Source organism: Joostella atrarenae, assembly GCF_021764745.1.
Taxonomy (GTDB): Bacteria; Bacteroidota; Bacteroidia; order Flavobacteriales; family Flavobacteriaceae; genus Galbibacter; species Galbibacter atrarenae.
In genome coordinates this window covers 115,344-173,014 of sequence record NZ_JAETXX010000004.1, presented here as the reverse complement: position 1 = coordinate 173,014, position 57,671 = coordinate 115,344, and the positions used below count along the sequence as shown (strand labels likewise).

General features: G+C 33.1%; 50 protein-coding genes (2 of these 50 cut by a window edge). 21 read left to right on the top strand and 29 right to left on the bottom strand.

Annotation, left to right across the window (positions count from 1 at the left end):
• The 4 genes in view from JM658_RS08600 to JM658_RS08585 are tightly spaced (at most 19 nt apart) and all read left to right on the top strand, a layout consistent with a single transcriptional unit that may run on beyond the window.
• Positions 1-464, top strand: the 3' portion of a protein-coding gene (locus tag JM658_RS08600; protein WP_236958851.1) for a sugar transferase. The gene continues 142 nt to the left of window position 1, outside the view; only the last 464 of its 606 coding nucleotides appear in the window; its start codon lies beyond the left edge, outside the window; its stop codon occupies positions 462-464.
• Positions 451-1,080, top strand: a complete 630-nt coding sequence (locus JM658_RS08595) for an acetyltransferase (RefSeq protein WP_236958850.1) — start codon at positions 451-453, stop codon at positions 1,078-1,080. Before JM658_RS08600 ends, JM658_RS08595 begins: the two co-directional genes overlap by 14 nt.
• Entirely contained in the window at positions 1,070-2,206 is a 1,137-nt protein-coding gene (locus JM658_RS08590) for an aminotransferase class I/II-fold pyridoxal phosphate-dependent enzyme (RefSeq protein WP_236958849.1), read from the top strand. The genes JM658_RS08595 and JM658_RS08590 overlap by 11 nt, the downstream gene beginning before the upstream one ends.
• Before the next feature lie 19 nt (positions 2,207-2,225).
• The gene (locus JM658_RS08585; protein ID WP_236958848.1) at positions 2,226-4,169 is read left to right on the top strand and encodes a nucleoside-diphosphate sugar epimerase/dehydratase; all 1,944 of its coding nucleotides are present in this window, start codon (positions 2,226-2,228) and stop codon (positions 4,167-4,169) included.
• Positions 4,170-4,992: 823 nt separating this feature from the next.
• On the opposite strand, the gene JM658_RS08580 is transcribed toward JM658_RS08585, so the two are convergent.
• The 16 genes from JM658_RS08580 to JM658_RS08505 all read right to left on the bottom strand — a co-directional run bounded on the left by JM658_RS08580 (position 4,993) and on the right by JM658_RS08505 (position 26,363).
• The gene (locus tag JM658_RS08580; protein ID WP_236958847.1) at positions 4,993-7,035 is read right to left on the bottom strand and encodes a tetratricopeptide repeat-containing sensor histidine kinase; all 2,043 of its coding nucleotides are present in this window, start codon (positions 7,033-7,035) and stop codon (positions 4,993-4,995) included.
• Positions 7,036-7,201: 166 nt separating this feature from the next.
• Positions 7,202-9,145 carry a DUF349 domain-containing protein gene (locus JM658_RS08575; RefSeq protein ID WP_236958846.1) on the bottom strand — a complete coding sequence of 648 codons (1,944 nt, stop codon included), beginning with the start codon at positions 9,143-9,145 and terminating at the stop codon, positions 7,202-7,204.
• Positions 9,146-9,477: 332 nt separating this feature from the next.
• Positions 9,478-10,215: a shikimate dehydrogenase family protein gene (locus JM658_RS08570; RefSeq protein ID WP_236958845.1), complete on the bottom strand. Its 738-nt coding sequence runs from the start codon at positions 10,213-10,215 to the stop codon at positions 9,478-9,480.
• Positions 10,212-11,231 (bottom strand): DUF368 domain-containing protein, encoded by a 1,020-nt coding sequence (locus tag JM658_RS08565; RefSeq protein WP_236958844.1) that lies wholly within the window; start codon positions 11,229-11,231, stop codon positions 10,212-10,214. Before JM658_RS08565 ends, JM658_RS08570 begins: the two co-directional genes overlap by 4 nt.
• 2 nt (positions 11,232-11,233) lie before the next feature.
• A complete protein-coding gene (locus JM658_RS08560) occupies positions 11,234-12,148 on the bottom strand; it encodes a DUF368 domain-containing protein (RefSeq protein WP_236958843.1) in 915 nt (304 codons plus the stop codon).
• Between the two features lie 32 nt (positions 12,149-12,180).
• Positions 12,181-13,581, bottom strand: coding sequence for a tetratricopeptide repeat protein (locus JM658_RS08555; protein WP_236958842.1), 1,401 nt, complete (start codon positions 13,579-13,581; stop codon positions 12,181-12,183).
• Positions 13,582-13,668: 87 nt separating this feature from the next.
• A complete protein-coding gene (locus tag JM658_RS08550) occupies positions 13,669-14,862 on the bottom strand; it encodes an aspartate aminotransferase family protein (RefSeq protein WP_236958841.1) in 1,194 nt (397 codons plus the stop codon).
• Positions 14,859-16,667, bottom strand: coding sequence for an OstA-like protein (locus tag JM658_RS08545; RefSeq protein ID WP_236958840.1), 1,809 nt, complete (start codon positions 16,665-16,667; stop codon positions 14,859-14,861). Before JM658_RS08545 ends, JM658_RS08550 begins: the two co-directional genes overlap by 4 nt.
• A gap of 189 nt (positions 16,668-16,856) precedes the next feature.
• A complete protein-coding gene (locus JM658_RS08540; protein ID WP_236958839.1) occupies positions 16,857-18,128 on the bottom strand; it encodes an adenylosuccinate synthase in 1,272 nt (423 codons plus the stop codon).
• An 18-nt stretch (positions 18,129-18,146) separates the two neighbouring features.
• Positions 18,147-18,590, bottom strand: coding sequence for a Fur family transcriptional regulator (locus JM658_RS08535; RefSeq protein ID WP_236958838.1), 444 nt, complete (start codon positions 18,588-18,590; stop codon positions 18,147-18,149).
• A gap of 135 nt (positions 18,591-18,725) precedes the next feature.
• The gene (locus tag JM658_RS08530) at positions 18,726-20,930 is read right to left on the bottom strand and encodes a RelA/SpoT family protein (RefSeq protein ID WP_236958837.1); all 2,205 of its coding nucleotides are present in this window, start codon (positions 20,928-20,930) and stop codon (positions 18,726-18,728) included.
• Between the two features lie 131 nt (positions 20,931-21,061).
• Complete coding sequence (locus JM658_RS08525) at positions 21,062-22,294, bottom strand: M48 family metallopeptidase (RefSeq protein ID WP_236958836.1); 1,233 nt, start codon at positions 22,292-22,294, stop codon at positions 21,062-21,064.
• 118 nt (positions 22,295-22,412) lie between these two features.
• Positions 22,413-23,885, bottom strand: a complete 1,473-nt coding sequence (locus JM658_RS08520) for a nicotinate phosphoribosyltransferase (protein ID WP_236958835.1) — start codon at positions 23,883-23,885, stop codon at positions 22,413-22,415.
• A gap of 5 nt (positions 23,886-23,890) precedes the next feature.
• Positions 23,891-24,733 (bottom strand): ribose-phosphate diphosphokinase, encoded by an 843-nt coding sequence (gene prs / locus JM658_RS08515; protein ID WP_236958834.1) that lies wholly within the window; start codon positions 24,731-24,733, stop codon positions 23,891-23,893.
• Positions 24,734-24,797: 64 nt separating this feature from the next.
• Positions 24,798-25,487, bottom strand: a complete 690-nt coding sequence (locus JM658_RS08510; protein ID WP_236958833.1) for an NUDIX hydrolase — start codon at positions 25,485-25,487, stop codon at positions 24,798-24,800.
• Between the two features lie 78 nt (positions 25,488-25,565).
• The gene (locus tag JM658_RS08505) at positions 25,566-26,363 is read right to left on the bottom strand and encodes a TrmH family RNA methyltransferase (RefSeq protein WP_236958832.1); all 798 of its coding nucleotides are present in this window, start codon (positions 26,361-26,363) and stop codon (positions 25,566-25,568) included.
• Between the two features lie 278 nt (positions 26,364-26,641).
• On the opposite strand from JM658_RS08505, the gene JM658_RS08500 reads away from it, so the two are divergent.
• The 4 genes from JM658_RS08500 to JM658_RS08485 are packed head-to-tail and all read left to right on the top strand — an operon-like array spanning position 26,642 to position 31,750.
• Positions 26,642-27,313, top strand: a complete 672-nt coding sequence (locus tag JM658_RS08500; RefSeq protein ID WP_236958831.1) for a TetR/AcrR family transcriptional regulator — start codon at positions 26,642-26,644, stop codon at positions 27,311-27,313.
• Positions 27,310-28,956: a peptidase domain-containing ABC transporter gene (locus JM658_RS08495; RefSeq protein WP_236958830.1), complete on the top strand. Its 1,647-nt coding sequence runs from the start codon at positions 27,310-27,312 to the stop codon at positions 28,954-28,956. Before JM658_RS08500 ends, JM658_RS08495 begins: the two co-directional genes overlap by 4 nt.
• 3 nt (positions 28,957-28,959) lie before the next feature.
• The gene (locus tag JM658_RS08490) at positions 28,960-30,327 is read left to right on the top strand and encodes an HlyD family secretion protein (RefSeq protein ID WP_236958829.1); all 1,368 of its coding nucleotides are present in this window, start codon (positions 28,960-28,962) and stop codon (positions 30,325-30,327) included.
• A 7-nt stretch (positions 30,328-30,334) separates the two neighbouring features.
• Positions 30,335-31,750, top strand: a complete 1,416-nt coding sequence (locus tag JM658_RS08485; RefSeq protein WP_236958828.1) for a TolC family protein — start codon at positions 30,335-30,337, stop codon at positions 31,748-31,750.
• A gap of 70 nt (positions 31,751-31,820) precedes the next feature.
• Here JM658_RS08485 and JM658_RS08480 read toward each other — a convergent pair whose 3' ends face one another.
• Positions 31,821-32,105, bottom strand: a complete 285-nt coding sequence (locus JM658_RS08480; protein ID WP_236958827.1) for a winged helix-turn-helix transcriptional regulator — start codon at positions 32,103-32,105, stop codon at positions 31,821-31,823.
• Between the two features lie 156 nt (positions 32,106-32,261).
• Between JM658_RS08480 and JM658_RS08475 the strand changes: the two genes are divergently transcribed.
• Positions 32,262-32,774: a VOC family protein gene (locus JM658_RS08475; RefSeq protein WP_236958826.1), complete on the top strand. Its 513-nt coding sequence runs from the start codon at positions 32,262-32,264 to the stop codon at positions 32,772-32,774.
• Positions 32,775-32,868: 94 nt separating this feature from the next.
• On the opposite strand, the gene JM658_RS08470 is transcribed toward JM658_RS08475, so the two are convergent.
• The 3 genes from JM658_RS08470 to JM658_RS08460 form a co-directional block, all read right to left on the bottom strand.
• Positions 32,869-34,164, bottom strand: coding sequence for an amidohydrolase family protein (locus JM658_RS08470; protein WP_236958825.1), 1,296 nt, complete (start codon positions 34,162-34,164; stop codon positions 32,869-32,871).
• 78 nt (positions 34,165-34,242) lie between these two features.
• On the bottom strand, positions 34,243-37,251 hold the full coding sequence (locus tag JM658_RS08465; RefSeq protein WP_236958824.1) for an amidohydrolase family protein: 3,009 nt from the start codon (positions 37,249-37,251) through the stop codon (positions 34,243-34,245).
• 79 nt (positions 37,252-37,330) lie between these two features.
• Positions 37,331-38,386: a DUF3810 domain-containing protein gene (locus tag JM658_RS08460; RefSeq protein ID WP_317207863.1), complete on the bottom strand. Its 1,056-nt coding sequence runs from the start codon at positions 38,384-38,386 to the stop codon at positions 37,331-37,333.
• Positions 38,387-38,559: 173 nt separating this feature from the next.
• On the opposite strand from JM658_RS08460, the gene JM658_RS08455 reads away from it, so the two are divergent.
• Together JM658_RS08455 and JM658_RS08450 are read left to right on the top strand one after the other, a co-directional pair.
• The gene (locus tag JM658_RS08455) at positions 38,560-40,026 is read left to right on the top strand and encodes an aminoacyl-histidine dipeptidase (protein WP_236958822.1); all 1,467 of its coding nucleotides are present in this window, start codon (positions 38,560-38,562) and stop codon (positions 40,024-40,026) included.
• A 34-nt stretch (positions 40,027-40,060) separates the two neighbouring features.
• On the top strand, positions 40,061-41,056 hold the full coding sequence (locus JM658_RS08450; RefSeq protein ID WP_236958821.1) for an alpha/beta fold hydrolase: 996 nt from the start codon (positions 40,061-40,063) through the stop codon (positions 41,054-41,056).
• 91 nt (positions 41,057-41,147) lie between these two features.
• Here the strand turns inward: JM658_RS08450 and JM658_RS08445 are convergent, their stop codons facing one another.
• The 3 genes from JM658_RS08445 to JM658_RS08435 all read right to left on the bottom strand — a co-directional run bounded on the left by JM658_RS08445 (position 41,148) and on the right by JM658_RS08435 (position 43,946).
• Positions 41,148-42,263: a peptidylprolyl isomerase gene (locus JM658_RS08445; protein ID WP_236958820.1), complete on the bottom strand. Its 1,116-nt coding sequence runs from the start codon at positions 42,261-42,263 to the stop codon at positions 41,148-41,150.
• An 85-nt stretch (positions 42,264-42,348) separates the two neighbouring features.
• Positions 42,349-42,936 (bottom strand): gliding motility-associated peptidyl-prolyl isomerase GldI, encoded by a 588-nt coding sequence (gene gldI, locus JM658_RS08440; RefSeq protein WP_236958819.1) that lies wholly within the window; start codon positions 42,934-42,936, stop codon positions 42,349-42,351.
• Positions 42,933-43,946, bottom strand: a complete 1,014-nt coding sequence (locus JM658_RS08435; RefSeq protein ID WP_236958818.1) for a DHH family phosphoesterase — start codon at positions 43,944-43,946, stop codon at positions 42,933-42,935. Before JM658_RS08435 ends, gldI begins: the two co-directional genes overlap by 4 nt.
• Before the next feature lie 75 nt (positions 43,947-44,021).
• Here JM658_RS08435 and JM658_RS08430 point away from each other — a divergent pair, with 75 nt between their 5' ends.
• Together JM658_RS08430 and JM658_RS08425 are read left to right on the top strand one after the other, a co-directional pair.
• Positions 44,022-45,050: an alkaline phosphatase D family protein gene (locus JM658_RS08430; RefSeq protein WP_236958817.1), complete on the top strand. Its 1,029-nt coding sequence runs from the start codon at positions 44,022-44,024 to the stop codon at positions 45,048-45,050.
• A gap of 170 nt (positions 45,051-45,220) precedes the next feature.
• Complete coding sequence (locus JM658_RS08425) at positions 45,221-45,640, top strand: nucleoside-diphosphate kinase (protein ID WP_236958816.1); 420 nt, start codon at positions 45,221-45,223, stop codon at positions 45,638-45,640.
• A 102-nt stretch (positions 45,641-45,742) separates the two neighbouring features.
• Here the strand turns inward: JM658_RS08425 and JM658_RS08420 are convergent, their stop codons facing one another.
• Together JM658_RS08420 and JM658_RS08415 are read right to left on the bottom strand one after the other, a co-directional pair.
• Positions 45,743-46,039 (bottom strand): DUF721 domain-containing protein, encoded by a 297-nt coding sequence (locus JM658_RS08420; protein WP_236958815.1) that lies wholly within the window; start codon positions 46,037-46,039, stop codon positions 45,743-45,745.
• 102 nt (positions 46,040-46,141) lie between these two features.
• Positions 46,142-46,555 (bottom strand): lipocalin-like domain-containing protein, encoded by a 414-nt coding sequence (locus JM658_RS08415; protein WP_236958814.1) that lies wholly within the window; start codon positions 46,553-46,555, stop codon positions 46,142-46,144.
• Positions 46,556-46,797: 242 nt separating this feature from the next.
• Here JM658_RS08415 and JM658_RS08410 point away from each other — a divergent pair, with 242 nt between their 5' ends.
• Positions 46,798-47,460, top strand: a complete 663-nt coding sequence (locus JM658_RS08410; RefSeq protein ID WP_236958813.1) for a hypothetical protein — start codon at positions 46,798-46,800, stop codon at positions 47,458-47,460.
• On the opposite strand, the gene recF is transcribed toward JM658_RS08410, so the two are convergent.
• Positions 47,457-48,539: a DNA replication/repair protein RecF gene (gene recF, locus JM658_RS08405; protein WP_236958812.1), complete on the bottom strand. Its 1,083-nt coding sequence runs from the start codon at positions 48,537-48,539 to the stop codon at positions 47,457-47,459. The genes JM658_RS08410 and recF overlap by 4 nt on opposite strands.
• Before the next feature lie 129 nt (positions 48,540-48,668).
• On the opposite strand from recF, the gene JM658_RS08400 reads away from it, so the two are divergent.
• The 7 genes from JM658_RS08400 to JM658_RS08370 all read left to right on the top strand — a co-directional run bounded on the left by JM658_RS08400 (position 48,669) and on the right by JM658_RS08370 (position 55,304).
• Positions 48,669-49,439, top strand: a complete 771-nt coding sequence (locus JM658_RS08400) for a tetratricopeptide repeat protein (protein WP_236958811.1) — start codon at positions 48,669-48,671, stop codon at positions 49,437-49,439.
• A 70-nt stretch (positions 49,440-49,509) separates the two neighbouring features.
• Positions 49,510-49,992, top strand: a complete 483-nt coding sequence (gene ribH / locus JM658_RS08395; protein WP_236958810.1) for a 6,7-dimethyl-8-ribityllumazine synthase — start codon at positions 49,510-49,512, stop codon at positions 49,990-49,992.
• A gap of 293 nt (positions 49,993-50,285) precedes the next feature.
• The gene (locus JM658_RS08390; protein WP_236958809.1) at positions 50,286-50,639 is read left to right on the top strand and encodes a hypothetical protein; all 354 of its coding nucleotides are present in this window, start codon (positions 50,286-50,288) and stop codon (positions 50,637-50,639) included.
• Positions 50,639-52,477 (top strand): DNA mismatch repair endonuclease MutL, encoded by a 1,839-nt coding sequence (gene mutL / locus JM658_RS08385; protein WP_236958808.1) that lies wholly within the window; start codon positions 50,639-50,641, stop codon positions 52,475-52,477. The genes JM658_RS08390 and mutL overlap by 1 nt, the downstream gene beginning before the upstream one ends.
• A 16-nt stretch (positions 52,478-52,493) precedes the next feature.
• A complete protein-coding gene (locus JM658_RS08380) occupies positions 52,494-53,237 on the top strand; it encodes a rhomboid family intramembrane serine protease (RefSeq protein ID WP_236958807.1) in 744 nt (247 codons plus the stop codon).
• Between the two features lie 156 nt (positions 53,238-53,393).
• On the top strand, positions 53,394-54,260 hold the full coding sequence (locus tag JM658_RS08375) for a rhomboid family intramembrane serine protease (RefSeq protein WP_236958806.1): 867 nt from the start codon (positions 53,394-53,396) through the stop codon (positions 54,258-54,260).
• Positions 54,261-54,290: 30 nt separating this feature from the next.
• Positions 54,291-55,304: an endonuclease/exonuclease/phosphatase family protein gene (locus JM658_RS08370; RefSeq protein ID WP_236958805.1), complete on the top strand. Its 1,014-nt coding sequence runs from the start codon at positions 54,291-54,293 to the stop codon at positions 55,302-55,304.
• On the opposite strand, the gene JM658_RS08365 is transcribed toward JM658_RS08370, so the two are convergent.
• From JM658_RS08365 to lepB, 3 genes are all read right to left on the bottom strand, one after another.
• Entirely contained in the window at positions 55,293-55,613 is a 321-nt protein-coding gene (locus JM658_RS08365) for a DUF6122 family protein (RefSeq protein ID WP_236958804.1), read from the bottom strand. The two genes, JM658_RS08370 and JM658_RS08365, sit on opposite strands and share 12 nt — an antisense overlap.
• Before the next feature lie 39 nt (positions 55,614-55,652).
• Positions 55,653-56,273: a WbqC family protein gene (locus JM658_RS08360; RefSeq protein ID WP_236958803.1), complete on the bottom strand. Its 621-nt coding sequence runs from the start codon at positions 56,271-56,273 to the stop codon at positions 55,653-55,655.
• Between the two features lie 78 nt (positions 56,274-56,351).
• Positions 56,352-57,671 carry the 3' portion of a signal peptidase I gene (gene lepB, locus JM658_RS08355; RefSeq protein ID WP_236958802.1) on the bottom strand. Its footprint extends 237 nt past the window's final position, so only the last 1,320 of its 1,557 coding nucleotides appear in the window; the start codon falls outside the window, past its right edge — the gene reads right to left on this strand; its stop codon occupies positions 56,352-56,354.

The window sequence follows — 57,671 nt, the reverse complement described above, 5'->3', positions numbered from 1 at the left end:
CTGGTAAAAGAGAAAAACTTTTTAAGCTTATTAAATTTAAGACTATGACAGATGAGAAGGATGAAAATGGCAATTTACTTTCAGATGAGCAACGCTTAACAAAAATAGGAGAGTTCATTCGGGAAACATCTTTAGATGAATTACCTCAGTTAATTAATGTTTTAAAAGGCGATATGAGTTTGATAGGACCAAGACCTTTATTACCTCAATATCTTCATCTCTATAATGAAGAGCAAAAAAGGCGACACGAAGTTAGGCCTGGTATAACAGGTTGGGCACAGATAAATGGTAGAAATTCCATTTCATGGAACGAGAAGTTTAAGCTTGATGTGTATTATGTTGACAATATATCTTTCCTTTTGGATATGAAAATTATTTTTTTAACAATACAAAAAGTATTTAAACGCGAAGGAATCAGCAAGGAAGGAATGAAAACAACAGAGGCTTTTAATGGAAGAAATTGATAAATCATGTGCAATATATGGCGCTAGTGGACATGCTAAAGTCATATTAGATATTGTAAAAACATCTACTAATTACATAGTTGATGAGATTTATGATGATTTTTCAAAACTCGATTTTGTATCTGGAATTCCAGTGAAAAATGAATTGACTAGTTGCATTAATAGACAAATTATTATTGCCATTGGAGATAATGCTACGAGAATGGAAGTAGTAAAAAAGTTAGGTGCAAATTTTTCTTACATAACAGTTGCACATAGTTCATCAGTCATTTCATCTGAGTCAAAAATTGATAAAGGGACATGTGTAATGGTAAATGCAGTTATAAATGCAAGTAGTTCTATCGGGAAACATTGTATCATTAATTCAGGGTCTTTAGTTGAGCATGATTGTGTTGTGGAAGATTTTGTACATATTTCACCAAATGCCACCATTACAGGAGGTGTTAAAATAGGACAAGGAACTCATATAGGGGCTGGAGCCGTAGTGATTCCTAATGTTAAAATTGGAAAGTGGGTAACTGTTGGTGCAGGAGCTGTAATTATTAAAGATATTCCTGATTATGCTGTTGTAGTAGGTAATCCAGGAAAAATAATAAAATATAAGAATGAAAGATAGAATATGGTTATCATCACCTCACATGGGAGGAGGAGAACAAAAATATATAGATGAAGCTTTTGCAAGCAATTGGATTGCACCGTTAGGGCCTAATGTAAAAGGTTTTGAAGAAGATCTGAAGAGTTTTTTAGCTACTGAAAAAGAAGTAGGTGCATTAGTCTCTGGTACTTCAGCAATACATCTAGCATTAATCCAGCTAGGAGTTAAAGCGGGAGATGAAGTGATATGCCAAAGTATGACATTTTCGGCTTCGGCAAACCCAATTCTATATCAAGGAGCCTTTCCTATATTTATTGATAGTGAGGAAGAGACGTGGAATATATGTCCAAACCAATTAGAAAAGGCAATTATTGATAGAATAAAAAACAATAAAAAGCCTAAAGCTATGATAATAGTACATTTATATGGGATGCCAGCTAAAATGGAAGCTATTATTGAAATTTCTAAAAAATATGAAATTCCTATAGTAGAAGATGCTGCAGAGGCTCTTGGTTCTTCTTATGAACAAAAAATGTGCGGTACATTTGGAGATTTTGCAGCCTTATCTTTTAATGGGAATAAAATCATCACTACATCCGGGGGTGGAGCTATTGTTTGTAACAATAAACAGTCTAAAGAGAAATCAATTTTTTTAGCTACGCAAGCTAGAGATGATGCTCCTCATTATCAACATTCAGAGGTTGGGTATAATTATAGAATGAGCAATGTTACAGCTGGTATTGGGCGTGGTCAAATGGAAGTTTTATCTAAACATGTTTCACTCCGCCGAGAGATGAATGAGTTTTATAAAAACTTGTTTAAAAATGTAAAAGGTGTTTCAGTATTTCAAGAGCCAAACGAAAATTTCTTTTCTAATCATTGGTTAAGCTGTATTTTAATTGATAAAGATGTAGCAGGTTTTAGTAGAGAGGACTTAAGGCTAGCTTTAATTGAAGAGAATATAGAGTCAAGGCCACTTTGGAAGCCAATGCATATGCAACCAGTTTTTATAAACTGTAATTACTATGGTGATAAAGTTGCTGAAAATTTATTTGAGAGGGGATTATGTCTACCTTCTGGCTCGAATTTAAATGGTCAAGATAGAGAACGAATACAAAAGATTGTAGAAAAATTTGTATGTTTGTAATACGTAATTGTGGTTTATTATGTCTTATAATATTAAAGATAAGTTTGACTTATCTAAATTAGGTTTTTTACCTAGATGGGGAGTTTTTTTTATTGATGTGTGTATATGTTTGGTAGCCCTTGTGTTATCAATGCTTGTTGCACAGATGGATAAGCCTCTAATTCAGATTCAATCTAATTTAAATTTAATTGTTTTAACAGTATTAACTGTTAACAGTTTGGCATTTGTAATATTTAGAACTTATGCTGGTTTAATTAGGCATTCAGGTTTTGTTGATGCTATTCGCATTTTGCTAGCATCTATTTTTACCTTTATAGTTGTCATGTCAATAAATTATGGCTTTTACTTTAAAACAAGTGCTTATTTAATGCCACGATCATTTCTCATACTTTATTTTTTAATTTCATTTTCATTACTTTTTGTTTTTAGAATTGCTATAAAGCAATTTTTTGAATTTTTTATAAGATCTATTAAAGAGCAAGATGCGATTAATGTGTTAATTTATGGGATAAATCAAAATGCTGTATCTATTGCTAATGCTTTAAAAGTAGAAAGTCCATCTAGATTTAAAGTGGTTGGTTTTATAACAGAGGATAAAAAGAATACCAATAAAAGAATTTTAGGAGAACCAATAATACATTTAAGTAAACGTATTTCTGTATTAATGCGCTTTCATAAAGCTGAAGGAGTTATATTGTCGGATACTACAATTTCATTAAAAAAGAAAAATAGAATTGTAGAAGATTGTATTCAAAATAACTTTAATGTATTTATGGCTCCATTGGTTTCTGATGTTGAAGATGAAAAGGTTTCTTCAAAAATTGAAGCTATTCAAATTGAAGACTTATTGCCTAGAAAAGCTATTAATTTAAATTTATCTTCTATTCTTAAGGATATTGAAGGGAAAAGAATTTTAATTACAGGCGGTGCAGGATCTATTGGGAGTGAAATAGCAAGGCAAATTGCTTTATTTAATCCAGAAAAATTATATGTTTTAGACCAAGCCGAAACACCTTTACATAGCGTTCATTTAGAGCTTGCTAATAAACATCCAAATTTAAAGTTAGAAGTTGTATTAGCAGACATACGTAACAAAGATAGAATTACTGCTCTTTTTAAAAGTTGTCGTCCTCATGTTATTTTTCATGCAGCTGCATATAAACATGTTCCCTTAATTGAAAATAACCCAACAGAGGCATCATTAGTAAATGTTGAAGGAACTAAAAATTTGGCAGATTTGGCTCTAAAATATCAGGCAGAGAAGTTTGTTATGATTTCTACAGATAAAGCTGTTAATCCTACTAACATTATGGGGGCATCCAAGCGTATTGCAGAAATGTATGTGCAGTCTTTATATTATCAAGAAAATAGAATTAACCCAAATTGCACTAAATTTATTACGACTAGATTTGGTAACGTTTTAGGCTCAAATGGCTCAGTTGTCCCGTTATTTAAAGATCAAATTGCAAAAGGTGGACCAGTTACTATTACACATCCAGATATCATTAGATATTTTATGACTATTCCTGAAGCTTGTCAATTAGTAATAGAAGCTGGAAGAATGGGTAGGGGTGGAGAGATATTTTTATTTGACATGGGCGATCCTGTTAAGATTCTAGATTTAGCCAAAAAAATGATCCGTCTTGCTGGATTCACTCCAGATAAAGAAATCAAAATTAAAATTACAGGTCTTCGTCCAGGAGAAAAATTATTTGAAGAATTGTTGAGTAATAATGAGAAAACCAACGCTACTCATCACGAAAAAATAATGATAGGGAAAGAGTATACGGATAATTATGTCGCTATTAATGAAAATATAGAGCGAATAATTCAGGCTGCTCGTAACAATAAAATTGAGTCAATGGTTTTATTAATGAAGAAGTTGGTTCCTGAATATAAGAGTCAGAATTCTATTTATGAAAGCTTTGATGTTAAGCTAAAGAAAATATCCAATAGTAAATAACTTTATGTTCCTAGCACTGTTATTCGAATCAATGTTAGTGCGTTTTAATGGAATAGTCTTCTTTTCTATAGTTGTCCCTCTCCTTTTAAAAGAGCGAAGTATTTTAAGTAGTCGAGTGATTAGAAATTGAATTATTTTAAAATTGCAAAATTGCAAATTGGTAAAACCGCTAATTTGCTTTTATTTAGTTCGTAGTATTTATCTTTGTAACATCCCATTAAAAATATTTCTACCGATATCTTTTGTCAAAAACAAAAACAAAACCTTTTTCTTTGGGAATTTGCATAAAAGGGGAAGAGTTTTTTATAAGATATCGAAGCTGCAAATTTGTAAAACCGCTAATTTGCCTTTGCTTATTTCGCGATATTTATCCTTGTGTTATCCCATTTAAATATTTCTACCAATACCTTTTGTTAAAAACTAAAGGCCCAACACCTTTTTCTTCGGGGAATTTGCATAAAAGGGGAAGAGTTTTTATGAGATAGCTAAGTTGCAAATTAGTAAAATCGCTAATTTGCTTTTATTTAGTTCATGGTATTTATCCTTGTAACATTCATTATTCAAAATATATCCACTAATATTTTTTACCAAACACCTTAGAACCAGAAAGTAAAATCCAAAACCTTCTTCTTTGGAAATTTGCATAAAAGGGGAAGAGTTTTTTTATAAGATAGCAAAATTGTTAATTTGTAAAACTGCTAATTTGCTTTTACTCATTTCTTAGTATTTATCTTTGTAACATCCCATTTTAAAATATTTCTAACAATATCTTAAACCAAAAACCAAAAACCAAAAACCAAAAAACAAAAACCAAAAGCCTAGCCTATTTTTTCGGAAGTTTAAAAAAGAAACTGGTTCCGATATTAACCTTCGATTCAATCCACATAGTACCTTTATTTTTCTTTATCATTTCTTTACAAAGATTAAGGCCTAATCCCGTTCCTTTTTCGTTTTCTGTTCCGTAAGTAATGCCGAATTGTGTTTTCTTAGATAGGATAACATCTATAATTTCTTGGGAGATACCAACGCCATTATCTCTAATTTCCACCTCCCAGAATTCACTATTTTCCTTAGCAAAAATCATGATCTTTCCGTCTTGAGGTGTAAACTTTATGGCGTTACTAATTAGATTTCTAAAAACTAAGTTTATTTGGTCTTCATCAATAAAAGCCTTAGCGCTATAAGGGATATTATTAGTAATTACTATATTTTTCTTATTAGCAAGTTCCTTTAATAGTAAGATGCTATTATTTGCAATTAATTGTAAATTATTTAGCGAAGGCCTCGAAACCGTTCCCTTCATTTGCGCTTGTCCCCAAACTAATAAGTTATTTAAAGTAAAAGAGATGCTTTTAACTTGCTCACTAAGTTTAGGAGCGAATTGCATAAAATCTTTTGGGCTTATTTGATTGTCTTTTAATAAATCGATTAAGGAGTTTAGAGAGCCTATTGGAGCTCTTAAATCGTGAGCTATGATAGAGAAAAACTTATTCTTAGTTTCGTTGAGTTCCTGTAGCTCTAACTCCCTTTTTTTGAGATCGTGATTCTTATTTGCTAATAACCCATTAAGTTTACGCTCTACTTTTCTGCTTCGCTGTGTAAAAAATAAAACAGTCAGTAGTATAAGAACTCCGCCTGTAGATAAATACATGAACAGACGTTGCTTATTGTGCTGCTTTTGGTTTTCTAGTCTCAATTTATTCTCCATGGAGATAAAAGACATTTGCGCCTCGTGTGCAGCTACACTTTTTGTGTTTTTATGATTAAAAATGCTATCGTTATAATTTTTAAACTGCTCATGATATTCCAACGCAGTTTTATAATCGAGCATTTTTTTATGAACTAGAGAGAGTGTTTGGGAGCACTCTTTTATATCTTCAAAAGAATTCAGCTCTTTTGCAGAGACTAATCCTTCTTCAGCATACATTTTTGCAAGATCATATTCTTGCATTTCACAGTAGGTATTGGCAATACTATTTAATAGCGAAATCTTCTCTCTTTTATCTTCTACTGTTTCATATAAAGACAGCGACTCCATGAAGATATCTAGAGCCTCTTCGTATTTGTTTACCTGAACAAATAATTGTCCTTTTACCTTCAAGGCATAAGCTAACCAGTCTTTATAATCTAATTCTATAAAAGTAGGGATAGATTTATCGATATTTTCTATTCCCTTTTCAAATTCATCAGTTAATAATTGAAAGCTAGCAATATTACTTAGTGTTTGTGCTTGAGATAACTTGCTGTCTACTTTTATATTTATTTCTTGCGCCTTATGAAGAAATTCTAGAGCCTTTATATATTCTCGTTGTAATCCATAGGTAAGACCTATATTTTCATATAATAAACTTAAATATAGAAGCTCATCTTTTGTTTTTTTAGTCTTTATTTCAGCAATACTAATCCCTTTTAAGCTCGATTCAACAGAGTTTTTTATGTCTCCAGCATATTCATAAAAAGTAGCAAGATTACTATAGCAAATCAAGATTATTTTAAGATCGTTGAATACTAATGCTTTTTCTAATCCCTTTTGAGCATATTCAATCCCTTTCTTATAATTCCCAATTTCACTTTCATAAAACCCAAGGTTGATAAGAGATTCTATTTCCCCATATTCATATTTTATAGATTGCGAAAGTTTTAAACTTATATCTGCATAATGTTTTATAGTATCATTATTTACATAATAGTTACTAAGAACATACCTATTTAGCAGGTTTATATAAGAAGTGTCTTTTTTCTTTTGGGGAGGTAATTCATTAAGAACCGCTATTTTATCACGTAAGCTATCCATCTTTCGCTCTTGGCAAAAGCTATGTGTGCTTATAAATAAACAAAGTGATATAAGTAGTGGTGTATACTTCATTCAGGGGCTTGTTACAGCTTCAAATTTAACATAAAAAATAATTACTTTCATTATCTAGCGGTTAAATGAATCTTGAAAATGTAACAAGCCACACCAAATATTTTACAATCAGTTGTAAATTCTAATTGCCAAGCTTAAGTATTGTATAAACTTAGTTTAGCTTTTCTTACTGATTGATGTTTTTTATTTTTTTGAGCTTAGCTTTCCATAGTTCAAGATCTTCATGGTGCTTATCGATATTTTTCATCACCTCTTTTACAATCGGATTACTTTCATCAGCATTTATAAACTGTAAATTGTTTTCTAATTGTCGAATCTCAGCTTTTTCCTCATCGATTTTTCTACGGATAAATATACGCTCATTATTAATCAATGAATCGTTATCTGCATTGGCTAATTGATCTAACTTATTACCATATTTTATAAGCTCAGCTTTCTTCTTATCAAGATCCAATTTCTTAAATAGTGCATCTAAGATTTTATTGAATTTAACCTCAATACTCTTTTTGCTATGTGGAATACGACCAATAGCTTTCCAATCTGCGATATATACTTTTATCTGCTCTAGATCTTTCTCTTTATCACCAGATAACTGATATTCTTTTAAGTCATCCAAAAATACTTTCTTCTTCTCAAAAGCTTCAAGTTCTTCTTTAAAATGCTCATTTTTCTTAGCGTGAAGCTTATCGAAGTAGTGGTTACAAGCTGCTTTAAACTCATTCCAAATCTTATCAGAATATTTTCTAGGAACATGACCAATATTCTTCCAATCGCTTTGAATCTTTTTCATGATAGGAGTAGTTTTATCCCAATCATCATTATCTTTTAAAGATTCCGCCAATTTAACAAGTGCCATCTTCTTATCAAGATTTTCTTGCTGATCCTTTTTTAGATTTTTATAATATGAATTCTTATTTCGATTGAATTTCCTAACAGTTTCTTTAAAATCAGCCCAAGTCTGCTCGTTAACTTTATAAGGAACTCTCCCCGCATTAAAGAAGTCTTCACGTAGTTTTTCTACTTCTTTAATAAGTTTTTGCCAACCACTATGGCTATTTGCAGGTTGCTTGGTAATAGCATCGATTTTTTTAATAATATCTTGCTTTACCAATAAATTGGCTTCGTGAATGCTATCTTGATTTTTAAAGTACTCTTGTCTCTTTTGGTGAATTACTTTTGTGGCAGCACTAAAACGATTCCAAATATCATCACGGTGCTCTCTATCAACAGGTCCTAAATCTTCCTTCCAGATTTTGTGTAGCAGCTGTAATTCTCTAAACGCCTTATTTACATCGCCCATTTCGGATAACGATTCCGCTTGCGCAATAATTTTTTCTTTCTCCTCTAAATTATGTTTAAAATCAAGGTCTCGAAGGTCTCTGTTTAGGTCTAAGAAATCATAAAATATCTCAACATGATGATGATAAGTACGCCAAACGTCATTGTAACTCACACGAGGAATCGGTCCAGCATTTCTCCATCTTTCTTGTAATTCTTTGAAATGTTTATAGGTATCGTTTATATTTTCCTCAACATTAATAAGGCCTTTCAGTTCCTCTATAATTTCTTGTCGATTTTCTAAATTAGATTGTAAGCGGTGTTCTAGATTCTTATAATATTGATTTTTCTTCTCTTTATATTCACCATAGAGGTCATTAAAAGCCTTTTTAGTAGTAGAAGTATAGTTAAAATCTATTTCGTTGCCACCTTCTTGTAAGAAATCTTCCTTTTTTTGCTCTAAAAGCTCTTGGAATTTTAAATCGAATTCCGATTTTATATTGTCTACATGGCTTTTTATAGCCTGTACTTTTTCTTTGTTTACTAACTTTTCAAGTTCCACCACCAAAGCATCCATACTCATGGCATGGTAGTCTAGCATTGGTATTTCATGACGATCTTTATGTCCTTCATCCTCAGCATCTTCAGCATTCGATTCGTCTATTTCATTCTGTGGATCATCTTCATTCTTCGCCTCGGAAGTCGAATTTATTTCCTTTTCTTCCGTAGGAACCTCCTTAGTCTCTTCTTGGTTTTCAACTTTTGGAGTTTCGTTATTCTTTTCACTTCCGTCTGCATCGGGCTGCAGGTTATCATTTTTTTCTTCTAACATTTTGTAAATGTATAAGGTTCGTTAATACTTTCGAACTGAAAGATACTAACAAGTAACAAATTAGCCAAGTGTTTTTCTTTGGAACTCTTAAATAATTAGATTTTTAATGCCTTGAATATGTAGTATTTGGGCATAACCGTTTATTTTTTCAAAATATACGGTCGGGCTTTCACTACTCGCTTTACAACAGAAAAGTTGTAAGAGCTCAAACAAAAGCTCAATCCCTTATGCGTAATTAGTTTGTAAGATTAATAGCGTTTAGTAGATAGTTTTGATGCTCAGTTCCAATATTTGTATTTTACCTAAAGCCTAAAGCCTAAAGCCTAGCATTATTATTTCTCTTGCCATATCTCCCAAGCTTTTTCTGCTTGTAGCTCGAGCATTTTACTTCCATTTACAGCTTTAGCACCATTTGCTTCTGCATGTTTCATAAAAGCAGTTTTTGGAGGGTTATAAATGAGATCGAAAACCAAATGGTTTTCTGTTAGAAATTCATAGGGAATAGCTGGCTTATGATCTACTTTAGGAAATGTACCTACGGGAGAGCAGTTTACAATTACATGATATTCTTGCATGACTTCTTTGGTAAGCATCTCGTAGCTATACTTATCTTCAGAAGCAGAACGAGAAACATATTTGTATTCTAATCCTAAATCTATTAAAGCATGTTTCACAGCTTTAGATGCGCCACCTGTTCCTAAAATAAGTGCTTTCTTATGCGTAGGTTTAATGTGCGGTTCTATAGATTTTTGGAAACCATAAATATCCGTGTTATAGCCTTTAAGACCATTTTCTGTTACTTTTACAGTATTTACAGCGCCGATTTCTTCAGCTTTTGGATCTATTTCAGTTAAAAAAGGAATAATAGCTTCTTTATAAGGAATAGTAATATTAAAGCCAACAATCTCTTTATCATTACTTAAAACATCTTTTATCTCTTCTACATTTTGAAGATCGAAATTAACGTAGGAGTGATTAGTGAGACCTAGCTTTTCAAATTTTTTGGTGAAATATCCACTAGAAAAAGAATAAGAGATGTCCTTTCCTAATAGTCCGAAGTGCTTGTTCATTTTTTTAGACTTTTTTGCCCATACCAGTCCAATCCTAAGACAATTAAAACACCTAAAATAATAAATCCGAATGCATATATTGTTTCAGGGTCTTTAAGGTTTGGTATAAAGCGTTGGTAGTTAACAATAATTTTCTCTCCAGCAGAATCTTTCATGATCTCTCCGAATTCGTCTAACCTATAGATGGTTTCTTTCCATGGCCATACAACTCCTAAAGAACCAGTTATAAAACCAAGAATAATAGCGGTAGCAATATTTTTGTAGCGTTTTAAAATAAAACTTAGAAGATGGGAGAGTGTGACCAATCCTGTTACAGATCCAAGAGTAAAAACGGCTAATATTTTAAGCATTTCGATGCGCTCGGGATTATCCATAAAGCTAAAATCACCTCCAAATATTTCAGCAAAAGTATCATAAAGAGCATTTACGGAGTCTACTAATAGAAGTACGTAATTACCGAGTAATATTAAAATAAACGAGCCTGATAATCCTGGTAAAGTCATTCCAGAAACGCTAATAATTCCGCAGAAAAAAACAAAAAATAGATTCTCATTTTGTTTAGCAGGATTAAGGAAACTAATAGAAACACCAATGGCTATCCCGATGATGCATCCTATAATTGTTTTACGGTTCCAATGATGAAAATCTTTGGCTATATAGTGTATCGATCCTAAGATCATTCCAAAAAAAGCAGACCATACATAGAGCTCTTCTTTGGCAATAAAATAATCTAGAATTTTAGAAATACTAAAGTAGCTAACGAGCATTCCTAAGAGCAGAAGACTCAAAAACCGACCGTTAATATATGTGTAAAAACTTTTAAACCTTCCGTTAAGGAGTAATTTTAAAGCCTTTAAATTTACCTTTTGAAGGGAGTAAATAAATTCTTCATAAAAGCCAGCAACAAAAGCGACAACACCACCAGAAACACCAGGAACCTTATTGGCGGCACCCATTGCTAATCCCTTGATAAAAAGGAAAAACTTATCGAGAAGTGTACGTGTTGGCTGTTGCATTCTTATTTTTTTACAGTAGCAATCTTTTCTAGAAGGAAGATGGTTAAAAATCCGATGATTCCCAAAATTATAGCCCATAATAATTGTGGATCGCCATCATAATTAAACGGACTCGTACTTTTGGTTATCGTTACAACTTTATCACCAAATTTCTGTATTTCAGTAACTTCTTTCCATGGCCATATTTTATTTAAAGATCCTAAAATAAAACCAGTAAGGATAGCTAAAGTAACATTTTTATAGTTTGTAAAAAGGTATTTAAGAAGTTTGGAGAAACTTAGTAATCCAAAAATAGCTCCCAGACCAACAATTGCTATTGTTTTAAAATCTAAAGTGTCTACAGCTTCTAAAATTCGTCCATATGCGCCTAGTAGAACTAATATAAAGGCTCCAGAAATTCCTGGTAAAATCATTGCACATATCGCAAGAGCACCAGAGAAAAATAAATATAAAGCGCCTCCATTTTCATGCATAGGAGGGAGGGTTGTAATGTAATAAGCAACTCCAGCTCCGATGATAAAAGAGATAATAGCTTGAGGATTCCATTTTGTGATCTGTTTACCAACAAAAAAGATGCTGGCAACTACCAATCCAAAGAAAAATGACCATAATAGAATAGGGTGGAACTCTAAAAGCCATTTTATTAATTTAGCAAGCGATAATACACTGATGGCAATACCTGCGAAAAGAGCAATTAGAAAATTTCCATTTATATGATCCCATGCTTTTTTAAAGCCTTCCTTTTTAAGGATTTTAAGTGTTTCGAGACTTATATTATTTATGGAAGTTATTAATTCTTCATAGATTCCAGAAATAAAAGCAATAGTACCTCCAGAAACACCAGGCACAACATCTGCTGCTCCCATGGCGATTCCTTTAAGTGTAATAATAAAATAATCTAAAATTGATCTTTGCATATTTTGTTCTTATTCGAACAAAAATAGCAATTTTATAGCGATGCGTTTTTAAAACTGTGGATTATATTTTTCACAGTTTTTCGGTTGTAAACGGCAGGGAATAATATCTCCATAGTATCATGCTCTTCAAAGTTATGTTTTAAAGCATTTTTTAAATGAAAAGTTCCTTTTAAAGCATCAGATGAGAGGTAATACATTCCTGCTAAACGATACTCTAAATCTGCATGTTCTGGATAAAATTCTAGTGCTTGTAATAAAGTTCGGATGGCACTGTCATATTCTCCAAGTTTATGTAAAATATCTGACCATGAAATCCATGTTTGCAGTTCATAGTTACCTAATTCTACTGTTTTTTTGTAGGCAAGATCTGCTTCTTCATAAAAATGAAGCAACTCATTGATTTTAGCATTTCGCTTCCAATACATTACATTTTCACTATCAATATTAATGGCTTTATTGATGTAATAAAGAGCTTTTTGATAGTTCCCTTGTTTGTAATAGAAATCGGTTATTGCAATCCAGCCTTTATCTAAAAGTGGATCTTCATGAACGGTTCTATAAAAGAATTTTTTTGCCAAATCGAAATTACCAAGTTTATCATGGCATTTTCCAATTCTCAAATATGCATATGAGGTAGGGTCATCTAGCCCTAATGTGATTTCATAATTTTCAATAGCCTCATTGTAGCGTCTTAGGCGTTCTAAAACACGTCCTTTCTCAAGGTAAGCTCCAATAAAAGTATCGTCAGAATAAATAGCAAAATCAAAACTTGAGAGTGCCTCTTTGTACATTTTCTTACTTACAAATTGTTTTCCTAATTGGTGCCATGCTACTTCACAATATGGATTCTGATCTAAATATGAGTTTAGAAAAGTAATCGCCCCATCGAAATCTTCTAAGAAATCGAAACAATAAATTACATTGTATAGCGCAGCATAATCCTCATAATCTTCATTTAAACAATTTATAAAAGCATCTTTTGCAGACTCATAATCGTCTAGAAATAAATATTCCATTCCTAATAGCGAATAGATATCGGCATTATCTTCAGTCATTGACAAAGCTTCATGAAGAAGCTCAATTGCCTTTTGATGATTATCTTGTTTTGAATATATGTTAGCTTTTTGAATAAAGATTTCTTCATTTGAAGACTCTATAGCTTCAATTTCATTTAGAATAATCTCTGCGGCATCAAAACGATCTTCAAATACAAGAATTTCAACATAAAGTAGTTTTAATTCTGTAGATGTAGGATGTTGTTGTAAGCCTATTTGAATGGCTTTTTTAGCCAATGCAACTTTTCCAGAGTCTAAATAATGATGAGTTATCTCTTGGAAGTCTTCAGAATCAAAGAAATAAACATCATTTGTTTTTAACATTGATTCAAACTTTGCTAACGGTGGGTCTTGATCTTCGTGAGCACTAAATGGCATAAGCGATGCGTTTTTAGATTTCTACATTAATAAAATTAGGGTTTGAAGCGTTATGTTCGAATCAAAAACCTTATTGTTATTAACAAATTAGTTAACATTTTGGCTATTCCACTCATTTAGAAGTCCTAAAATGGTGGTGCAACCTTCTTCAATTTCTTCATTTGAAATGGTTAGTGGTGGTGTAATCCGTATAGCTTTCGACTCGAATAATAACCAAAAAAGGATAAGTCCTCTTTTCATTCCTTCAAGTACTAAGAAGTTTGTTAATTCTTCATTTTCTACGATTACAGCAAGCATTAAGCCTTTTCCTCTAATCTCTTTAATCAAAGGATGTACCAAAAGTGTTCGGAAGAGTTTTTCTTTTTCAAGGGTTTGAGGGATTAAGGTTGAATTTGTTAATTCTTTCAATGTAGCAAGTGCAGCAGCAGCAATTACAGGATGACCACCAAATGTAGTAATATGTCCCATTTTAGGAGCATCCTTTAATAATGCCATCATGTCATACGACGCAGTAAATGCTCCAATAGGCATTCCTCCAGCCATTCCTTTTCCCATAACGAGAATATCAGGAATTATACTGTAGTTCATAAAACCAAAGAGCTTTCCTGTGCGTCCAAAACCAGGCTGTATTTCATCAAGAATAAGTAAAGCGCCAACATCTTCACAACGTTGTTTTACCTTCTTTAAATAATCATTTTTAGGTTCTATAAAACCAGCGCCTCCTTGGATGGTTTCTAATAATACGGCAGCTGTTTTATGCGTTATTTTTTGAAGATCTGCTTCGCTATTAAATGTTATAAATTTAATGCCAGGGAGTAATGGTCTGTAGGCTTGTTTTCGTTCTTCAAAACCCATTAAGCTCATAGAACCTTGGGTGTTTCCGTGGTATGCGTGTTTTGCACCAATTATTTCTCCTCTTCCTGTTGCTCTTTTGGCGAGTTTCATGGCGCCTTCAATCGCTTCGGTTCCTGAGTTTACAAGATATGTAGTGCTTAAAGAATCTGGTAATTGTTCAGCTAATAGTTTTGAAACATCTACAGCTGGTTTTTGTACATATTCCCCATATACCATTACGTGCATGTAGGAAGCAGCTTGTTCTTGAACTGCTTTTACAATCGTTGGATTGCTATGCCCTAAAGTGTTTGCAGAGACTCCAGCAACAAAATCTAAATAGGTGTTTCCTTTGGTGTCGTATATGTACGATCCATTGGCATGAGAAACTTCAACACTTAATGGTGTTGGTCCAGTTTGTGCTTGATATTTTAAGAAATCTTCTGTCATTTAGAACTTTCTTCAGCCTTTTCTTTAGAAGGTGATTTTTTAGGGAGTGTTGCCTTTTTATTCGACTTAGTCGGAGCTTTAGTGGGCTGATCGTCTCCTTCTTTTTCTTCAATTTTATTTTCGGCTTCTCCTGTGATCTCTTCTGGCGCTAGGTTTGGATTGTCTATATCTATAGGATTGTTAACTCCATTTATAACAGGAAGTACGATATTATTATCTTCTTCACTGAATAAATCATCAGGAGTATGCATAATCTCATCGCCACGCCAATAGAATCCCCTAAATTTACGTCCATTTACTGGTAATTCACTATCAGGAAAGATATCACCTTCAACATTAATAAACGATGTGGTGTTATCAACTTCATTATTTAACATGACCATTTGTATAAGTCCGCAAACTCGTTTATCGATTCCCACAAATTCATCATCATCATCCCATAAATAATATATGAGCTCTGCATTTTTTACAATGTCAACAATTTTTAATTCATTCTCTTCAAATAAACCGTAGAGATATTTTCCTTTTATCTGATTATATCCTTGCTTAAGAGAATCCTTAAATTTTATTCCGCTGAGAGAATCTTTTTGGATTATAAAAGCATTGTCCCAAACTTTAAGGGAATCTAATTTTTCAGTTTTTACATTGGAAATAATATTAATAGTATCCCCAGTCATTTGTGTCTCTCCATTCCATAAAACTGGTCGGAAAGCAGAATATTTATTTTCAGGAGTTCCGAGTGGAATTTTAGAAATTAGCTGTGTAATTCCCGTTTTTTCATCGGTGTGGATGGAATCACATTTTCCGCTTAAATCAGTTTTAAAGAATCTAGCGTCTTTAAATCCTCTTACAACACGTTCGTCTTCTTTCCCAGTAACCATCAATGTATCCGCATGGATGTACATAGAGTCTTTCTCGAATAAGCTTATTGCTAATGCTTTTTTAGTTACGAGAACAGAATCTTTGGCTTTGTATATTTCAGCATAATGACCACGTAAAACGCCGTCATTTACAGTGTCTATAACTTTTATGTTATTAGTAGCAGAAGCGAATTCTGTAGCTTTGTTAAAAAACAGGCTGTCACCATAAATAATACGATCACTGTAATCTATACGTGTATTTTTAACGCCATATCCATTTTCTTCAACAGTATTATAATATCCACGCTCGCAGTACATTTTATAATCCTCACCAATTACAGTAGAAGGCCCATACATATAGGCGTGCTTTGTATTGGTGTAATAATCCATACGTGCCGAATTAATTATGTAATCTGGATTGGTTATTTTGACGTCATTTTTAAACTCATATTTGTCAATTTCCATATAATAACGTCCCTTGATACTTGTTAGGACATTCGCGCTGTCTTTTACAGTTCCAAAATTCTCATAAAAAGCCTCTTGCGTATTTCTGTCAAACTCTAATTCTTCCGTATTGAGGGTCATTGTATTATTACGGAGTACTACATTTTCTTTAGCAATCGCTATTTTTGTAGTTCCATCGTAATCAACATATTCACTATTCATTTTAATGGAATCTCCCTGCTGAAAGAAAACATTTCCGTAGGCCTTAATTTTGTTATCTTTCTTGTAGTAAATAGCTAAATCACACCAAAGATCAATCCCTTGATGTTCAAATTGTACTTGTTCTGAGTCCTTGCTAAAAATAGAAGCCCCAGGATATTTTTCTTCGTCTTTATTGAAGTCCCCACCATGAACAATGGTTATTTCCTTTTTTTCTTGTGCAGAAAGTACTGCCGTAAAGCAGCAAAGGAGTATGCATATGTATGTTTGTATTCGAGTCAACCGCTTATAATTTTGCTTCAAAAATAAAGTTTTTTCAGTTAGATAGCGGATAGTTATGAAGAATTTATAAAACATAAACGGAGATAGTGTTTATGTTCTATATTATAAAACCAAATGAACTTGTTAAAGCTGCATTATATAGCGTATAACTACATACATCCTTAACAAGTTCATTTGAATTTTATTGATCTATCTGTTGATAGTTTGAGTTCTATCTGGTCCCACAGAAACTACAGTAATTGGTACATTAAGTTCTTTCTCCAAGAAATCTATGTATCCATTTAAAGCAGCAGGGAAATCATCTTTACTATTAATTTTAGTAAGATCTTTATCCCAACCATCTATTTCTGTATATATAGGGGTTACATTTTCAGCCTCTATATTGTATGGTAGGTGTTTAATAGTTTCCCCTCTATAGTTATAAGCAGTACAGATTTTAAGTTTTTTAAATCCACTTAAAACATCTGCTTTCATCATAATAAGTTGTGTAACACCACTTACTTGAACAGCATAACGTAAGGCTACTAAATCTAACCAACCACAACGTCTTTTTCTACCTGTAGTAGCTCCAAATTCATTTCCAACACGCCCCATAGTCTCTCCATCTTCATCAAAAAGTTCCGTTGGGAATGGACCGCTACCAACACGAGTTGTATACGCTTTAAAAATTCCGTAAACGTCACCAATTTTATTTGGAGCGACTCCTAATCCAGTACAAGCACCTGCTGCAGTAGTATTAGAAGAAGTTACAAATGGGTATGTTCCGAAGTCAATATCTAATAATGATCCTTGAGCACCTTCTGCCAAAATAGTTTTCTTGTTTTCTTGTGCTTGGTGGATGTATTCTTCACTATCTATAAAAGTTAGAGATTTTAAAACCTTCACTGCAGCAAAGAATTCAGCTTCTAACTCTGCAAGGTTATATTGAATACTTACATCATGGAAATTAATCATGGCCTCATGTTTATCAGCCAAAGTTCTATATTTATCTTTCCAATCTTCAAGTTCTAAATCTCCAACGCGAATACCGTTTCTACCAGTTTTGTCCATGTAAGTAGGACCAATTCCTTTTAAAGTAGAACCGATTTTAGCTTTTCCTTTTGAAGCTTCTGATGCTGCATCCAACAATCTGTGCGTTGGAAGGATAAGATGTGCTTTTCTAGAAATTAAAAGTTTAGATTTAATATCAAGATTAAATTTCTCTAAATTTTCTAGTTCTTTCTGAAATATTACTGGGTCTATAACAATTCCATTTCCTACAACATTTACAGCATTGTCATGAAAAATTCCAGAAGGAATGGTATGCAATACGTGTTTTATGCCATCAAATTCTAGGGTGTGACCTGCATTAGGCCCCCCTTGAAAACGTGCAATAATATCATAATCTTTGGTGAGTACATCAACGATTTTACCTTTTCCCTCGTCTCCCCATTGTAATCCTAGTAGTAAGTCTACTGCCATTTTTTGTAAATAAAGTTATTAGCTTTTGTCATTTTTAGTACCATAAAAGTACAGCGAATGATTCTGAATTTTTATATCGAAAACCTCTTCGATTGTTTTCTTAATGTTTTGAATGCGTGGATCGCAAAACTCCATAACCTCTCCAGTATCTGTTAAGATTACATGGTCGTGTTGCTTATCAAAATACGACTTCTCATAATGAGCTTGGTTTTGCCCAAACTGATGTTTTCTAACCAAACCAGAGTCTAGTAGAAGTTCTATCGTATTATATAATGTTGCCCGACTTACTCGATAGTTCTTATTTTTCATTTTGATATAAAGAGATTCTATATCGAAATGTTCAGTACTATCATAAATTTCTTGGAGTATAGCATATCGTTCAGGAGTTTTCCTGTGTTTGTGTTCTTCCAAAAATTTGGTAAACACATTTTTAACGATTTCTTGATTTTTTTCGTTCGCCATAATCAAATCTACGAATTAGGATACAAATGTAATGTTTAAACACGAATTATGCATTAGAAAATCCATTCTCTATTAAAACTAGTTTAAAAAAGCTGGTTTCTATAATGAGGTATAACGACCCTTTTCTAAAGGAAATTATAGGCGTTTTACTTTATCTATACCGTGAATTTTCTTTAAGTTTTCTAACAATTTTTTTAGAATGGTTTTATTTTTAACTTCAACAGTAATTTTTCCTGAAAAAACACCGCCTTCTGTCTCGAAGTTGATATTCTTCATGTTTACATGCATATTGTTAGATATAACCTTTGTTACATTACTCACCAATCCTAAATTATCAATTCCATCTAATTTTATGGTAGCTGTAAATTCCTGTTGCGTAGAATCTATCCATTTTGCTGATATAATACGATACGCATAATTTGATTGTAGCGTAATTGCATTAGGGCAATTCTTTTTATGCACTTTAATTCCTTCATTTACAGTTATAAATCCAAAAACGTCATCTCCAGGAATAGGGTTGCAGCAAGCTGAAAATTTATAATCTAATTTCTCTTCTTCTTTTCCAAAAACGAGCTGATCATAATTGGTCGTTATCTCCTCTTTATTGATTTCTTCTGAAGAAGTGTTTTTACGCATCTTATTTTTGAAGAAATTGATAAACGTATTGCTACGAGAAGAAACAAAGTCTTTTAGCATTTGGTTGTCAATGGTGCTAATCCCGACACGATAAAATAAATCTAAGCTTGTTTTAAGTTTAAAGTAAACAACAAGTTCATTTATAATATTCTCATTTAAGGTAATCTTAAGGTGCTTTAACTTACGGCGTAAGATTTCTTTACCTTCTTCTGCAATTTGTTTTTTCTCATCTTTTAGAGAAGACTTTATTTTCGCTCTTGCTCTTGCTGTAGTAGCATAATCTAACCAGTTGGCATTTGGTTTAGAGCTTTCAGAAGTAATAATCTCTACCTGATCTCCACTTTTTATCGTTCTACTTAACGGAACCAATTTACCGTTAATTTTAGCACCTCTTGTTTTTAGACCAACTTCTGTATGGATACTAAAAGCAAAATCTAGGGGAGTGGATCCCTTAGGAAGCGATTTTAATTCTCCTTTTGGTGTGAACACAAAAATCTCTCTCGAATAGAGGTTCAGCTTAAACTCTTCTACGAAATCTACGGCATTTCCATCAGCATTTTCTAGGGCTTCTTGGAGTTTATTTAACCATATTTCTATTCCTTGCTCTTTTTGGTTTCCGTGTTTATATTTAAAGTGAGCAGCATACCCTTTTTCTGCAATTTCATGCATTCGCTCACTTCGTATTTGAACTTCTACCCAACGTCCTTTTGGTCCAATTACAGTAATATGCAAGGCCTCGTAACCTGTAGTTTTAGGAGAGGAAATCCAATCTCGTAAACGTGTAGGGTTCGGTCTAAAGTGATCTGTAACGATAGAATAAATTTTCCAAGCTAAGAATTTTTCATTTTCACGATCACTTTTATAGATAATTCTAATAGCAAATTTATCGTATACTTCATCAAAACTCACATTCTGAGCTTTCATCTTTCTTCGAATGGAAAAAATAGATTTCGGTCTTCCTTTAATAGAATAATTAAGACCTTCTACATCTAAACTTTCCTTTATAACATTGCTAAAAGACTCAATATACTCTTCCTGATCTTCTTTTGATTCTTCCATTTTCCCCAAAATATCATTGTAGACATTTGGTTCAGTATATTTAAGACCAAGATCTTCGAGTTCCGTTTTAATATTATAGAGTCCAATTCTATGTGCCAGCGGAGCATAAATATAAAGTGTTTCCGAAGCGATTTTCACCTGCTTATGTGCTGCCATAGAATCCATGGTTTGCATATTGTGCAAACGATCGGCTATTTTTATAAGGATTACTCGGACATCATCATTTAAGGTAAGGAGCATTTTTCTAAAATTCTCCGCTTGGAGCGAAATATCCTGCTCAGAAGTCATTTGGGATATTTTTGTAAGCCCATCTACAATTCGGGCTACAGTTTCACCAAATAAACGTTCCATATCCTCTAATGTATACGAGGTATCTTCTACAACATCATGTAATAAAGCTGCAGCAATGGCAGTAGCATCCAGCCCAATTTGCTGCGCTACAATTTTAGCAACCGCAATGGGATGAAAAATATAAGCTTCTCCACTTTTTCTACGCTGATCTTTATGGGCATCTACAGCCGTATCAAAAGCTAAACGGATGAGTTTCTTATCTTCATCTGTAAGCGTTTGATAACTTATACGAAGCAATTCTTTGTATTGCCTTGCAATTTGCTTGTTCTCCTTTTCTACTTCAAGTACCGTCATAGATTAAAAATAACATAAACTTTATTATTTAACAACAATATTTATGCCTTTACAGGTAGAAAAATCAATAATATTTTAATTTTTTTTACTGAAGCAGTTTTTTGCTGATAAAAGTATAGATAGGAAATAATCTATTTTCTTAAATTTTTTAGTCTTTGGAGTAACGTTGGGTGTGAATAATGTACGTAAACATAGGCAGGGTGCGGGGTAAGGTTGCTCAAGCTGTTTTTAGAAAGCTTCTTTAAAGAGGTTACTAGTGGTTCTCCTGCATACGTTTCTTTTGCAAAATCGTCGGCTTGATATTCGAATTTCCTTGAAAACAGATTCATAATAAGTCCTGTTACTTCTGAAATAGGACTGTAAAGAATACCGAAAGCGATGAGTCCAGCATGAAAACTTGGCTGATTTACCCCGATAGCAAGCGATAATTCTGGAATGTTTATAAATAAAGAAAGTATGAATAGCGTAATTCCTGTAAGTACTATGGAAGCTATGATATTAAATACAATGTGCTTTTTCTTATAATGGCCAACTTCATGAGCTAGTACAGCCACAATTTCCTCTTCTTCTAAATCGTTAACCAATGTGTCAAAAAGGGTGATTCTTTTTTGTTTTCCGAAGCCAGAAAAATAAGCATTTGCTTTTGTAGAACGCTTAGAACCATCGATTACAAAAATGTTATCTAATTGAAAGCCGACTTTAGCAGCGTAGTTTTCAATTTTTGTTTTAAGACTTCCGTCTTCTAAAGGAGTTTGCTTGTTAAAAAGCGGAACGATTATTTTACTGTAAAACATATTTATAAAAACGGTAAATACTGCAACCATAATCCATGCATAAATCCAGAAATTAGCACCCGAGATTTGGTAGAACCAAATGATAAGTGATAAAATACCGCCTCCTAAAACAATCATCATCAACCAACCTTTTATTTTGTCTAGGAAGAAGGTTTTCTTTGAAGTTTTATTAAAATCAAATTTTTCTTCAATGATAAAAGTGTGGTAATATGAAAATGGAGTGGTAATAATATCACTTGCAAAAGTTATTATTCCGAAGAAAACTAAAGCAATTATAATTTCATTACTACTGATGCTTCTCGCAATATTATCAACATATTCAAATCCGTCAAAAAAGAAAAATCCAAGCGTTAAGCACAATGAAAACAATCCGCTTATATTCGAGAATTTATGATTTGTTTTTTTATAAGCCTGTGACTTTTTGTATTCTTCTTTGTCGTATACATCTGTTAATTCTTCTGGAATCGGATTGTCAAAATTCTTGGCATTTAAAGTATCCAATATAGAATCGACAATAAAATCGATAATTAGAATAGCAATGATAATGTAAAAGATAGCCTGTGGACTCATAAATTTTTTTGTGCAAGATACTAGTATGTTTCATATAATAAAACAACCTTTTGAGATAGCTCAAAAGGTTGTTTAAGGTCATTTAATGATTACTGTAATTAGTAAATATATTATTTAGTTAACTCTGCATTGCAGCAATGCTATTTTTTACTCGAGTTCTAATATCACTTAATTTTTCATCTATTAATAGTGCTCCATCTCTAAATACTTCTCTTAATTCTCCTTTTTTCTCTTCTTCCCAGCTCACTTGATCGTTTAATTTATAGATTCCATCTTCAAGAGTTATTTTAAGGAGGCCCTTTGCAGATTTTTTAGTTCCATCATCTGTAATAGGATCTTTGTAGATTTCTCTTCCTTCTCCATCAACCTCGCCGTATGTAGCTTTCATAGCGAACCCAAAAGTATCTCTGGTATTATATTGGTATGTAAAAGATCCAATCCCAAGGACAACATTTGTAGACGCAAATCCTTTAGCCTTTAATTGTTTACAGATTTCATTAGCTCTTTCTAAAGTAATGCTGTCTCCATAAATAGCTCCAATATGGCTGTCTAACTCTTTATACCCTTTGTCATTAGTTTTTCCTCCAAAAATATCCCAAAGCAGTTCTATAACTCCTTTTTTCTCTTCTGAAGTTTTTCCTTCAGGATTCCCACAAATAATCTTAACGGGATCACCGCTATCAGGTCTAATAACTACTTTTCCATCTCTGGATAATACCTGTTCTTTTAAGTTGGGAAGGTATTCTGTAAGTACTTTCCATAAATCCCAAGTATCAGAAACTATAGAAACAATTCCTTTAGGATATGTTTCTGTGATTAGGCGTTCAAAAGTATCTTGTTCTCCAGTATTTGTGCCCATGCACATTACGGAGTGTTCTGTAGCGGCTACAGATCCTCCTACCAATTCTTTATCGGAATCGGCATTGTAATAAGTTTCTAGAAAATCTATAGTTGGAATCGTATCTGTACCAGTAAAACTCAATAAGTGACCAGCGGAACTCATTAATGCAGCTTCTAAACCAGCCATTCCTCTCATAGAAAAATCATGACCTTGCCAATCTACAAGCTCTGGAGTAGAAGATGTTTCCGCTGCATATTTATCAAGTATAATTCTATATTGCTTAGCAATTGTAGCAGAATTACAAGGTAACCAAACAGTTGTAGATAGAAGTGTTTCGAAATAATTAGTAAGCCAAAAGAATTCTGGGAGCGTGTTATACATTGTAAACATGGGAACTCTAATAGGTACAGAAACTCCTTCCGGAAGTGCTTTAAAAACCATTGGGATATACCCAAGATCATGCAATGCCTTAATATGATCAATTCCAACAGAGTTTTCTCCTAAATAATTGTTTATTCTTCGGCTATACCTTTTGCAAACTTCATCTTTAGGCTGGTTGAAGAAATTATTTTTAAAATCTTCAATGATATATCTTTTTATGAAATATTGTAATCCAAAAAATACAACATCTTCAACGCCTTCAATTCTACTTTTTCTAGGAGTCCAGTTTGAATAAACCAGCGTTGTTTTTTCTGGATATTGTCTTCTGTGATCAATTTTATAACCGTCTGTATATAATAAAGTATTCATAGTTTTTATTTTAAAAGTTGAGAAATATTAATTTGGATAGCATTGTCTTTGTCACTTATAGTTCTAAAAGAGTCTGTAGTATAAATTGTATCAAAGGTTTTATTTAGAGTTTCAAAACCTTTACTGAATATCCCATGACTAACCGCTAAATGGAGTTTACCAGCGTTTTTTGCTTTCAGTTCTTTAGCTAGACCTAAAAAGGTGCCACCGCCGTCACAAATATCATCTACAATTAAGCAATCCTTTCCCTTTAAATCTTCATGGTAAACCTTAAATCCAGAAAGATTACCTGTTTTTACATCTCTAGATTTAGAGCATTCTATAACTTCAAAATCTTGCAAATAAGCAGCGACTTTATAAATCTTTTTTAGGGCTCCCCCATCTGGAGAAATAAGTAGAACGTCTTTTGGCAAACTCTTCGTTATTGTTTCAATAAATTTATAATTGTTTAATGCTTCACAATTATTTAAAAGAGCAGGAGTAACCTCAGAATGAGGATCAAAAACAGTAACCTTATTAAGTTTTAAGTTATTTATTAGCTCAGCATAAACTTTTACAGTAAGTGGTTCTCCAGAAACCATTAATCGATCTTGGCGAGCAGCAGGGAAATAAGGTATAAATAGGTTTATTTTTTTTATTCCCATATTTCTTAATGCATTTGCAGCAATTAAGATAAGTCCGACGTCATTAAAAGATGTTATTCTTTGAGTTATGTTAATCTCTTGATTTGGTGTTATTTCAGAAGTAATTTTTATATGTGGCTCACCTCCTGCATAGGTGAAGCTGTTGTATTGTACTTCATTTTCTGTTCCGTAAGGGGTAAACCCTTTGTCTAAATTTAATATCATATTGCGTAATATTTACACAAATATAAGTTTTTATCTGAAGAGTAAAAATTATTTAGTGTATTTTTTACGCAAACTTAATTTCAAAGTGAAATCCTTTGCTTTCCAGTTCCTTATATTTATTTTGATTGAACTTGTATAGCTTTGCAGGACGACCGCTAGCTGGCTTGTGTATTTTATCCGTTTCTTCGAGAAAACCGAAACTCATAATTTTCTTTCTAAAATTTCTCCTATCAATTTTTTTATCGAGTATTGTCTGATAGAGGTTTTCTAGGTCTGAAAATGGAAACTCTTTGCTTAAGAGCTCAAAACCAATAGGCTGATAATTTATTTTATTCTTTAAACGCTCTTTTCCAACTTTTAAAATAGCGCAGTGATCGTAGGCAAGAGGAGGTATTTCATTAATTGAAAACCATTTTACATCTTTTGCATCACTGGCAGCTTTTATTTTATAATTATTAGGGTTTATAAGAGCCATATATGAAATAGAAATTACTCTCCCTCTAGGATCTCTCTCTAAGGCTCCAAAAGTATAGAGCTGCTCTAAGTAATTAGCATTTATACCAGTTTCTTCTTCGAGCTCTCTCACAACGGCCTTATCAAGAGTTTCGTTGTCTTTAACAAAACCACCAGGTAACCCCCATTTATCTTTTTCCGATCCATACTTTTGTTGGATAAGCAAAATCTTAAGGCTGTTATCTGTGTATCCAAAAACCACAGCGTCTACTGCAACTTTTATATTTTGAGTAATATCCATTTTTGTGTTGATTATACACAAATGTAAGAAACTATAATTTTATAGTTTATAGAATTTTTTGCTTGAAGAACCTGTATTTTAATTAAAGTTACGCTGTCTTTTTGCTTCAAAAATTACAATTGCAGCAGCAACGGAAACGTTCATAGAGTCGATTTCACCTTGCATTGGGATGATAATATTTTGTGTAGATGCCTCAAGCCATTCATTGCTCAGTCCTGTTGCTTCTGTGCCAACAACAATAGCAGAAGCTTGTTTGTAGTCTACAGTGCTATAATTTACAGATGCCGTTAAAGCCGCACAGTTTATAGCAATATTATTACTTTTTAAATATGTAATAATTTCTGAAGTGCTTCCTATAGCTACATTATTTGTAAATATGCAACCCACACTAGAGCGGAGAATATTTGGATTATAAAGATCTCCTTTTGGGTTTGCAATGATCACAGCGTCTAAGTTTGCTGCGTCTGCTGTTCTTAGTATCGCTCCTATGTTTCCTGGTTTTTCAGGGGATTCAGCTATAAGAATAAGTGGATTTTTATTTTTTAATTGGAGCTTGTCTAAAGTATGTGCCTTAATTTTAGCAATGGCAAGAATGCCTTCTGTAGTTTGGCGATATGCTAGTTTCTGATAAACGTCTTTCGATATTTTTATCAGGGTAATATCCTCATTTTTAATAATTTCTAAGACTTTATCTTCAGAAATAATATCTTCATTGAAAAGAAGTGTTTCTAACACATACTTTCCCTTTAAAGCTAACTCTACCTCTCGGATACCTTCTACGATGAACAAACCTGATTTCCTACGGTCTTTAGACTTATCCTTTAGATGAAGTATTTGCTTTACAAGTGCATTCTGGGTGCTAGTAATTTCTTTCAATGGTAATTTTTTTTCAAAAATACTTTAAATCTGTGGTAATTCAAGATTTCTAATAAATCTTCATGATATTTTTATAAAGTTGAAGTACTTATGGGCGTTTTTCTAAATCATTCATTATTAATATGATAATTAATTTAAGTCGATTTTTGGAAATTAATAATAGCTGGATTGTAGATTTTGAATATCATTATTTTACAGTTAATTAATGTTAAATATATATAAGTTAATAGTTTTACTATTAATTTTGAGCGCATTAATATTAAGTAAGATGTGTGATTATGAAATTACCTGGTAATTTGAGATTTACAATCAATGAGAAGCTATATTTAAAGGATCCCGAGTCTTCTGAGTTAGGAAGGAATATTCTAAAACATAGTATTATATTGATAGATGAAATTGGATTTGAAGCCTTTACATTTAAAAAATTAGGTGAATGTATTGGTTCCAATGAAAGCTCTATTTACCGGTATTTTGAAAATAAACATAGGTTGTTACTTTATATATCTTCTTGGTATTGGTCTTGGTTAGAATATAGAATGTTATTAGCAATTCAGAATATAGACGATTCATTAGAAAAATTACACAGAGTTGTTTTTGAAGTAACTTCAGAAGTTAAAGATGACGTTAGAACTGAATATATCGACGAAGCTATTTTAAATAGAATTATTATTTCTGAATATTCTAAAGCATTTTTAACCAAAGAAGTAGATAAGGAGAATAAAGATGGATTTTTCTTGGTTTATAAAAAAGTGATTTCGATTATAGCAGATATTATTACAGAGGTAAAACCTGATTATAAGTACAGTAAGTCGCTGGCTTCTAGTGTAGTTGTAGGCGCTTTAAATCAACATTTTATAAAACAACACTTTAAAACAATTACAGATTTTTGTGAACCAGGTAAGGACGTACCATCTTTTTACATCGAAACACTAGATAAAATATTGTTATGACGCCATTTCAACGATTTAGAGGCTTATTAAAAGTAGATAAAAAGGATATTTATCAAATTATCCTCTATTCTATTTTAGCGGGAGTTATTAGTTTGTCGCTTCCATTAGGGATTCAATCTATTGTAAACTTTTTACAGGCAGGAAAAATTAGTACTTCGTGGGTAGTACTTGTAATTATTGTTGTGTTGGGAGTTGCAATGGTTGGGGTTTTTAAAATTATGCAATACCGAATTACGGAGAACCTTCAGCAAAAAATATTTGTACGTTCATCGTTTGAGTTTGTATTCCGATTTCCTAAAATGAAGTTTAGCAAGCTGTATCCATATTTACCAGAAGAATTAGCGAATAGATTTTTTGATACCCTAAATGTACAAAAAGGAGTTTCGAAACTCTTATTAGATATGAGTGGCGCTGCATTACAGGTTTTCTTCGGAATTATCTTACTGTCATTATATCATTCCTTTTTTATATTCTTCGGAATGGTACTTATCGCATTACTATATTTTATCTTCAGATTTAACTTTAATCCTGGAGTAGATACAAGTTTGAAGGAATCTAATTTCAAATATAAGGTAGCACATTGGATTCAGGAAGTAGCAAGAAACCATATGAGTTTTAAAAACAAACGCGTTTTTAATTTTTCTTTGGATAAAAATGATGATTTAGTCGAAGGATATTTAAATTACAGAGAAAGTCACTTTTCAGTTTTAAGAAGGCAATTTATACAACTTACAGGTTTTAAAGTGCTAATGACAGCTGGACTTTTAATAATTGGAGGTATCCTAGTTCTTAATCAGCAGATGAATATCGGGCAGTTTGTAGCAGCAGAGATTATAATTTTAAATATTACCAATGCTGTAGAAAAGCTTTTTGCTGGAACTGAATTATTCTATGATGTTTTGGCATCTATTGAAAAGATAGGAAAAGTAATGGATATCGAATTGGAGTCGGAGGAGAAAGGACAGTATAAATTAGAACAAACTCCTATTTCTATTGAAACAAAAGAGTTATCCTATAAATTTCCAGATTCAGACCAATATGTTCTTAAAGATATATCAATGAAAATAGATCCTAATGATCGTATTTTAATTGAAGGTCCTAACGGTTCTGGTAAGAGTACGTTGATAAGAGTGTTGAGTAGAATTGTAGAGCCAACTGAAGGGATGGTGTATATAAATGGAACCAATTACAAAAAATATTCTTTGGAAGATTACAGGTATAATATGAGTTCCATAAGTGTAAGTGATAATGTTTTTGAAGGTACAATCTTGGAAAATATTACATGTAAAAATCCAGAAATTTCACTTTCAAGAATTTTAAAGGTGATAGAAGAATTAAAACTTGCCGATTATATTAGATCACTACCAAATGGATTGGATACGCAAGTGCATTCTGGAGGAAAGCAGTTATCTTCTTCTATTGTTGAAAAAATACTATTGGCACGTTGTGTGCTTTCAGACCCTAGAATTATCTTTTTAGAAGAGCCACTCGAAAATGTAGATAAGGCATCTTCATTAGATATTGTAGAATATATGACTGCGCCAGATAAAGATTGGACTTTAATAGTGATTTCTAAAAACCCGTATTGGAAATCAAAATGTAACAAGAGTTTTTACATGGTAAACGGTACCTTAAAAAGTTAAGCTATGTTGAATATTTCAAATAATAGAATTCACGATTACGTAGATCCTAGTAAGTTTAAATCTATGGGGATTTTTGCGGATAATAAGCACTATAAAGTTATAAGAAAAGTAGTTTGGGGAGTGTGTATTGCCATGGTATTGGTGTTATTTCTGCCTTGGACTCAGAATATTAAAGGAAGCGGATTTGTAACTACATTGAAGCCAGGACAACGTCCGCAAGCTGTACATGCGATTATTGGAGGACGAATAGAATCGTGGCATGTTCAAGAAGGAGATTTTGTAGAAAAAGGTGATACGATTTTACATATTTCTGAAACTAAATCAGAGTATTTTGATCCCGATTTGGTTGAGAATACTGGAATTCAGGTGAAAGCAAAAGAGAATGCTGTCGTTTCTTATACAGCAAAAGTAGAGGCTTTAGCACAACAGATTGAAGCTATAAAACGAGAAAGACAGCTTAAGCTCAAACAAGCCGAAAATAAATTGAAGCAAAGTAAGCTAAAAGTAAAAAGTGATAGTATCGATCTTGAAGCTGTAAAAACACAGTTGAGTATTGCTGAAACACAGTATGAACGTGCTTTTAAGCTAAATGAAGAAGGACTAAAACCAATGACCTATGTGGAGGAGAAAAAGGTGAAGCTTCAGCAAATGCAAGCCAAAATAGTTACTCAGGAAAATAAGCTGCTTACTGCTGAAAATGAATACATAAATAGTGAAATGGAGCTTACACGTTTAATGGCTTCTTATTCAGAAAAATTAGCAAAAGCGTCTAGTGATCGTCAAACAGCTTTAAGTACACAATTTGATACGGAATCTCAAGTAAGTAAATTACGTTCACAATATACAAGCTATAAGATCCGTAATGGGATGTATTATATTACAGCACCACAATCGGGATATGTAAACCGCGCCTTACAATCTGGACTTGGAGAAACTATTAAAGAGGGAGCATCTGTGGTGAGTATTATGCCGTCAGATTTTGAAATAGCGGTAGAGTCGTTTGTAGAACCGATGGACTATCCTTTAATTAATAATGGAGAGAAGGTACGCATTTGGTTTGATGGTTGGCCAACAATCGTATTTAGTGGTTGGCCAGGAGTTTCTTACGGTACTTTTGGAGGAGTAATTGTAGCTAAAGAAAACTTTATAAGTTCAAACGGGAAGTATCGTGTGTTAATAGCACCAGATCCAGAAGAAAAAGAATGGCCTAAATTATTAAGTATCGGTGCTGGTTCGCAAACATTAGCACTATTAGATACGGTACCAATTTGGTTTGAAATATGGCGTACATTAAATGGTTTTCCTCCTAATTTTTATAAAACGCAAAATAAAGTTGCTGATGAAGGCAATGAAAAAGAAACCAAAAAATAAGTTTTATATGAAAATTAATAAGTTACATACTTATCTATTTCCATTGCTCATATTGGGGATGCTTTTTGGTACGCAAATTTTAAATGCGCAGGAAGAAACACTTGATGAGACTTTTACTTATGAAGAGTTTTTGGGAGTTGTAAAGAAGTATCATCCAATGGTGAAGCAAGCCGATTTAATTTTAACGGCTTCAGAAGCAAAACTTTTAAAAGCACGTGGTTATTTTGATCCGAAGTTAACGGCAGACTTCAATAAAAAACGATATAAAGACACGGAGTATTATTCGTTATTCAACGGAAGTTTTAAAATTCCAACGTGGTATGGAATAGAACTTAAAGCTGCTTTTGATAAAAACCAAGGGGATTATATAAATCCAGAAAATTATGTGCCAGAAGATGGATTAGCAAGTTTTGGGATATCTGTTCCAGTAGGACAGGGGATATGGATAAACAAGCGGATGGCTGAGGTGAAAAAGGGAAAACTCTATCAAGAATTAGGAGATTATGAGCGTACATTGGCTGTTGTAGATGCATTAACAGAAGCTTCCGCAGCTTATTTTGATTGGAAGCAGCAATTTGATAAAGCAAAACTTTATGAAACGTTTTATGAGAATGCTAAAGAGCGCCAAGAATGGATTGTTAAATCTATTGTTTTAGGAGAACTTTCTCCAATTGATAGTGTAGAATCTGGAATTAATTTAAAGACTCGTAGGCTAGAGTGGGAGCAAGCAAATTTAAAGCTAACAAAAAGTAGACTTATTTTATCTAATTATCTGTGGACAGAGGAAGAGCTACCGTTAGAGCTTTCTGAATTGATGCAGCCAGAAGAAGCATTGAAGGATAATATTTTGTCGGTATTAAATATTAACCCTATTTCTGAAGAGGTAGACCTTGAAAATCATCCGAAATTGAAGGCTTTGAACACAAAAATAGCAATGAAAGATGTAGATAGGCGTTTAATGGCAAATAAGCTTTTACCAAAGCTAAGTGTTAACTATAATTATATTGCTGCTCCAGATTATATAAATGAATATAATTGGGATGATTATAAAATTGGAGCTTCACTATCTTTTCCTATTCTTCTGAGAAAAGAAAGAGCTGATGTTAGAATTGCAAAAGCTGAATTGAGTAATGCTGAATATGGATTGAAATTTCAAGCTCAGGAGCTTCAAAATAAGGTGAAAGCTAAGTTTGCAGAGCTCAATTCTTATCAAGAGCAAATAATTATGAATAGTGATTTAGTTTCCGATTATCAGCAAATGCATGATGCTGAGGTACGTTTATTTGAACTAGGAGAAAGCTCTATTTTTTATATTAATACTAGAGAGAATAAGTTGGTTAAAGCCAAGGTGTCGCAAATAGAATTAGAAAATGATTACTTTTTAATCGCTGCTGAATTGTACCGAACATTGGCTAACCTTTAATCCTTTTTATAATACAATTATAACTGCGGAAAGAACTTTTAGGTTTTTTCCGCAGTTATTGTTTTAAGGATTATTTATGTTGTTTTTTGTAATCTTCCGCTCCCCATTTGTCTAAGCTTTTTAAAATATCTTCCAGAGATTTTCCTCTTTCAGTTAAGCTATACTCTACTTTTGGAGGAACTACAGGATATATCTTTCTAGAAATAAGCCCGTCTTTTTCCAAATCTCTTACGGTTTGTGTAAACATTTTATTTGAGATCCCAGAGATTTTCTTTTGTAAGATTCCTGAGCGTAAATCGCCTTCTAATAAATGAAATAAAATTAGAGGTTTCCATTTTGTGCCAATTAAATTCATAGAGTAATTTAACGGACAATTATTATTTTCAATCAAAACTAAAACTTATAATACTGATTATTAATATTTTACTCCTTTGGGTAACTATACTACTTTTTAGTATGTTATTGCCAGTTTGGCAAATATAGGTTAATTTTGAAATCTAAAACGTAAAGTATGGCAACTAATAAAAATTATCCAAAATCATTTTCACATATAGGAATCACGGTTCCAGATATAAATGAAGCAGTAAAATTCTATTCAGAAGTAATGGGATGGTATATCATTATGGAACCTTCAAAAGTTAAAAAAGAAAAAGATACTGCTATCGGTCAGATGTGTATTGATGTTTTTGGTGATGACTGGACTGAATTTGAAATTGCACATTTAGCAACTTCGGATGGAATTGGAGTTGAATTATTCTCTTTCCCACATGGAGTTAAAGAAGCTCCAGAATTTAATCCTTTTAATACAGGTTTATTTCATTTTTGTGTTCAAGATCCAAACATCGAAGAGCTTATTGATAAGATTGTTTCTTATGGAGGTAAGAAAAGAATGCCGATTAGAGAATATTACCCAGACGACAAGCCATTTAAAATGTGCTATGTAGAAGATCCTTTTGGAATTGTTTTTGAAATATATACTCATAGTTATGAGTTGACATATTCTTCAGGAGCTTATTCAAAATAAAGATGATGATTAAAAGTAAACCCGAGTATAAATTTATACTCGGGTTTACTTTTATAAAATATGTTTTGTAATTCTAATTTTCAGCAAACAATTTTTATTGTTGCTTGTATTTATCAGAATAACGATGCCATAATTCTGTTTGATGTGTTTCCAAACTAATCGCTCTTCCTTGAATAAAGGCATCACTTAAAACATTAGTACGCATATCTAATGCATCGCCTTCAGAAATAAATAATGTAGCATCTTTTCCAGTAGCAAGTGTTCCAACAATATCATCTACACCGCAGATTTTAGCAGCATTCTCGGTAATCATTTGAACTGCTTTCTCTTTAGGAACGCCATAGGCAGCAAACGAACCTGCATAAAAAGGTAGATTCCTTGTATTCATTCGCTCCATTCTACCGCTAGGATCGATACTTGTAAGTACCCCCGCTTTATCTAAAAGGGAAGCTAGCATAAATGTATGTTTTATGTTCTCGTCGTTACTAGTTGGTAATCTATGAGGGCGTTGAATTACAACAGGGATATTTTTAGAAGCTAATAAATTACTAACCTCGTCTGCCTGGTCTCCACCTACAACAACCATTTTCTGAATCCCAATTTTCTCAACGAAGTTTATCGCGTCTGTAATCTCTCTTGCACCATCAACATGAACGTACAGTTTTTTAGAACCATCAAATAGACCTTCAGTAGCCTCATAAGGTAAATTCCTAGGTTTTTCGTCTCCAGAGAAATATGCTTTAGCTTCAGATAAGAAAGTAACAACTTCATCAATCTCATCTTTGTATTTGTCATTTGGTTTTAAACCAGGCTCTTCACCTCTCCATGGACGACCTCTTTTTAAGCTATTTGGCCAGTTTAAATGGATAGCGTCATCTACTTTTATAGCAGCATCTTCCCAATTCCAAGCATCAAATTGTACCACAGAAGAAGTTCCAGAAATACGACCTCCGCGTGGTGTAATTTGACCCATAAGCACACCATTAGGACGCATAGATTCTACTATTTTTGACTCTGCATTATAGGCAATTAAACTTCTAATATGAGGAAGCAAAGAACCTACTTCGTCTTCATCATCTGTAGCTCTTACAGCATCTATCTCTACTAAACCAAGCGTAGCATTTAATGTGATAAATCCTGGATAAATATGCTTGCCAGAAGCATCAATTACTTTGTTGTATTCGCTATTATTAACTTCAGAAGTTTTCCCTACAAAAGTTATTTTACCATCTTTAAAACCAACAGCTCCATTTTCTATAACAGTACCGTTACCGATGTGTGTTGTTGCACCTGTAATTAAAATAGCTTCTTTTTGAGGAGAGGCAGGTGTCTGTTGCGCTACAGCTATTGTAGCGAACATGATTATTATAAGTTGTATTGTATTTTTCATTTTTTAATGTTTTTATTATGATGTCTTGAGCTTTCTTAGCAAGGCATCAGAATGTGGTATTGAAAAATCGGAATCTGTCTACAATTGATAGATTAGGGTGTCACAATGGAACTCCTCGTCTTCTTTAATTTTTGGAGCTTGTGTTTTTACACCTTTATTTTTCTCACTAATCATCATGTTTATAAGTTCATTTTTTGTCTGCTGAACTTCTTTTTCTGTTTCTTGCATTTTTTCATAATCGTAGTAAACAGCACCTTCAATAATTGTTTTTTCAGCTATCGCATAAACAGACATCGGATGCTCGCTCCATAATACTAAATCGGCATCTTTACCTTCTTTGATACTTCCTATGCGATCGTCTAAATGTAAAAGTTTAGCTGGATTGATAGTAACAAATTTCCAAGCTTCCTCTTCAGACATACCTCCGTATTTAACTGTTTTTGCTGCTTCTTGGTTTAATCTTCTTGACATCTCTCCGTCATCAGAATTTATAGCAACTGTAATTCCTTGGTTATGCATAATTGCAGCATTGTAAGGAATAGCATCATTGACTTCATATTTATAAGCCCACCAGTCGGAAAAAGTAGATCCGCCAACTCCGTGTTCTTTCATCTTATCGGCTACTTTGTACCCCTCTAAAATATGTGTGAAAGTATTGATGTTAAAATCAAATTTATCGGCAACTTTCATCAACATATTTATTTCGCTTTGCACATAAGAGTGACAAGAAATAAAGCGCTCTTTATTTAAGATCTCTGCTAATGTTTCCATTTCTACATCATAGCGAGGAGCTTTAGCCTTAGATTTTTTTGAAGAAGACAGTCCGTTAAAAGCTTTCCATTGTTCATCGTATTCTTTAGCTCTTTGGAAATAGTCGGTAAAAACCTGCTCAACTCCCATTCGGGTTTGTGGAAAACGGATTGTATTGGAAGCTCCCCAGTTGGATTGCTTTACATTTTCTCCTAGAGCGAATTTTATAAATTTAGGTCTGTTATTCAATAATAAGCCATCTGCGTCTTCACCCCATTTTAATTTAATAATAGCAGAACGTCCGCCAATAGGGTTTGCAGAACCATGTAAAATCTGAATGGTAGTAACACCTCCAGATAAATTTCTGTAGATATCAGAATCGTCTGGGTTTACAACATCTTCAATGGTTACTTCAGCAGAACTATTATGCCCCGCTTCATTTATAGAAGCCGCCGCAATATGAGAATGCTCATCGATAATTCCTGCGGTAAGGTGTTTTCCAGTAGCATCGATTACCGTAGCTCCACCGCTAGAAAGGTCCTTTCCTATTTTGGTAATTTTCCCGTTTTTAATTAAGACATCAGTGTTTTCTAATACTCCAGCATCTTCACTTGTCCAAACAGTAGCATTTTTAAATAAAATAGTTTCTTGCTCAGGAAGTGTTTTTACACCGTAAGCTTTATTAGGATATGAAACTGGGAATAGTTTTGGCTGCTCATTATCATCCTTTTTATCATCTTCATCTTTTTCTTCGGAAGTATTTTTTGTAGCAGTCCAGCTAGTTGTTTTTCCATTCGTAAGTGTAGCCGACCCTTTTAAGTTGCCTTCCGCAGTTATTTTAGAAGAAAGTCTGATGTATTCATTTTTATTAGCTTCTCCTTCAGGATTGTAAAATAAATTTAACCATCCGTTGGAGTAGTCAATATCAGAACCAATTTTAGAATCTCCTTTTTTTAGTGTCGATTTCACCTTTTTTGGTTCTCCATTTATTGTTAAATCATACGACTCTCCATTCAATGTTAAAGTGTATTTCCCTCTAATATCGATGGTATTCATGTCGTTTACAACATGTTTATTTCCTTGTACCCAATTTTCATAAAGGGTTGTTTCCTTCTCAAAAATATCACCAGAAGTAATTAGAAAGTTGGCATAATGTCCTTTCTCTAAACTTCCAATCTCATCAGATTTATTTAAAAGCGTAGCAGGAGTAGTGGTTAAAGCTTCTAAAGCCTTTGTTTTATCTAAACCATAAGAAACAGCCTTTATAAGGTTAGATTTAAATTCTGTTTTCTTTTTATTGTCTGAAGCAGTAAATGCAAAAGTAATATTGTTTTCGGCAAGCACTTTCGGATTAGTTGGCGCTTGGTTCCAAAGCAACATTTCTTCTAATGCTATTTTATTTGCAATGTATGGGTCGGTTACATCATATGCGGTAGGGAAATCTAAAGGGATGATGTAAGAAGTATTTGTTTGCGCAATTTCTTCAATACGTTCAAACTCATTTCCACCACCTTTAATAATGTAGTTTAAGTTGAATTCATCAGCCAATTCATCAGCTCTTAAATTATTAAACTTATCACCAGCAACAAATATTTGTGGTAGCGACTTATTTTTATTCAGCGCCTCTAATGATAAATCTTTACCATCGGCATTTCCACTTTCGTACCATTGAGCATCATAGTACATCTGTCTCAATAGCGCAATTGCTCCCATAAGTGACGTTGGATAAGACTGTCTTGAAGATTTACTTTTCTCGAAAGAAAGAAATTGACTCGCTTCTTGTGTAAGGATACGTTCGCTATTGGTAGAGTTTTCATTAAGTGCGATAATGGCACTCGTACCGCGGACTATTCCATCTGAAATATGAGTATTTACAACTCCAAAACCAGCTTCTACAAGTTCTTTAGCTTCTTTGTTATCATAAGAAAACTTATCGATAGCTCTATTTTCTGGCATAATATGGTCATTCCAATAATAGCCTTCACGAGAGGCATCATATTGAGGAGTATTACTAGATTGCGCCTTTTTAGGTTCCTCGATCCCAAAATCAGAATACATATCTATAAAAGAAGGATAGATGTATCTTCCTTCTAAATCTACAGTTACTGAATTTTCAGGGATAGAAACTGAACTTCCAACACCAACTACTTTTCCATTTTGAATAAGGAGTGTACCATTATCTATAATTTTTGTTGGGGAAACGTAGATTTTTGCATTTTTAAATGCGGTGTAGTTTGAGTTTTTAGTTTTAACACCATCGTTTTTTGGAAAGTATTCTTGTGCAGTTACAGAAATACAAAAACTAAACAGTGCTAGAAAGCATAGTTTTAATTTCATTTGAAAAGTTTAAGTTATGAATTAGTTAAGTCGTAAAAATATAAAATTATGTTGCAAAATCAACATTTAAAACGAGTTACTATAGCTTTTTATCTTTATAATAATTTACGAGCAGCGCCACTACATAACTGTAACTTTTAAGCCCTTTTTTTTGATTATTTGCCTTTAAGAAAGAGTTGAATGTATTTTTAAAAATAGGCTCTATATCTGTTTTATGTTCACGCCAGAAATCGGCCACTTCGATATAGTTTTTTATGATTCCAGGATGGATTTGTTCATTGTAAGTTTCATACTTTTTAATGTCTCTTCTCTTTACTTCAGCTAAACAATATCTAAGCACATAAAGGTATCCCGAATATTTAAAGTATAGATCGTTATTAGCGGTGGTAGCAAGAAAAGCAACAAAATTAGCTTCGTTTTCTGCTGAATATCCTATTTGATGTGCTTCTTCATGGCAGCTTACAGTTGGATATTTAAAATCTATTTGGAGTCCGTTTACCTGCGCTTCATTTGTAAACGGATTTAAATAACCGCTGTATCCCATGTATGTTAATGCCGTGCTGTAAAGAGAGGTTTTTATGCTTTTTGGATGATAAGAAAAAGCAGGGATTTTTTCTGATAGTGTATGATATCCTGATATTGTTTTTTGATATATTTCTGATTTTGAATACGGGATTTTTACCATCACAGAATCATTTTTTGTAAGCTGAAAATGAATTTCGTTGCTTTTTGTAATTAGTTGTTCTGTAAAGCTGTAAAGCTCTTCAGTGGTATATTCATCAGAGAGATTTAACTTTTGATGTATTGGGAGTCGGTAATAATTTAATCCCCAGAGTAAATGGAAAAAAAAGTATATCACAGATAGAGCTATCAAAACTTCACGAATAAAATATCGGGTTTCAGAAAACAGTAACTTTCCGCGGAGTATAAAAAAACGAATGATAAGAATGGCAACCGCTGTATAAAAAATATCTCCCACAGAAAAAGGAATCCAGCCTAGTAAAAACCTAAGAACTTTAGAGATACCTTGATAGATAAAATTACTATAATATTTTTCAATAATCTCAGGGTAGTACGCCAACCATTTTATTAAAATAAATTGGGGAATTATAGACAGCGCGATGTACGTTTTCACTCGGTTGGACATGGAGTCAAAAATAGAAATAAATTACTTGATAAGAAGTAGTATTAACATAGTTATAATATTAGTTGGTCCTATAAATAATGCTTTGTTTACTTAGTTTTATAATAGCCTTATAACTTTTTAAAAAAGCAATGCTTATTTTTGTGAAAATCTAAGTATTAAATATGAATTCAGAGATTAGAGCCTTACAGCCAGAAGAAGTTTGGAATAAGTTCGCCGATTTAAATGCGGTACCAAGACCTTCAAAAAAAGAAGAACAAGTTATTGCTTTTATGATCGACTTCGGAAAGAAGCTCAATTTAGAGACTTTTAAAGATGAGGTTGGAAATGTTATAATAAGAAAGCCTGCAACTGCAGGAATGGAAAATAGAAAAGCAGTGGTGCTACAGTCGCATTTAGACATGGTGCATCAAAAAAATAACGATACTACTTTCGATTTCAATACTCAGGGAATTGAGATGTTTGTAGAGAATGGATGGGTAAAAGCCAAAGGAACTACATTGGGTGCAGATAACGGGCTAGGAGTAGCGGCTATTATGGCAGTTTTAGAAAGCACGTCTATAGAACATCCAGCGATAGAAGCCTTGTTTACTATAGATGAAGAAACAGGGATGACTGGTGCTCAAGGATTAAAAGGTGGTGTTTTAAATGGAGAGATTCTTTTAAATCTTGATACGGAAGAAGATGATGAAATAGATATAGGATGTGCTGGAGGAGTAGATTTAAGTGCTAAAAGAGCTTATAAAGAGGAGGAAACTCCAAAAGATGTAAAAGCATACAGAATTTCTGTAAAAGGATTACAGGGTGGCCATAGTGGTATGGACATTCATAGAGGTTTTGGGAATGCTAATAAATTAATGAATCGCTTGCTTTTTGATGGTTTTGAGAATTTTGGACTTAGAATCGCAAATATTGATGGTGGTGGATTAAGAAATGCTATTCCAAGAGAAAGTGAAGCTGTTATTACTATAGATGAGATTCATCATGATGCTTTTGCATTAGAATTTAATCAGTTGGCAACAGTAATTAAGAAGGAGTATAAAACAATGGAACCTTCTTTAACTATTACTGCGGAAGTGACAGAAACTCCAACGCATGTTATGGATATCGGTGTTCAGGAAGGAATTACGAGAGCTCTGTATACTGCACACAATGGTGTTTATGCTATGAGTCCAGACATGGGAGATTTGGTGCAAACCTCTAATAATATTGCACGTGTTAAGATAGGAGATGGAAATATTGAAGTTTTATGTTTAACACGTTCTTCGGTAGAGTCTTCAAAAATAGATTTAGCAAACTCGCTAAGAGCAGCTTTTGAACTTTGTGGTTGTGAAGTGAAATTAAGTGGCGAATATCCTGGTTGGAAACCAAACCCAGACAGCGCAATTTTAAAAGTCCTGAATAGTAAATACCAAACTTTATTTAATGAAGTGCCAGATGTAGTTGCTTGTCATGCAGGTTTAGAATGTGGAATTTTAGGACAGAATTACCCAGAAATGGATATGATTAGTTTTGGGCCTACTATTAAAGGAGCACATTCTCCAGATGAGAGAGCTAATATTGCATCGGTAGAAAAGTTTTGGAAGTTTTTACAGGAGATATTAAAGGATGTTCCAGTAAAGGAATCATAGAAATATATACTTTTTAATTTTCTAAATAATTGATATGAAGAATGTATTTGTGGCAATCTTTTTTTTAAACTTTTTTGCAGTTTCAGCACAAGAGAATGAATTAAAATGGTTGGATTTAATGCTTACTAATTATGATTATCCATATGAAGTGCATTATAAGGATATAAAATCTCAAGAGCAGGATTTAAAAATGGCTTATATGGATGTAAAGCCTGCTAATTATAATGGTAAAAATATAGTTTTATTTCATGGTAAGAACTTTAATGGTGCTTATTGGAAGACAACTATAGATGCTTTAACAAAAGAAGGGTTTCGGGTGATTGTTCCAGATCAAATAGGCTTTGGGAAATCTACAAAACCTTTACATTATCAATATAGCTTTCAGCAATTAGCAGAAAATACAAAAGCTATTTTAGATGAAATTAAAGTTAGTAAAACTACCATTTTAGGGCATTCTATGGGAGGTATGTTGGCCACTCGATTTGTGTTAATGTATCCTGAGGTTTCAGAAAAATTAGTTCTCGAGAATCCTATTGGACTTGAAGACTGGAAACTAAAAGTTCCTTACAAACCTATAACATGGTGGTATCAGAATGAGCTTAAAAAGAGCGCTGAAGGAATTAAGAAATACCAATTGGGGAGTTATTATGATAATAAATGGGAACCAGAATATTCAGAATGGGTGAATTTATTGGCAGGTTGGACACTAAATTCAGATTATAATGTAATTGCATGGAATGCAGCTCTTACTTATGATATGATTTTTACGCAGCCTGTTTTATATGAATTTAAAAACATTACTTGTCCTACTTTGTTAATTATAGGAACAAGAGATAGAACAGCTTTAGGGAAACCATTAGTAACAGCAGAGGTTAGAGAGACAATGGGACTTTATAAGGAGCTTGGGAAGTTAACGCAAAAGCGTATTCCTAATGCTGAACTTGTTGAAATTGAAAATACAGGGCATTTGCCACACATCGAGAAATTCGATAAGTTTATAAAACCACTAGTTTCTTTTCTTGAAGATTAGTAGTTTTTAGCAAAAAAAAAGACCCCCGAAGATCTGCAGATCTTCGGGGGTCTTTTTTGATATATGGGAGAAATACTCCTCGTTAATATATTTATTCTTGGATACCAATCATTTCAAGGTCAAATACTAAGTTTGTATTTGGAGCAATTGGTCCGTAACCAGCTTCACCATATGCTAAGTAAGAAGGAATAAATAAACGTACTTTATCTCCAACACTCATCATCATTAATCCTTCTTTAAACCCAGGAATAATAGTAGCATCTGGACTAATTGGCATCGGAGCAGGTGCGTACATACCTCTATCTCTTTTTCCTGGATTTACATTTCCGAATTTCTCTGCTATTTCTATTGAGCTTGTATCAAATATATTTCCATCTTCAAAATATCCTGTGTAATTTATTAAGGCAGTTTGTCCTACAGCTGGTTTTTCTCCATCTCCTTTTTCAATCATAAGATATTGTAATCCAGAATCTGTAGATTCAGCTTCTTCTTTTTGAGCAACAAATTCAGCAGCAATAGCTTTTTTAGTTTCTTCAAGTGCTTTTAAAGCCTCTTCGGCTTCAGCAAAAGAACCTGCAAATACTTCAGCAGCATCAAAATTCTTAGCCTCTTTTCCATTACGAACTATTTGAATATGGTTTATAATAACATCTTCAATAGGTTTGTCTTTTGTCATAGGGTCTTGAGAAGTTTTTACATTAGCAATCGTATCAACAACAGCTATACCTTCTACAACTTCTCCAAAAACTGTATGTTTTCCATTTAAAAATGGAGTTTCTTTATGTGTGATAAAAAACTGACTTCCGTTAGTCCCAGGACCTGCATTTGCCATAGAAAGGATACCCTTTTTGTCATGTTTTAGGCTATCTACAATCTCATCTTTAAATTTGTATCCAGGATTTCCACTTCCTGTAGCTGTAGGATCCCCACCTTGAATCATAAAGTCTTTAATTACACGGTGAAAAATAACTCCATCATAATAAGGTTTCCCTTTTAAAGAATCTATAACATAAGTGTTAGTTCCTTCTGCTAAGCTTACAAAATTGGCTACTGTAACTGGCGTTTGCTTGTAAAAAAGCTTAACAACCATATCTCCTTTATTGGTTTGGATATCTGCATACATACCATCTCCTAAATCTGAATATTTAGAGCTAGAACATGAAGTTAGCACAATGGCTAAAATGAATAGATAACTTAGTTTTTTCATTGAATTGATTTTTAAATTGATTGTTTTTCTCACCATGTGAGGTTATTTATAATATGATATCGTTATCGAGTTTTACTTATTATAATTATTCAGCTTGTTTTATATTTTCAGACTCTTCAGGAACACTGTCGCTAGCCTTTTCTACTATGTCAAGCAATGTGATAGTGCTTATAACTGCTTGGTTGGTGCCTACTTTATCTTCATCTCCATGGTAGCCATATGCTAATGATGATGGGAATAGAAAGGTTGCTTTTTCACCTTCTTTTAGGAGTTTTACAGCGGTACGTAATCCTGGGAAATAGTCTTCTTTGTCTATTCTAAAATCTACAATTCCAATTTCTTCACTCGTATAAATAGTTTCATTATTAAGAGTTCGGATATCATAATTTATTTTCACTACATCACCTTCTTTTGGGATGTAGCTTTGTGTAGAATCATGAACATTAAAATAATACGAATAGCCGTTAGAAGAGGAGTGATATGTATTAGCAGTATCTCTAGCAATAATACTATCTATAAGCTTCTCTTCATAGTCTAGCAATCCTTTATTGCGCTCTATAGATGCTCGCATAAAAGATCCCGACTTCACACTTACTGGGCGTCTTGCCTCTGGCTGTTTACAAGCAGTAAATAACACTATTATAGCAAGTATTGGTAAGTAGGTTTTTATCATTGTAATTGGGCTTTGTAATCTTTTAATATATTTTCAAACTGCTTTGTTGTTTCCGGAAGTGAAATTTCACTTCTTCCTCCAGCAGCATTTGTATGTCCGCCACCATTATAGTGACTTCTAGAAAACTCATTTACAGAGAAATCTCCTTTAGAGCGAAGAGAAATCTTTATAATATCTTCTTGGACACTTTCAATAAAAATAACAGCAAACTTAACTCCTTGTAATGATAGTCCGTAGTTAACAAAACCTTCGGTATCTCCCTTTTTATAATTGTATTGCTGCAATTCTTCTCTAGAAAGCGTAATGTAAACGGTGTTGTATTCTGGTAATGCTACCAGGTTTTTTAAAGCACAACCTAATAGGTGTAATTTATCAATTGAGTTTGTATCAAAAATAGCATTATGAATATAGGCGTTTTCGGCTCCTTTATCAATCAGATTTGCTATTATCCTATGGGTGTTACTAGTAGTGGAAGGGAAACGGAAAGAGCCTGTGTCTGTCATAATACCTGCATATAAGCAGCTAGCAATTTCAGCAGTAACCTTATCAGTATCACCTAAAAAATCAATAAAATGATAGATCATCTCACAGGTACTACTCATAGAAGTATCAGAATACATAAAACGTGCATAATCGTCTGGCGCTTGATGATGGTCAATCATGATATAATCCCCAGTAAATTCTTCAAGAGCGGTTGCAACTTCATCAATCCTACTTAGCGAATTAAAGTCTAATGTAAATACCAATTCGGCCTCTTTTATCTTACGAGAAGCAAGGTCTTTTTGGAATTCATATTTTACAATAGTCTCCTCTCCAGGCATCCATTTTAAGAATTCTGGATAGTCGTTTGGAGCAACAACAGTGAGTTGATGGTTGTATTGTGCTAAATAATGATAAAGCCCTAAGCAAGATCCAATAGCATCGCCATCAGGGTTTTTATGTGGTATAATAACTATCTTTTTTGGACTAGATAGTATCGATTTTAGTTGTTCTATATCTGTTACTTTCATGGTCGGCTAATATACGATATAATAATATAATACTTAAAAAAAGGAATAGTACATTTGTAGCCTAAACTATAGCTAATGCGTGTATTTGTTATTGTGTTTTTACTTGTAATTCTTTGTAATGGATGTAAAACAGTAAAAACAACAACCTATCCTTTAACAGGAGATGATTTTGTGATTGCCTTTGGTTCTTGTAATAAGCAAGATGAAGACAATTTACTTTGGGATGATGTATTAAAAAATAAGCCTTCTGTATGGATTTGGGGTGGTGACAATATCTATTCTGATACCGATAACTTCCGTGAAATGCGTAAAGATTATGAAGAGCAACGTTACCAAGATGGATATCGGGAATTAAAAAAATCGGTTGATGTTATTGGTACTTGGGATGATCATGATTACGGATTGAATGATGGCGGGGCAGAGTGGAAAATGAAAGCCCAAGCTCAAGAGTTATTTCTTAACTTTATGGATGTGTCAAAAAATGATCCTCGTAGAAATCAAGAAGGGGTTTATCACGCTAAAACCTATCATACAAATGCTGGTGACGTTAAGGTCATAGTTTTGGATACCCGTTATTTTAGATCTCCACTCACCAAAAACTTAGGTGATGATGGTAAACGTTTTATGCCGAATCCAAAAGGAGAAGGGACCATATTGGGAGCGGAACAATGGCAATGGCTTACTAAAGAGCTTACAAATTCTACAGCTACTTTTAATATTATTGTTAGTAGTATCCAAGTGTTATCTAATAAGCATGGTTTTGAAGCTTGGGGGAATTTTCCTGCGGAAGTTGATAAGCTTTTTAAATTGATAAAAGTAAGTAAAGCAAAACGTGTTTTATTGCTTTCTGGTGATAGACATATTTCTGAATTTTCAGAGATTAATATTAGTGATTTAGGATATCCTTTGATAGATTTTACTTCCAGTGGATTAACACATACTTACGAAGCTTATTCTGGTGAAGAAAATCCATACAGAGTAGGAGAGGTTGTGAATCAGAAAAGTTTTGGTTTACTAAAATTAAACATGAAAAATCACCATGTAAAGATGCAAATGATAGGGGATGGGAATCGTGTTTTAAATGAGTTGGAGCAGGCTTATTAAGTGTTTTTAATGTTTTTAAAGCGCTTGTTTTCAGTATAAAAACCTATTTTTTTATCTCGATCAAGAAAAGTCAAATAAAACCATTACTTTTGCGGCAAAATTAAGAAAGCCCATATTGGGCGTTTGGTAATATGCAGTTTATAAGTAACTGCGAAATTATATTAAAGAAAATGGCAACAAACAGAACATTTACAATGATTAAGCCTGATGCTGTAAAAAACGGTCATATCGGAGCTATTCTTGAAAAAATTACTGGAGCAGGATTTAAAATCGTTGCGATGAAGTATACGCAATTAAGTAATCGTGATGCTGGAGAATTTTATGCAGTTCATAACGAACGTCCGTTTTTCGGAGAGTTAGTAGAGTTTATGACTAGCGGTCCTATCGTTGCTGCAATTCTTGAAAAAGACAATGCAGTAGAAGATTTTAGAACTTTAATAGGAGCTACAAATCCAGACGAAGCTGCAGAAGGTACTATCCGTAAATTATTTGCTACTTCTATTGGAGAAAATGCAGTTCATGGTTCTGATAGCGATGAAAATGCAGCTATCGAAGGTGCTTTTCATTTCTCAGGAAGAGAGATCTTTTAAGTAGAAGTCAGCGTCCATATAGACTTTGTAATAAAGTCTAAGACAATTAATGACATAAGTAAAAAGCTCCATTTTCAAGTTAAAAATGGAGCTTTTTTATGTTTATCTTAGAACGATACTTTTTACAATATCCTTGCCCAATTCTTCATTGAGCATTTTTATGATTTTTTCTTTTCCGTAGCTAAGTTCTTCCCGTAATACAGAAGAAGATAGTGAAACATGAAGCGTGTCTTGCTTTAATTGTACCTGAGTTGTATAATTATTTACACCATTACCCATTAAATTCTGCCAAGCATTTCGAACGTCCACCTTATCCATGCCTTTTTCTAATTTGTTTTCTGTAACAAAATCTTTAAGTACATCGTTAATAGTGCGGTATTCGTTTCTTCTTTTTGCCATTGTAATTAGTGTGTATGCTGTGTTTATTCCTGAATATAGGGAATTCTGACTCCTCAAAAGGATTGATTATAAAGTTGTAAGATTACGTAGCTTAGTAAACGTTTATTTTAATGAAAACTTTTCAAAACGTTTATAGAAATAAGTTTTATCCTGTTCATTAGAAACTCCAAATTTATCTTTGGTTAGGATTTCTATTTTTTCTCGCCTTTCCGACTCTTCATTTTTATAAACTATATAAAAATCGTCTCCTTCTTTTTTTATGCTGAAATTTTCATATTCTTTCATGCTAGTAAAACGACCGTCTAATCTAGGCATTACCTTTTCGCGAGTTCCTACAGAGTCTTTTATTTGAATATAATCTATCACTGTATTCACCTTATATTCTTTATCATCTCCAGAAGGGAAAGTCACCTTTTCAATCTCCCAATATCCGTTTAAAAGAGATATATCTTCAATTTTCTGCTGATTACAGCTTACAAGAACAAGACTTAATACGATGAGAATTTTAGCTTTCAAAAGACGTATATTTTTATAAAACAAAGGTAGCTAAAAGTTGTGGAGTAAGAGAAATTTGAAAGATAGATTTTTAAAAGTATAGCAGTAAATAGGATTTCAGAAAGTGTGTAAATGTAAATCTTCATTCGGGTTATTTAAATTGTTTTACAGTCTGTCCAGTGAAAACAACAGTTGAGTAGTTTTAATTTCCATTGCTAGCATTGTATTAAGAATTTTGAATCGTTTATTAAAAAATATAAACCATGGAGCAGACGATTAAGATTTTTATTTACGTGCATGCCTTTTTCGGGGGATTAGGATTAATAACAGGACTAGGAAGTGTAATTGTTAAAAAGGGAGGTGAACTACATCGTAGAATGGGGAAGTTGTTTTCTGTTGGAGTGATTACAAGTTCATTAATTTCTATTCCGATTTCATGGATGCCAAATCATGAAAATCCTTTTCTCTTTCTTATCGGGTTGTTTACTATTTATTTGGTGGTTTCTGGCAATCAGATATTGACTTTTAAGTCGAAGGATAAAAAGCAAGTAAAGCCGATTGATAAATTGATATCAGGAAGTATGCTGTTCCTATCTATACTTATGGTTTTATATGGCGTTTTTGGTTTTGTAATGGGGAGTTCTGCAAATATACTTTATGCCTTTTTTGGAGCTTTTGGGTTATCGCTATCAATAAAAGATTTTCTATTTTATAAAAACCATAATAAGATAAAAAATGGCTGGTTGTCTAATCATGTAGGAAAAATGATTGGCGCTTTTATAGCGTCGGTTACGGCATTTATTGTGGCAGGACTAGGCGTAGGAAGCCTTATTGCTTGGATATTGCCATCTGTACTAGGAACCTTTTATATTATTTACTGGAGGAAAAAGTTAAAAGTAAAGACTACAAAAGTGAGTCCAATTTAATCCAAAGTAATCATCTTATACGATTGATGCGTTTCTTTAACTACATGCTCCGTTCTCTCAGCATGGGTGTCGCTAATAAATATTTGTCCAAATTCATCTTGGTCAACAAGGGATATAATCTGACTAACACGGTTTTCATCAAGCTTATCAAAAATATCATCTAGGAGTAAAATAGGTGTGTGTCCTGCTTGAGCTTTTATAAAATCAAATTGAGCTAATTTTAAAGCGATCAAGAATGATTTTTGTTGCCCTTGACTCCCAAATTTTTTTATGGGGTAATTCCCAATCTCAAAACTTAAATCGTCTTTATGAGTTCCAACAGATGTGTATTGTAGCGCTTTATCTTTGTTTAAATTTTCAGCGAAAAGTGTTTCTAAGTCTTTGTCTAGTAGTTGACTTTGATAGCTGAGGTTAATTTCTTCTTTCCCTCCAGAAATAGAAGCATATCTTTCTTTAAAAATCGGAATAAAAGTTTCTAAGAAGTCTTTTCTTGCATCGTGTATTTTGTGGCCATATTCGTTCAATTGCTGATTGTAAATAGCTAATGTGTCAGAATTAAAAGTATTATTTAATGCGAAATACTTTAAAAGTGAATTTCGTTGCGCCAATACTTTATTGTAATTAATAAGATTTTGTAAATATGGTTTGTTGCTTTGTGAGATAACACTGTCAATAAATTTACGTCTCGTCTCACTTCCTTCAATAATTAAGTCTCTATCTGCTGGAGAAATAATGACTAAAGGGATAAATCCGACATGTTCTGAGAGTTTATCATAAATTTTTCCGTTACGTTTTATAATCTTTTTCTGACCTTTTTTTAGGCTACAAATGATTTTTTCCTGCTTTTCGTCCCTTATAAATTCACCGTCAATTACAAAAAAACTTTCTCCGTGTTTAATATTTTGTGAAGCTACAGGATTAAAATAACTTTTCCCGGTGGAAAGTAAGTATATCGCATCGAGAGCGTTTGTTTTACCAATACCATTTGGACCGACAAAACAGTTGATTTTGGCATCGAATTCGAACTGCTGTGAAGCGAAGTTTTTAAAGTTTATAAGAGATAATTTTTGTAATTGCATTTGTAGGATACTACTTTGTTTAAATTCTTAGCTTTCTAACAAGTTGCAAATTATTGAAAATAATCAAATAAATTCCCTTTCCTATTTCAATAAAAATTTTATTTTTGCGAGGCTTAATTAAATATAGACATGGCAACGTACAAGAAAAGAGGCTATAAAAAACCATCACATTCTGAAGAAAATTTAGATAATGTAAATTATGATGGTCAGAGTACAACGGAAGAAGTTTTTAATACTTTAGATGAAAGTGCGGGTAGAACAGAAGAATGGGTAGCTAGAAACCAGAAATATATATTGGGAGGAATAGGAGCTGTTGTACTTGTAGTACTTGCTTTTTTAGGATACCAACAATTTATTTTACAACCTAAAGAGGCAGAAGCTTCTAACGAAATGTTTTTTGCTCAACAATATTTTGATGAGGCAGTAAATAGTACTGCTAAAGATTCTTTATATGGATTGGCTTTAAATGGAGCAGATGGTAAATACGGTTTACTAGATATTATAGATAACTACGGAGGTACAAAAGCGGCTAACCTTGCACATTACACTGCGGGAATGGCATACTTGAATACACAGAAGTATGATGAAGCTATAAAATACCTTCAAGATTTTAAATCTGATGATGTTATTTTAAGTTCTTTGGCTAAAGGTGGAATCGGAGATGCATTTGTTCAAATTGGTCAAGAGTCTGACGCATTAGAATATTATGAGAAAGCAATTTCTAATTCTGATAATGCTTTTACAACTCCTAAGTTTTTATTCAAAGCTGGAGTTTTATCTATGGAAGCTGGAGACACTGCTAAAGCATTAAAATACTTCAATAGAATTAAAAACGAATATTCAGATTCAGAAGAAGGAAGAATTATAGATATCTATATTGGAAAAGCAGAAGCGCTTTAAAAGTAGTTAATTGAAAAATGATCATTAATTTTATTATTCAATGGTTACCAATTAACTTTACATAAAAAATATGGCTACAGAAAATAAAAATTTATCAGTTTACGATAAAGCAACAATCCCAAATGCGAAAGACTTTCGATTTGGGATTGTTGTTTCAGAATGGAATTCAGAAATAACAGAGGGTCTTTATAAAGGCGCTATGGAAGCTTTGTTAGATTGCGGAGCTCAAGAGGAGAATATCATGCGCTGGGATGTTCCAGGGAGCTATGAGCTTACTTATGGGACTAAGAAAATGATTAAGAAGCATCAGCCAGATGCAATTATTGCAATAGGAAGTGTGATCCAAGGAGAGACGAAGCATTTTGACTTTGTTTGTAGCGCTACTGCACAAGGAATAAAGGACTTAAATGTTCAATACGATACTCCCGTAATATTTTGTGTACTTACCGATAATACGATGCAACAAGCCATTGATAGAAGCGGAGGGAAACACGGTAACAAAGGAACAGAAGCTGCAATTGCTGCAATCAAAATGGCTGTGCTAGGAAACTAATCTAGCATTTACATACTTAAAAACATTATTATAATAATACGAACTTGAAGTTATTATGTGTTAATAACTTGGGTGTTTTGGGTGCTTTTTGTTGAACTAAGTTACGATAAATTACTGCTTGTTTATTAAGGTGTTTTTCTGCTGATAAATTTTTATCTTTATGGGGAATTTGGGGGCGTGAACAATCTTTATGCTAGGATAATCTTAATAACTTTTAAGAGTAATTACACGTAATTCTATTCCTTTTTAAGTAATTTTGATATTTACCTCAATATACAGATATTGTAGACTTAATGGCATGCTTTTTAGTTTGGCATTATTATTTCATTTATAATTTTAAAAAAACAGAAACCGTGGGACTTCCATCACTTTTTAAGTCGAGAGCCAATAAAGCGTATAACTATACGCCTAGGTATTATGATGAAAGAAAAGAACGTTTAGAAAATCTTATGAAAAGTAAGGAACCACGTTCTAATGAAGATTATTTTAAGGGATATCGTAAGAAGTCTTATCGTGATGATTGGAAAACGGTAAGATCTACTTCTTCAAGTATGAATGGGAGGATTCGTTTTATAGTAATTTTGATTTTTTTACTGATGTTCGCAATGGTAGCAGTAAGATATATTAATTTAGATACAATTATTTAATGGCAGATATTATTCAGCTTTTACCCGACCATGTTGCAAATCAAATTGCGGCTGGAGAAGTGGTACAAAGACCAGCATCTGTTGTAAAAGAACTTATTGAAAATGCTGTAGATGCAGGGAGCACTTCCATAAAACTAATCGTTAAAAACGCAGGTAAAACACTCATTCAAGTTGTAGATGACGGGAAAGGAATGAGTGCTACAGATGCGCGTTTGTCTTTTGAGCGTCATGCTACTTCCAAAATAAAAGCTGCCGAAGATTTATTCCAATTACATACAAAAGGATTTCGTGGAGAGGCTTTAGCTTCTATCGCTGCGATTTCACATGTAGAAATGAATACAAGGCAAGAAGATGATGAGGTTGGTACGCAGCTAAAGATTGAAGGAAGTAAAATAGTAGACCAAGGGGTTACAGTAACTCCCGTGGGAACTTCTTTATTGGTTAAAAACTTGTTTTTTAATATTCCTGCAAGAAGAAATTTCTTAAAATCGGATACGGTAGAGTTAAGGCATATTATTGATGAATTTCAGCGTGTGGCTTTAGCACACCCGAACATTCAGTTTGATTTTTATAATAATGGGAGTGAACTTTTTAATCTTCCAGCGTCTAATTTACGCCAGCGAATAGTTCATATTTTTGGAGGAAAAACGAATGAAAAATTAGTTCCTGTTGAGGAGGATACGGAAGTAGTGAATTTAAGTGGTTTTATCTGTAAACCTGAATTTGCGAAGAAAACACGTGGAGAGCAGTTCTTTTTTGTGAACAACCGTTTTGTGAAAAACTCTTATTTACATCATGCCGTTTGTGCTGCTTTTGAAGGTTTGATAAAAGAACAGACACATCCGAGCTATTTTTTGTTTTTAGAAGTAGATCCATCAGGAATCGATATCAATATACATCCTACTAAAACAGAAGTTAAGTTTGACGATGAGCACGTACTATACGCTATTTTACGAGCTTCTGTAAAGCATAGTTTAGGGCAGTTTAATGTGGCGCCTGTATTAGATTTTGAAAGAGATGCTAACTTAGATACGCCTTATAATTATAAAAGTAAAAATGCCGATTTTCCAACGGTAGAAGTAGATGCTAATTTTAATCCGTTCGAAAAGGAGTCTAAAGGCAGTATTAATGTTGGTTATCAGAAGAGAGAAAAACCACAGGCTAGTTGGGAGAATTTATATGTCGGCTTAGAGAAAAAATCAGATTTTAGTTCTATTGAGTTTGAATCTGAAGAAGTTACAGGGTCTTTGTTTAATAATACTAAAGAGCAAGAAGTATCTGCCACTAGTTACCAATTGCATAAAAAGTATATTGTAACGACTATTAAATCGGGAATGGTAATTATAAACCAACACCGAGCGCACCAAAGAGTATTATATGAGCAATACTTAAAGAATATAACAATCGATAAAGGTGTGAGTCAGCAATTATTATTTCCTTTAAAATTAAGTTTTACAAAGACGGAAATAGCACTTTTAAAAGAATTAAAAGACAGTTTAGAGAATACAGGTTTTTTATTTTCTAATTTTAAGGATGAGGAAGTCGAAGTCAGCGGGATTCCTTTAAATATATCAGAAAGCGAAGTAGGGATTATTGTAGATCAGTTATTGTCCGATTTCCAATCGGAAGTACCAGAGTCTTCTTTATCTCAAGCAGATATTTTAGCAAAAGCAATGTGTAAAACACTTGCAGTAAAAAGTGGAGAAGTGTTGAATGTGGCATCTCAAGAAGTGTTAGTTAATAATCTTTTTGCGACCAAAGAGCCAACAGTTTCCCCTTTTAATAAGCCAACATATATTACTATGACGGTGGAAGAAATAGATAAACGATTTTTATAAAACTAAATTCCAAGCAATGGGAAGAGTTACCGATGCTGTTAAGCATTTATTAATCATTAATGTGTTGTTTTTTATAGCAACGCAACTTTTAGGTCAACAAATGTATGATTTGTTTTCACTATGGTTTCCTAAGAATGAACACTTCCAACTTTGGCAAGTTGTAACGCATATGTTTATGCACGGAGGCTTTATGCATATTCTTTTTAATATGTATGCACTATGGGCTTTTGGTACTCCTTTGGAGCAAATTTGGGGGAAGAATAAGTTTTTCTTTTTCTATTTTTCTGCAGGTTTAGGAGCGGCATTAATCCATACACTTGTAAATTATTATTATTTTAATTCTGGTATGGATACTTTGATGGCAAGCGGGTTTAGTGAAGCTGATATTATGAGTGTTATTAGGGAAGGAAAATATGATACAGCGTGGTCCAGTGTGCTTTCTGAGGGGACATTGCAGAATTTCTTAGGTGCATACATGACGCCAGCTGTGGGAGCTTCTGGGGCTATTTATGGAGTTTTAGTTGCCTTCGGAATGATGTTTCCTAATGCCGAATTAATGCTTATATTTTTACCAATTCCTATCAAAGCAAAATACTTTATTCCGATAATTATTGGATTGGATTTATTCTCAGGAGTGACTGGATATTCTATTTTCGGACAAGGAATTGCTCATTTTGCGCATATTGGAGGAGCTTTATTTGGCTTTATAATGATGTGGTATTGGAAGAAAAACCAGTTTAACGGCAATCGTTGGAATTAAAAGAAAAACACAAAAGAAGTATTAAGACTGAAGAGGGTAGAGAGGATGTAAATTAGAGCTTTAAAAGGGGTTAAGGTTTTAAAAAAAATCTTTTAAAGCATACAAAATATAATACTTGACTTATTTAAGTGTTATAAAACAGAAATTAAATAACTAATGAGTATAACAAACGATATAAAATACAAGTTTTCTACACTTAATATTGCCGAGAAAATCATTGCTGTAAATGTGGTTATATTTATATTGAATGCTTTATTGGTTTTCTTTCTGCAATTAAGTTCCGATTCAATATCTCGTTGGTTTGAGCTACCTAAGAGTTTTTTTGGATTCTTAATGCAACCTTGGTCTATTGTTACCTATGCTTTTTTGCATGCAGGACTGATGCATTTGCTGCTCAATATGTTGATGCTGTATTTTTCTGCTAGAATCTTTTTAAACCTTTTTAGTAAAACATATTTTCTTAATGTTTACTTTCTAGGAGCAATTTCTGGAGGAGCACTTTTCTTATTAAGTTATAATGTTTTTCCAGTTTTTTCGAGGGTAGATTCTCCTCTTGTTGGAGCTTCGGCTGCTGTAATGGCTATATTAATTTTTATATGTACATATCTTCCAAATCAAGAGGTGAGAGTCATATTTTTTAATTTAAAATTATGGTATATTGGTGCTGCTTTTGTATTATTGGACTTGGTGCAGATACCAATTAGTAATTCGGGTGGTCATATTGCGCACTTAGGAGGTTCATTGTTAGGTTTTGTTTATGCTAAAAAGCTTCAAGAAGGGACCGATATTGGTGCTTGGTTTGCTAAACTACTTTCTTCGATTAAGAATATGTTCAATAAAGAGAAGAAATCACCTTTAAAGACGGTGCATAAACAAAAACAGACATCAGCATCTAAAAGTAAAGCTTCTAAGAATGAACATCAGAAACAAATAGATGCTATCTTAGATAAAATAAGTAAAAGTGGGTATGATAGCTTGTCAAAAGAAGAAAAAGACTTTCTATTTAAAGCAGGCAAAGAATAAGATACTTAAAAAGATAATATAATACGAACTATGAAGAAGCTTAACTGGGTTGATAAAGGGATTTTCTTTGTGAATACAGTATTTGCTTTTCTTTTACAGTTAAGTCTTTTAGTTCCTTATATTCCCATTAAATCCTTTCCAAAGACAGCAATTTTTAGTCTTGCAACGCCTATTTTAATTATCTTAAATATTCTATTTTTAATTTATTGGGTTTTAAAATTAAAGCGACAATGGTTACTTTCTTTTATCATCCTGTTATTAGGCTATCAACAAGTTTCTTCATTTTATAAATTTGGTGGCACATCTAATGTGGTGAGTGATTCTTACTTAAAAATAATGACTTATAATGTCCGTATTTTTGATCTTTATAAATGGATGGGGCGTGACGGTGTTTCAGATGAAATACTGACTATGATAACAGAGGAGGAGCCTGATATTTTATGTCTACAAGAGTTTCATGACTCCAAAGAACTTAAATTTAAAATGTATCCTCATAGTTTTATTAACTACAAAACAAAAGGGACGGGGCAAGCCATTTTTTCTAAATACCCAATAATAAGTAAGGGTTCGTTAAACTTTCCGAATTCTCAAAATAACGCTATTTATGCTGATATAGTTAAGGGGAGCGATACAATTCGTGTTTATAATTTGCATATGCAGTCTTTTCATATCAATCCTCAAGACGAAGAGATATCTCAAGAGAATTCTAGCAAAATAGCGAAGCGCATGGGAGCTGTGTTTTCAAAGCAGCAAGTGCAAACAGAGATTTTTGTTTCGCATAAAATAGAATGTCCTTATAAAACGATAACGTGTGGGGATTTAAATAATAATCAATATTCTGCAATATATAAACAGATAAAAGGGGACGATATAGATACTTTTGATGAGAAAGGAAGCGGTACAGGGAAAACCTATTATTTTAAGTATTTCCCATTTAGAATCGATTTTATTTTTGTTGATGAACAAATTCCCGTAATATCTCATAAAAATAGATATGAGAAGCTTTCTGATCATTACCCAATAATATCTCAATTACAGATTTAATTGCGCTAAAAAGCAATCTGTAACGTCTGCTAGGATATGTATGATAAGTGCTAATCCTATAATCCGCGTCTTTTTGAAGAATAGAAATAGAATGTACAAGGCAATCATGTAATAGCTGTGGAAAAAATGAAATCCTACACTGCATCTATTGATATCGAAAATAGGGTTTGCCCATAAATGATCAATGTCAATTATAATTCCTAGCAATAGAATGATGCTTGCTTTTTTAAAATCCTTTCTGAAGAATAAATAGGCAACAGCTATTGGAACAATAAAGTGAATCCCATAATGAATTATAAAACGAAGCATAGTAATAAATGAGATTTTAAGCGTTAGAGCGTTTGCTTATTAAAATTCTAAGCCGTCTAAATAATTCAATGCATTTGTACCTTCATTAAAAAGTAAATCCATCCCATTTAAGTTTTCTATAAACCCATGTCTATCATCAAATACTTGAGTATAAGGAGTGAAATTATACTTCTTTTTTCCTTTGGCTCTAGCTAAATCGCGGTGGTCTATAAAATGGTTTGCTTCCTTTTCAAATTCAGTAGTAAAAGAAAAATCCAATTCCAATTGAAAACACTCAGCAAGAAGTTCTATACTTTCCATGTTCATATCGAACAAAAACCTATGCTTCTTTTCGAAAAATGGAACGAATTCATCTTCATAATATTCAAAAAAGGGAGATGTTCTGTAGGCAGTTTCTATAGATCTCCAATGTTGCTTTTTCCAATCAAAATTATCTTCTAAAGTTACATCTTTATATTTTTGATGCTGGTTTCCTTTGGTATGTTTTATAGGGATAGAAAGCATTTGTAGTCCATTTGGACTGTAGATGTAACTTCTGTTTCTATACGTTTGTTTTTGGTAATTATCCTCTTTTTCAAAAACAATATCTCCTCCTGTTTTATTTATAACTGCCCAATGAGCAACAGAAGGAAAGTATGTTGGATGAATTACAGTTTGCATTGATTAGTTTGTAAAGTATGTATCGTTTCTAAAGTTAAAAGTGATAAAGTATGTTGTTTTCTAATAACAATAATACTACTAGCTATTTTCTTTTTTTCGTTTTCTGAATTTACTAATTCCATACCAAAGTGCTACAACAACTAAGAAGTATACGAGGTAAGAGCGTGGTTGTCCGCTTCCGCCAACAGTTGTAAATACTCGATCCCAACGAACTTTATTCCAAAATGCTCCAGAGGCATTAGAGTCGTAGCTAAACCATATAAATACAGGTTTCCCAACAATATGGTTTGCTGGAACATAACCCCAGTAACGGCTATCTTCAGAGGCATGACGGTTGTCTCCCATCATCCAATAGTAATCTTGTTTAAAAGTATAAGAATCTGCAGCTTCTCCGTTAATTAGAATTTGATTACCGTTAACGGCGATAGTATTGCCTTCATATTCTTTAATAATGCGCTTGTAAAGAGGTAAAACTTTAAGGTTTAAAGGAACAGTTTTTCCTTCTTGCGGAATATATATTGGTCCGAATTGATCTTGATTCCATTTGTAATCATTAGCATTAGGAAATACAGAAGACATTTTTGTTGATCCTGCTGATTCGATATTTCTCTTAACGCTAATAACATTAGGGTTGTCTCTTAGTTTATCTGCAGCAGCAGCAGTCATTGCAGAGAAGAAATAAACCCCTTGCTCCACTTGTCCAAACCTACCCGTAACTCCATAACGCTCATACATATATCTAGGCGTAAGTTGCCCTTTTGCTTTTACGTAATATGAAAATTGTGGTCTTGCTCTGTCTGGTAAAACAGTTTGTTTTCCGTTGATGTAAACAAATCCGTCTTTTATGGAAAGTGAATCTCCAGGAAGTCCTACACAACGTTTTACATAGTTTGATTTCTTATCTATTGGTTTTCTGATCTTACGATGCGTAATTTTGAAAAACTGCTCCACTGTATCTGTAGGCCAGCTAAAAACAACAATATCATTACGTTTTATGTCTTGTAACCCAGGAAGTCTAAAGTAAGGTAACTGTGGTTTATCAAGATATGATTTTTTGTTTATTACAGGAATGGTATCATGTACCATCGGGAATGCAACCGTAGTCATTGGAGTTCTTGCTCCGTAATGAAATTTACTAACAAATAGGAAATCTCCAACCAATAATGTCTTCTCTAAAGACGAAGTTGGGATTACATAAGGTTGCATAAAATAAGTATGTACAATCGTGGCAGCAACTACTGCAAAGAGTATAGAACTAACCCATTCTCCAGTAGCAGTTCTTGGCTTTAAACTACGATCTTTAATGTATTCTACATCTACAGCGTAGTTAATATAATAGATATAAAAACCTAAAGTTAACACTGCTAACCATGTATCTGTAGTACTTTTTCTTCCAAA

Coding starts and splice junctions, on each gene's coding strand:
- JM658_RS08595 (WP_236958850.1), top strand. CDS start 451: ATGGAAGAAATTGATAAATCATGTGCAATATATGGCGCTAGTGGACAT.
- JM658_RS08590 (WP_236958849.1), top strand. CDS start 1,070: ATGAAAGATAGAATATGGTTATCATCACCTCACATGGGAGGAGGAGAA.
- JM658_RS08585 (WP_236958848.1), top strand. CDS start 2,226: ATGTCTTATAATATTAAAGATAAGTTTGACTTATCTAAATTAGGTTTT.
- JM658_RS08580 (WP_236958847.1), bottom strand. CDS start 7,035: ATGAAGTATACACCACTACTTATATCACTTTGTTTATTTATAAGCACA.
- JM658_RS08575 (WP_236958846.1), bottom strand. CDS start 9,145: ATGTTAGAAGAAAAAAATGATAACCTGCAGCCCGATGCAGACGGAAGT.
- JM658_RS08570 (WP_236958845.1), bottom strand. CDS start 10,215: ATGAACAAGCACTTCGGACTATTAGGAAAGGACATCTCTTATTCTTTT.
- JM658_RS08565 (WP_236958844.1), bottom strand. CDS start 11,231: ATGCAACAGCCAACACGTACACTTCTCGATAAGTTTTTCCTTTTTATC.
- JM658_RS08560 (WP_236958843.1), bottom strand. CDS start 12,148: ATGCAAAGATCAATTTTAGATTATTTTATTATTACACTTAAAGGAATC.
- JM658_RS08555 (WP_236958842.1), bottom strand. CDS start 13,581: ATGCCATTTAGTGCTCACGAAGATCAAGACCCACCGTTAGCAAAGTTT.
- JM658_RS08550 (WP_236958841.1), bottom strand. CDS start 14,862: ATGACAGAAGATTTCTTAAAATATCAAGCACAAACTGGACCAACACCA.
- JM658_RS08540 (WP_236958839.1), bottom strand. CDS start 18,128: ATGGCAGTAGACTTACTACTAGGATTACAATGGGGAGACGAGGGAAAA.
- JM658_RS08535 (WP_236958838.1), bottom strand. CDS start 18,590: ATGGCGAACGAAAAAAATCAAGAAATCGTTAAAAATGTGTTTACCAAA.
- JM658_RS08530 (WP_236958837.1), bottom strand. CDS start 20,930: ATGACGGTACTTGAAGTAGAAAAGGAGAACAAGCAAATTGCAAGGCAA.
- JM658_RS08525 (WP_236958836.1), bottom strand. CDS start 22,294: ATGAGTCCACAGGCTATCTTTTACATTATCATTGCTATTCTAATTATC.
- JM658_RS08520 (WP_236958835.1), bottom strand. CDS start 23,885: ATGAATACTTTATTATATACAGACGGTTATAAAATTGATCACAGAAGA.
- prs (WP_236958834.1), bottom strand. CDS start 24,733: ATGATATTAAATTTAGACAAAGGGTTTACCCCTTACGGAACAGAAAAT.
- JM658_RS08510 (WP_236958833.1), bottom strand. CDS start 25,487: ATGGATATTACTCAAAATATAAAAGTTGCAGTAGACGCTGTGGTTTTT.
- JM658_RS08500 (WP_236958831.1), top strand. CDS start 26,642: ATGAAATTACCTGGTAATTTGAGATTTACAATCAATGAGAAGCTATAT.
- JM658_RS08495 (WP_236958830.1), top strand. CDS start 27,310: ATGACGCCATTTCAACGATTTAGAGGCTTATTAAAAGTAGATAAAAAG.
- JM658_RS08490 (WP_236958829.1), top strand. CDS start 28,960: ATGTTGAATATTTCAAATAATAGAATTCACGATTACGTAGATCCTAGT.
- JM658_RS08485 (WP_236958828.1), top strand. CDS start 30,335: ATGAAAATTAATAAGTTACATACTTATCTATTTCCATTGCTCATATTG.
- JM658_RS08480 (WP_236958827.1), bottom strand. CDS start 32,105: ATGAATTTAATTGGCACAAAATGGAAACCTCTAATTTTATTTCATTTA.
- JM658_RS08475 (WP_236958826.1), top strand. CDS start 32,262: ATGGCAACTAATAAAAATTATCCAAAATCATTTTCACATATAGGAATC.
- JM658_RS08470 (WP_236958825.1), bottom strand. CDS start 34,164: ATGAAAAATACAATACAACTTATAATAATCATGTTCGCTACAATAGCT.
- JM658_RS08465 (WP_236958824.1), bottom strand. CDS start 37,251: ATGAAATTAAAACTATGCTTTCTAGCACTGTTTAGTTTTTGTATTTCT.
- JM658_RS08455 (WP_236958822.1), top strand. CDS start 38,560: ATGAATTCAGAGATTAGAGCCTTACAGCCAGAAGAAGTTTGGAATAAG.
- JM658_RS08450 (WP_236958821.1), top strand. CDS start 40,061: ATGAAGAATGTATTTGTGGCAATCTTTTTTTTAAACTTTTTTGCAGTT.
- JM658_RS08445 (WP_236958820.1), bottom strand. CDS start 42,263: ATGAAAAAACTAAGTTATCTATTCATTTTAGCCATTGTGCTAACTTCA.
- gldI (WP_236958819.1), bottom strand. CDS start 42,936: ATGATAAAAACCTACTTACCAATACTTGCTATAATAGTGTTATTTACT.
- JM658_RS08435 (WP_236958818.1), bottom strand. CDS start 43,946: ATGAAAGTAACAGATATAGAACAACTAAAATCGATACTATCTAGTCCA.
- JM658_RS08430 (WP_236958817.1), top strand. CDS start 44,022: ATGCGTGTATTTGTTATTGTGTTTTTACTTGTAATTCTTTGTAATGGA.
- JM658_RS08425 (WP_236958816.1), top strand. CDS start 45,221: ATGGCAACAAACAGAACATTTACAATGATTAAGCCTGATGCTGTAAAA.
- JM658_RS08420 (WP_236958815.1), bottom strand. CDS start 46,039: ATGGCAAAAAGAAGAAACGAATACCGCACTATTAACGATGTACTTAAA.
- JM658_RS08410 (WP_236958813.1), top strand. CDS start 46,798: ATGGAGCAGACGATTAAGATTTTTATTTACGTGCATGCCTTTTTCGGG.
- recF (WP_236958812.1), bottom strand. CDS start 48,539: ATGCAATTACAAAAATTATCTCTTATAAACTTTAAAAACTTCGCTTCA.
- JM658_RS08400 (WP_236958811.1), top strand. CDS start 48,669: ATGGCAACGTACAAGAAAAGAGGCTATAAAAAACCATCACATTCTGAA.
- ribH (WP_236958810.1), top strand. CDS start 49,510: ATGGCTACAGAAAATAAAAATTTATCAGTTTACGATAAAGCAACAATC.
- JM658_RS08390 (WP_236958809.1), top strand. CDS start 50,286: ATGGCATGCTTTTTAGTTTGGCATTATTATTTCATTTATAATTTTAAA.
- mutL (WP_236958808.1), top strand. CDS start 50,639: ATGGCAGATATTATTCAGCTTTTACCCGACCATGTTGCAAATCAAATT.
- JM658_RS08380 (WP_236958807.1), top strand. CDS start 52,494: ATGGGAAGAGTTACCGATGCTGTTAAGCATTTATTAATCATTAATGTG.
- JM658_RS08375 (WP_236958806.1), top strand. CDS start 53,394: ATGAGTATAACAAACGATATAAAATACAAGTTTTCTACACTTAATATT.
- JM658_RS08370 (WP_236958805.1), top strand. CDS start 54,291: ATGAAGAAGCTTAACTGGGTTGATAAAGGGATTTTCTTTGTGAATACA.
- JM658_RS08365 (WP_236958804.1), bottom strand. CDS start 55,613: ATGCTTCGTTTTATAATTCATTATGGGATTCACTTTATTGTTCCAATA.
- JM658_RS08360 (WP_236958803.1), bottom strand. CDS start 56,273: ATGCAAACTGTAATTCATCCAACATACTTTCCTTCTGTTGCTCATTGG.